Here is a 57,082-nt window from a genome sequence, read left to right as displayed (position 1 = left end):
TACCGGCTATCAGGAAATCCTCACCGACCCCAGCTATGCGCGCCAGATCGTCACGCTGACGTATCCGCACATCGGCAACACGGGCGTCAACGGTGAAGACGTCGAAGCCACGAAAGTCCATGCCGCCGGCCTGATCATCAAGGATCTGCCGATCCTCGACTCGAATTTCCGCGCCAACAAGACGCTGTCGCAGTACCTGAAGGACGAAGGCGTGGTCGCCATCGCCGGCATCGACACGCGACGTCTGACCCGTATCCTGCGCGATAAGGGCGCTCAGAACGGCTGCATCCTCGCCGGTGAAGAAGCCGACGAAGCCAAGGCCATCGCCCTCGCACAATCGTTCCCCGGTCTCGCTGGTATGGACCTCGCCAAGGTCGTCTCCACCACCGAGCAGTATTCGTGGACGGAAACGGAATGGACGCTCGAGGAAGGCTACGGCGAGCAGAAAGATCCGAAATTCCACGTGGTCGCCCTCGACTACGGCGTGAAGCGCAACATCCTGCGCATGCTCGCTCAGCGCGGCTGCAAAGTCACGGTGCTCCCGGCCCAAAGCTCGGCTGATGACGTGTTCGCCCTGAACCCGGACGGCGTGTTTCTCTCGAACGGCCCCGGCGACCCGGAACCGTGCGACTACGCCATCGCGGCGACGAAGACGTTCCTGGAACGTCGCTTCCCGACCTTCGGCATCTGCCTCGGCCACCAGATCATGGGGCTGGCCGTCGGCGCGAAGACGCTCAAGATGAAGACCGGTCACCACGGTGCCAACCACCCGGTGAAGGATCTCGATACGGGCCGCGTCGTCATCACGTCGCAAAACCACGGTTTCGCCGTGGACGCAAACAGCCTGCCGGCCAACGCGCGTGTCACGCACGTGTCGCTGTTCGACGGCACGCTGCAAGGCTTCGAACTGACGGACCGCCCGGCATTCTGTTTCCAGGGTCACCCGGAAGCGTCGCCCGGCCCGCACGACATCGGCTACCTGTTCGACCGCTTCGTGCAGTCGATGGCCGACGCCAAGCAGCCCGCGTAAGCAAGCAAGAGAAAGGGAAACACGCACCATGCTCGGAAACTCGATCGGCATCCTCAACCTCTGGACGTATCTCGCCGGGGTCGTGGTCGTCATTCTGCTGCCGGGGCCGAACTCGCTCTACGTGCTGGCCGTGGCCGCACAGCGCGGGGTTCGCCAGGGGTATGCAGCCGCTTGCGGCGTGTTTCTGGGCGACACGGTCCTCATGACGCTGGCAGCCGCCGGTGTAGCGTCGCTGCTGCACACGCAACCGGCACTGTTCTTCGTGGTGAAGTACCTCGGCGCGGCGTATCTCTGCTGGATGGGCCTGAACATGCTGCGCGGGGCAATCGCCAACGCGCGGGCGGCACGTCAGAAATCGGAAGCGACAGCGGACGCAGTTGTCGCCGCACCGAAGCAGGTCGACGCCGATCAACCGTTCAAGCGGGCGCTGTTCATCAGCCTGCTGAACCCGAAAGCGATCCTGTTCTGCGTGTCGTTTTTCATCCAGTTCGTCGATCCGGGCTACGCCTACCCGGCCGTGTCGTTTGCGGTGCTGGGCGTCATCGTACAGACCTGCAGTTTCCTGTATCTGAGCACGCTGATCCTGGCCGGTTACCGCCTGGCCGAGCACTTCCGGCAACGTCGCCGGTTGAGCGCCGGGGCAACCGGCGGCGTGGGCGCGTTGTTCGTCGGCTTCGGTGTGAAGCTCGCGACCGCGACGCTGAGTTAAATTTTTGTTGAGAACGTTATGCCAAAGCGCACAGACATCAAGAGCATCCTCATCATCGGCGCCGGCCCGATCATCATCGGTCAGGCATGCGAGTTCGATTATTCCGGCGCACAGGCCTGCAAGGCACTGCGCGAGGAAGGCTACAAGGTCATCCTGATCAACAGCAACCCTGCCACGATCATGACCGACCCGGACACGGCCGATGTCACCTACATCGAACCGATTACCTGGGAAGTCGTCGAGCGCATCATTGCCAAGGAACGCCCGGATGCCATTCTCCCGACGATGGGCGGCCAGACCGCGCTGAACTGCGCGCTCGACCTGCATCGTCACGGCGTGCTCGACAAGTACAAGGTGGAACTGATCGGCGCATCGCCGGAAGCCATCGACAAGGCCGAAGACCGTCAGAAGTTCAAGGACGCGATGACCAAGATCGGTCTCGGTTCGGCCAAGTCGGGCATCGCCCACTCGATGGAAGAAGCCCTCGCCGTGCAGGCGCAGATCATGGCCGAGATCGGCGGCAGCGGTTACCCGATGGTGATCCGTCCGTCGTTCACACTCGGCGGCTCGGGCGGCGGTATCGCCTACAACCGCGAAGAATTCGAAGAGATCTGCAAGCGCGGTCTCGACCTCTCGCCCACGCGCGAACTGCTCATCGAAGAGTCGCTGCTCGGCTGGAAGGAATTCGAGATGGAAGTCGTGCGTGACCGCGCCGACAACTGCATCATCGTCTGCTCGATCGAAAACCTCGACCCGATGGGCGTGCACACCGGTGACTCGATCACGGTGGCACCCGCACAGACGCTGACCGACAAGGAATACCAGCTGCTGCGTAACGCATCGCTCGCCGTGCTGCGCGAGATCGGTGTGGAGACGGGCGGCTCGAACGTCCAGTTCTCGATCAACCCGAAGGACGGCCGCATGGTCGTCATCGAAATGAACCCGCGCGTGTCGCGTTCGTCGGCGCTGGCCTCGAAGGCCACCGGCTTCCCGATCGCCAAGGTTGCCGCGAAGCTGGCCGTCGGCTACACGCTCGACGAGCTGCGCAACGAAATCACCGGCGGTGCAACGCCGGCTTCGTTCGAACCGACCATCGACTACGTCGTCACCAAGGTGCCGCGTTTCGCCTTCGAGAAGTTCCGCGAAGCCGATGCCCGCCTGACCACGCAGATGAAGTCGGTCGGTGAAGTGATGGCCATGGGCCGCACGTTCCAGGAATCGTTCCAGAAGGCCATGCGCGGTCTGGAAGTCGGTGTGGACGGTCTGGACGAAAAGTCGACCGACCGCGACGAGATCGTGGCAGAAATCGGTGAGCCGGGCCCGGACCGTATCTGGTACGTGGGCGACGCGTTCCGTCTGGGCATGAGCCTCGAAGAGGTGTACGCCGAGACCGCCATCGACCCGTGGTTCCTCGCCCAGCTCGAAGCCATCGTCAAGAAGGAAAAGGCGCTGTCGGGCCGCACGCTGGCAAGCCTGACGACCGAAGAACTGCGCTTCCTGAAGCAAAGCGGCTTCTCGGATCGCCGTCTGGCCAAGCTGCTCGGCACCGATCAGACCGCCGTGCGTAAAGCGCGTATCGCGCAGAAGGTGCGTCCGGTCTACAAGCGCGTGGACACCTGCGCTGCCGAATTCTCGACCAACACGGCTTACATGTACTCGACCTATGAGGAAGAGTGCGAAGCCCAGCCGACCGACAAGAAGAAGATCATGGTGCTCGGCGGCGGTCCGAACCGTATCGGTCAGGGTATCGAGTTCGACTACTGCTGCGTGCACGCCGCGCTCGCCATGCGCGAAGACGGCTACGAGACCATCATGGTCAATTGCAACCCGGAAACTGTGTCGACGGACTATGACACGTCGGATCGTCTGTACTTCGAGCCGGTGACGCTGGAAGACGTGCTGGAAATCGTCGACCTCGAAAAGCCGGTCGGCGTGATCGTGCAGTACGGCGGCCAAACCCCGCTCAAGCTTGCACTGGATCTCGAAGCGAACGGTGTGCCCATCATCGGCACGAGCCCGGACATGATCGACGCCGCAGAAGACCGCGAGCGTTTCCAGAAGCTGCTGCATAAGCTCGGTCTGCGTCAACCGCCGAACCGTACCGCCCGCGCGGAAGACGAAGCGCTCAAGCTGGCCGCCGAAATCGGCTACCCGCTGGTGGTGCGCCCGTCGTATGTGCTGGGTGGCCGTGCGATGGAAATCGTTCACGAGCCGCGTGACCTCGAACGCTACATGCGCGAAGCCGTCAAGGTGAGCCACGACAGCCCGGTGCTGCTCGACCGCTTCCTGGACGACGCCATCGAGTGCGACGTCGATTGCATCTCGGACGGTAAGGACGTCTACATCGGCGGCGTGATGGAGCACATCGAACAGGCGGGCGTCCACTCGGGCGACTCGGCTTGCTCGCTGCCGCCGTACTCGTTGTCGGCCGAGACGATTGCCGAACTCAAGCGTCAGACGGCCGAGATGGCCAAGGCGCTGAACGTGGTCGGTCTGATGAACGTGCAGTTCGCGATTCAGCAGGGCAACGGCGTCGATACGATCTACGTGCTGGAAGTGAACCCGCGTGCGTCGCGTACGGTGCCGTACGTCTCGAAGGCCACGGGCCGCCAACTGGCCAAGATCGCCGCACGTGCAATGGCCGGTCAGTCGCTGACGTCGCAAGGCATCACGAGCGAAGTCGTGCCGCCGTATTACAGCGTCAAGGAAGCCGTGTTCCCGTTCGTGAAGTTCCCGGGCGTCGACCCGGTGCTCGGACCGGAAATGCGCTCGACGGGGGAAGTGATGGGCGTGGGCCGCACGTTCGGCGAAGCGCTCTTCAAGTCGCAACTGGCAGCGGGTTCGCGTCTGCCTGCTTCGGGCACGGTGCTGCTCACGGTGAAGGACGCCGACAAGCCGCGCGCGGTCGAAGTAGCGCGCATGCTGCACTCGCTGGGCTATCCGATCGTCGCTACGCGTGGCACGGCGGCGGCCATCGAAGCGGCCGGGATTCCGGTGCGCGTGGTCAACAAGGTGAAGGACGGTCGTCCGCACATTGTCGACATGATCAAGAACGGCGAGATCGCGCTGGTGTTCACCACGGTGGACGAAACCCGCACGGCGATTGCCGATTCGCGCTCGATCCGTATGTCGGCGCAGGCACACAAGGTCACGTATTACACGACGATCTCGGGTGCCCGCGCAGCGGTGGAAGGCCTGAAGTATCTGCAGAACCTGGAGGTCTATGACCTCCAGGGCCTGCACGCGCAACTGCCTGCCTGAGTGTCGGGCAGGTGACGCAGGTCCGCCCGGGGCGGTCGGCTTGTTAGGTTGAGTCGGCTGCGTCGGGCAAAGTCGCAAAACAATGGCGCGTTCGTCGGGGAACTGATCTCCACCGGACGCGCCAAATGCTTTAGACGTGCTCGCAGTGTGACCACGCGCCGCGCGGCCGGTCCTCCGGTTGGCAGCGTCGGCAACTCTGCTACACTAATGCAACATAGGTGTCACAGCCGCGGTCGAGCGGCGTTCGCAAAAAGTGCGAATGCGGCTTCGCTGCGGCAATTTTTTTGTCTTTCGGAACAACGCGCATGAGTACCATTCCTCTGACCAAGCGGGGCGCTGAACTGCTCAAGGAAGAGCTGCACCGCCTGAAGACCGTCGAACGTCCGCACGTGATCACGGCGATTGCTGAAGCCCGTGCGCAGGGCGATCTGTCGGAAAACGCTGAATACGACGCTGCTAAAGAAAAGCAGGGCTTCATCGAAGGGCGTATCGCCGATCTCGAATCGAAGCTCTCGGCAGCACAGATCATCGATCCGTCGGTGTTGGATGCCGAAGGTCGTGTGGTCTTCGCCGCCACCGTCGAACTCGAAGACCTCGAGAGCGGCGGCACGGTGCTGTATCAGATCGTCGGCGACGACGAGGCTGACCTGGAGCACGGCAAGATTTCGGTGAGCTCGCCGATTGCCCGTGCATTGATCGGTAAGTACGCAGGCGATGTGGCCGAAGTGCAGGCCCCGAGCGGCGTGCGCGAGTACGAGATCATCGATGTCCGCTACGTCTGATGTGACGTTTGCCAGCGGTGCGCCACGGCTGGAACGACTGTTCCGCCTGATCGCCACCGTCTGGTGCGGCAGCCAGTGGGCGATCGGCTATATCGTCGCCCCGACACTGTTCGCTGTGCTGGAATCGCGCATGGTGGCCGGAACGGTTGCCGGTCGACTGTTTCACACGCAAGCCTGGCTTAGTCTGGTGTGCGGCGTGTTGCTGGTCTGGCTGTCCACCGCGCTGATCGCGCGCACGGCCGATGCACAGGCAGCGCGCAGCTATCGCGGTCTTCGTTGGCTCGCGGTGGCGATGATGGTGTGTGTGCTGATCAGCTCGTTCGGCCTGCAGCCGTTGATGGCCGATCTGCGCGCACAGGCAGAAGCGTCGGGCGTCGACATTGGCCAATCGGCCTATGCTTCGCGCTTTGGCATGCTTCATGGCATTTCGAGCGGCCTTTATCTGCTGCAAAGCTTGCTGGCAATTGCGCTGATCTGGCGCCAGCCGGTGCGCGGCTAATTGCCGCAGCAGGGCAGGGAGAGACGGAAATCGTCTTCAATCCTGTCCAATGGTGTCACACATAAAAAAACGCGCCCGACGATGTCAGGGCGCGTTCTTTTGAGGGCTGGCGGAAGTTGCAACGTCCGCCGCCATCGGGGACTTAGTCGTTGCGCTGGCGCTTGACGCTGGTCTGACGCTTCTTGGCGCGCTTGACGATACCACCGGCGGTCATGCGTTCGTTGCCTGCAACCGTCACTTTCTTGACGGTCGGGCGACGCCCGGCGTTGGTGCTGGACTTGACGACGGTCACGGTGCGCGGTGCGCGACCCTTGACCGTAGCGCCGGTGCCGCCGGACTTGCCGCGAACCGGCGTGACCGTTTCGTCCGGCGTCGGGCGATACAGAACGAGCAGCTTACCGATGTGTTGCACCGGCGCTGCACCCAACTGGTCGCAGATGGATTCGTAAATGGCCACGCGCGTGTCGCGTTCGTCACCGAACACACGTACCTTAATCAGTTCGTGGGCTTTCAGTGCGCCGTCGATTTCCTTGAGCACCGCAGGCGTCAAGCCATCGGCGCCGATCAGAACGACGGGATTCAGCGCGTGAGCGGCAGAGCGCATGTCGGCGCGTTGCGCCGGGGTCAGGGTCAAAGCGGGCATAAAAGACAGAAGACAGACGAGACAAACGAGGTAGGATGCGCCCGCAAATCGAGGCCTGAACACCGTTAGCGGCCGATGAAGGCTGCCGGCGGGCTAAAAGATTTTGGGCGCGCAAGGGCGTATTATCCTGCAAATTCGCAGTGTTTTTGAAGAAATATGGCAAAAAACCGTTTCAACCACGCGTGGTTGCACGATCACATCAACGATCCCTACGTCAAAATGGCGCAGCGCGAGGGCTATCGTGCCCGTGCCGCCTACAAACTCAAGGAAATCGACGAGCAGGACCGGCTGATTAAGCCGGGCCAGGTCATCGTCGACCTCGGCTCGACGCCGGGTAGCTGGAGTCAGTACGCCCGTAACAAGCTGGCGGGTGGCAAGCGCGTCGAGGGTGGCATCGACGGGACGATCATTGCGCTCGACATCCTGCCGATGGACCCGATCGCCGACGTCCACTTCCTGCAGGGCGACTTCCGCGAGGACAGCGTGCTGGAGCAGCTCGAAGAAATCGTCGCCGGACGCAAAGTCGACCTTGTAGTTTCCGATATGGCCCCCAACTTGTCGGGTGTGGCGTCGGCCGATGCGGCGCGGATCGAGCATTTGTGCGATCTGGCGCTGGATTTTGCACAGCGACACCTGAAACCGGAAGGGGCGTTACTGGTCAAATGTTTTCACGGCAGCGGCTATAGCCAGATTGTCGAAAAATTCAAACACCAGTTCAAAACCGTGGCGCCGCGCAAGCCAAAGGCGTCGCGAGACAAATCTTCCGAAACGTTCATTCTGGGTCGGGGTTTGAAAAATCCGGCTTGATGCCCGTCAATACAGCGCACTGGCGCTATGGTGGCGGTAGAGAATCACTATAGCGGTGCGCCTGCGAGTGGATTAGAATGAATTCCTGGCGCGAAGCGATTTCATGAAGGAGCAACGCTTTGAACAATAATATGTTTTCCAAAGCGGCGGTGTGGTTAGTCATCGCGCTGGTCTTGTTTACTGTTTTTAAACAGTTCGACAAGCCGCACGTCCAGGAGGGCGTGACGTACTCCCAGTTCATGGACGATGCCAAGAATGGCAAGATCAAGAACGTGGTGGTGCAGGGCCGCAGTCTTCAGGTGACGCCTAGCGACGGCCAGAAGTACACCATCGTGTCGCCCGGCGACATCTGGATGGTCGGCGATCTCATGAAGTACGGCGTTCAGGTCTCGGGTAAGGCCGACGACGAACCGAACGTGCTCATGTCCGCGCTGTATTACCTCGGACCTACGTTGCTGATCATCGGCTTCTGGTTCTACATGATGCGACAGATGCAGGGCGGGGGTAAGGGCGGTGCCTTCTCCTTCGGCAAATCCCGCGCGCGCCTCATCGACGAGAATGCCAATCCGGTCACCTTTGCCGACGTCGCAGGCTGCGACGAAGCCAAGTACGAAGTCGGCGAACTGGTCGACTTCCTGAAAGATCCCCAAAAGTTCCAGAAACTGGGCGGACGTATTCCGCGCGGTGTGCTGCTGGTCGGCCCGCCGGGAACCGGTAAGACGCTGCTGGCTCGTGCCATCGCCGGTGAAGCCAAGGTGCCGTTCTTCAGCATCTCGGGCTCGGACTTCGTGGAAATGTTCGTCGGCGTGGGCGCTGCCCGTGTCCGTGACATGTTCGAAAACGCGAAGAAGCAATCGCCCTGTATCGTGTTCATCGACGAAATCGACGCGGTCGGTCGCCATCGCGGCGCTGGCATGGGCGGCGGTAACGACGAACGCGAACAGACGCTGAACCAGATGCTGGTCGAGATGGACGGCTTCGAAGCGAATTCGGGCGTTATCGTGATCGCCGCGACGAACCGTTCGGACGTGCTGGACAAGGCGCTGCTGCGTCCGGGCCGTTTCGACCGTCAGGTCTACGTCGGTCTGCCGGATATCCGTGGCCGCGAGCAGATCCTGAAGGTGCACCTGCGCAAGGTGCCGATCGCGAACGACGTCGATGCATCGGTGATCGCCCGCGGTACGCCGGGTATGTCGGGTGCCGATCTGGCTAACCTCGTGAACGAAGCCGCACTGTTCGCCGCGCGCCGTAACAAGCGCATCGTCGAGATGCTGGACTTCGAAGACGCGAAGGACAAGATCTTCATGGGTCCGGAGCGCAAGTCGGCTGTGATGCGCGACGAAGAGCGCCGAGCCACGGCTTACCACGAGTCGGGGCATGCGGTGGTCGCCATGCTGCTGCCGGGTGCCGATCCGGTGCACAAGGTCACGATCATTCCGCGTGGCTGGGCGCTGGGTCTGACGATGCAGTTGCCGGAGCACGACAAGTACTCGGAGTACCGCGACACGATGCTCACGCAGATCGCCATTCTGTTTGGCGGCCGTGCAGCAGAAGAAGTGTTCATCAATAAGATGTCGACGGGCGCTTCGAACGACTTCGAGCGTGCGACCAAGCTGGCGCGCGACATGGTGACCCGCTACGGTATGTCGGACGCCCTGGGCCCGATGGTCTATGTCGATACCGAGCAGGATTCGATGTTCGGCCGGATGTCCGCCAAGTCGGTGTCTGAAGCGACGCAACAGAAGGTCGACACGGAAGTTCGCCGCATTCTGGACGAGCAATACGCGCTGGCGAAGAAGCTGCTGGAAGACAACCGCTCGAAGGTCGAGTCGATGACCGAAGCCCTGATGGAATGGGAAACGATCGACGGCGAGCAGATTGGCGACATCATGGAAGACCGTCCGCCGCGTCCGCCGAAGGGTGGCCAGTCGAACGGCGGTGCTTCGGGTGGCAACCCGCCGCTCAAGCCCAGCAACACCCCGGCGACCGTCTGACGGACGCCCTGGCAGTCGAAAGACTGTCTCCCAGAAAGGCCGGCACTTCGCCGGCCTTTTTGCATTTCCGACGCGAAAGCCGAAGACGTCGGGCGACGTTTTGGGCGCTCGGCGCGAGCAAAGGCCGGAATATCGGGCGAAGAGCAACGCCTTAGCCAGCATTTCTCGGGCGTTTCACGAACGTGGATTTCGTTGTTACCGAGTGTTTCCGTCGTCGATGTGACAGTTGAATCCGGTAACATTACGGCCATATGGGGCGTCCGGTACACCGGGCGCGTCGGCCCGACCCGCACTTCAGTCGTACGGGCCGCGATATGGGTTTTATTGAGCTACGAGCTTCCGAATGTCCACCGAGCAGTCGCAATCCCTTTCTTCGTCCGCGCAGGCAGCGCACACGGGCGTTCCTGACGCACAAAGCGTCACCGACGACATCGTCCTTCCGGCGAGCGCGTCCGAGGTGCCCGTCAAACCCGACACGCTGGCGCTGGGGCCGCGCTTCCGGCTCGACGCGCGCCGCGTTCACGTCATGGGCATCCTGAACGTGACGCCCGACTCGTTCTCCGACGGCGGCAAGTTCGTGGCGCGCGACGCAGCACTGCGCCACGCGGAGCAGCTGATTGCCGATGGCGTCGACATTCTCGACATCGGTGGCGAATCCACTCGTCCGGGCGCAGAGGCGTTGCCGGAAGACGCGGAGCTCGAACGCGTCGTGCCTATCGTCGAAGCGTTGCGCGATTGCGGCGTGCCGCTGTCCATCGACACCTACAAGCCCGGCGTGATGCGCGCAGTCCTGGCCGCTGGGGCGGACATGATCAACGATATCTGGGGCTTCCAGCAGCCGGGCGCGCTCGAGGCCGTGCGCGACAGCGAGGCCGCCCTGTGCGTCATGCACATGCTGCACGACCCGAAGACGATGCAGGATGCCCCGATCTATACGGACGTGGTGACCGAGGTCGCGGCCTTCCTCGATGGCCGTGTCGATGCGATGCTTGCCGCCGGTGTTGCGCCGACGCGTCTCTATCTGGACCCGGGATTCGGTTTTGGCAAGAATCTCGCCCATAATCTCGCCTTGCTCAAACATTTGCGCGTGCTGTCGCGTGACGGTTTGCCCTTACTCGTCGGTATGTCGCGCAAGCGGATGCTGGGTGAAATCACCGGACGTCAGACACCGCAGGAGCGCCGCGTGGCGAGCGTTGCGGCGGCGATCTGCGCAGCGCAACGGGGCGCTGCGATCGTGCGCGTGCACGACGTCGCCGAGACGGTCGATGCGCTCAAGGTCTGGCAAGCCGTGCGCGATGCCGAGTAAGTGTGCAAACCGCATACGCGACATACGCAGCAAAAAAGCCGCTACAAATAACGAATGACGCGCACGCCTGAAGAGTCAACCGGCGCGACGCGTCAACTGGGAACGATGCAACGATGAAACGACGCTATTTTGGGACCGATGGGATTCGCGGCACGGTAGGTGAGAGCCCGATTACGCCGGAGTTCGTACTGCGCTTGGGCTACGCCGCCGGACGCGTGCTCGCGGGTAATCAGTCCACAGGCCGCCCCACGGTATTGATCGGCAAGGACACGCGTGTCTCGGGCTACATGCTCGAAGCGGCGCTCGAAGCCGGTTTTGCCGCCGCAGGCGTCGATACCATGCTGGCCGGGCCGATGCCCACGCCCGCCGTCGCTTATCTCACGCGTGCGCTGCGTCTGGCCGCGGGCGTGGTGATCAGCGCATCGCACAACCCGTATCACGATAACGGCATCAAGTTCTTCTCCGCAGACGGCAACAAGCTGCCGGATCAGACCGAACTGGCCATCGAAGCCGAACTCGATAATCCGATGACCTGCGTGCGCTCCGAGCAGCTCGGCAAGGCGCGCCGTCTGGATGACGCCGCAGGCCGCTACATCGAGTTCTGCAAGAGCACCTTCCCGAACGACTTCGACCTGCGCGGCATGAAGATCGTGGTCGACTGCGCCAATGGCGCGGCGTATCACATCGCCCCGCACGTGTTCCACGAACTGGGCGCCGAGGTCATTGCCATCGGCAATCAGCCGAATGGCTTCAACATCAACGAAGACTGCGGTGCGACCGCGCCGGATGCACTCATGCGCGCCGTGCGCGCCAACCACGCCGATCTGGGTGTGGCGCTCGACGGTGACGCCGATCGCCTTCAGATCGTCGACAGCGCAGGGCGTCTTTTTAACGGCGACGAACTGCTGTATCTGCTCGTCAAGGACCGGCTGGAGAACGGTGGCGTGGCCGGTGCGGTCGGCACGCTCATGACCAATATGGCGGTCGAAGTGGCGCTCAAGGGCTTGGGTGTGCCGTTCGTGCGTGCAAAGGTGGGTGACCGCTACGTGCTGGAGCAGTTGTACAAGCACGGCTGGCAGATCGGCGCAGAGGGCTCGGGACACATTCTGTGTCTCGACAAGCACACCACGGGCGACGGCATCGTCTCGGCACTTCAGGTGCTGGCCGCGATTCGCCGCGCGGACAACAAGCCGCTGGCCAAGTTGCTCGAAGGTGTGCGTCTGTTCCCGCAACATATGATCAACGTGCGTACGCCGGCCGGTTACGACTGGCAGGCCGATACCCGTCTGAGCGCCGAGCGCGAGGCCATCGAGGCAACGCTGGGCGATGCGGGGCGAGTGCTTATCCGCGCCTCGGGCACCGAGCCGGTGTTGCGCGTGATGGTCGAAGCGCGCGACGAGTCGCAGGCGTCGGCCTTCGCTCAGCAACTGGCGAACGTCGTCAAAACGGCCGCGTAATTGCCGTAATAAGTGCAGTAATTGCCCTCAGGCGACGCCCTCAGCGGCGTCGCCTGCCTTCCTGAAGCCTCCCCGCGCGAACGCACTGCGCACCTCCTTGGGTTTCCTCCGCAGGCTCCCTACCATCATGGCAATCTGAGCGGTCGACGTTCACATTTGTGACAACTGCCTGAGATTCGTCAGACCATTTCCGACACCGATCCGTCACTGTCACGGCGCTGACATAGGCTGAAAATAAGGGTTTCCGACTGCCTGATTTTCACTGGGAATCCTCCGAAACCCGCGCCAATCAACGATCTTCGCAAAATTGTCATGAACGCCGGAATCCGCATGCAATGTGACGATTCCGGGACGACTCCGTGACATTGGTATTGTGAGCTTTCGAAAATGACACATTACTGTCACATTCGGAATCTATTCTTCGAGCCATCCACACGCTGTACCACACCAACTCGGAGAGATCCATGAAGCTGATGAAGACTGCGATTGCCGGCCTGGCTGGCGTTCTGTTCGCCGCTGGCGCGATTGCGGGCGAGATTACGGGCGCAGGCAGCACGTTTGCCGCACCGATCTACACCAAGTGGGCTGACGCCTATCAGAAGTCGACCCAGAACAAGGTCAACTACCAGGGCATCGGTTCGTCGGGCGGCATCAAGCAGATCCAGGCCAAGACCGTCGATTTCGCCGGTTCGGACGCCCCGCTGACCGATGAAGAACTCGCCAAGCAAGGCCTGTTCCAGTTCCCGACGGTTGTCGGCGGCATCGTGCCGGTGATCAACGTTCCGGGCGTGAAGGCTGGCGAACTCGTCCTGTCGGGCGAAGTGCTGGGCGACATCTACCTGGGCAAGATCAAGAAGTGGAACGATCCGGCCATCGCCAAGCTGAACCCGAAGGCCAAGCTGCCGGATACCGACATCGCCGTGGTTCGCCGCGCCGACGGTTCGGGCACCAGCTTCGTGTTCACGAACTACCTGTCGAAGGTCAACGCCGAGTGGAAGAGCAAGGTCGGCGAAGGCACCACGGTCAACTGGCCGACGGGTACGGGCGGCAAGGGCAACGATGGCGTGGCCGCCTTCGTGCAACGTCTGCCGGGCGCGATCGGCTACGTGGAATCGGCCTACGCCAAGCAGAACAAGCTGACGTACACGGCCCTGACGAACGCCGACGGCAAGACCGTTGAGCCGACCGCCAAGACGTTCGCCGCTGCCGCTGGCAAGGCTGAATGGTCGAAGACGTTCTACCAGATCCTGACGAACGAAAAGGGTGCGGATTCGTGGCCGATCGTGGCTGCCACGTTCGTGCTGGTTCACCAGAAGGCTGACGCTGGCAAGGAAGCGCAAAGCGCCGACGTGCTGAAGTTCTTCGACTGGTCGTTCAAGAACGGCGCCCAGACGGCTCAGGAACTCGACTACATCTCGCTGCCGGAAGACGTCCTGAAGCAAATCCGTGCTGGCTGGAAGGCGAAGGTTGCCGAGTCGGCCTCCAAGGCTGGCGTCTAAAACGCTTTGCATGAGGCACCGGGCGATGCAACGTAGCGTTGCCCGGCACCTCGAAACCGGCAATATCCGCGCCGCCTGTTCCGAAGCCCGAATCGATATCTGGCAACGGCTGGCGGCGCGCTCACGCTGAGACGACATCATGGCAGAAGCCACCAGCCCCCTCGCATCATCGGGCGCGCAGCGCGCTCCGTCTTCCCTGGGCGATTTTCTCTTCGCGCTGCTCACCCGCGCCGCCGCCGTCATTACGCTGCTCCTGCTCGGTGGCATTATCGTGTCGCTGATCGTCAGCGCACTGCCGTCGATCGAGAAGTTTGGCTTCGCCTTTCTGTGGACGAAGGAATGGGATCCTCCCGCAGAACAATTCGGCGCGCTCGTGCCCATCTACGGCACGATCATCACGTCGGTCATCGCCCTGATTATCGCGGTGCCGGTCAGCTTCGGCATCGCCCTGTTTTTGACTGAACTCTCGCCCGTGTGGCTGCGTCGCCCGCTGGGCACCGCCATCGAGCTGCTGGCTGCGATCCCGAGTATCGTCTACGGGATGTGGGGCCTGCTGGTCTTCGCCCCGATCTTCAGCCAGTACTTCCAGAAGCCGCTGGGCGCGCTGCTCGGCGGTGTGCCGATCATCGGCGCACTGTTTCAGGGCCCGCCGCTCGGTATCGGTATTCTGCCCGCCGGCGTGATCCTCGCGATCATGATCATTCCGTACATCGCCTCTGTCATGCGCGACGTGTTCGAAGTCACGCCCGTGCTGCTCAAGGAGTCGGCTTACGGCATCGGTTGCACGACCTGGGAAGTGATGTGGCGCGTGGTGCTGCCCTTCACGAAGACGGGTGTGATCGGTGGCGTGATGCTGGGTCTTGGCCGCGCGCTTGGCGAGACGATGGCGGTCACGTTCGTGATCGGTAACACGAACCTGCTCGACAACATTTCGCTGTTCTCGCCGGGTAACAGCATTACTTCGGCACTCGCCAACGAGTTCGCCGAAGCGGGTCCGGGGCTGCATACGGCTGCACTGATGGAACTCGGCCTGATCCTGTTCTTCATCACCTTTGTGGTGCTGGCGCTGTCCAAACTGATGTTGCTGCGCCTCGAGAAAAGCGAAGGTAAATAATGATGACCCAACAAGCGCTCGAATTGGAAACGCCCGCCGTGAAGCCCACCGACGCCTTCACCCGCGTGCGTCTGCAAGCCTATCGCCGCCGCAAGAACATGTTCGCGATCGCCATGTCGCTTGCGGCCATGGCCTTCGGTCTGATCTGGCTGCTGTGGATCCTCTACACCACGCTTTCGCTGGGCATCGGCGGCCTGTCGCTGTCGCTGTTCACCGAAATGACGCCCCCGCCGAACACGGCCGGTGGCGGTCTCGCCAACGCCATCGCAGGCAGTCTGGTGATGGTGGGGGTTGCAACGCTGGTCGGCACGCCGCTGGGCATTCTGGCCGGTGTGTATCTGGCGGAGTACGGTCAGAAGTCGTGGCTCGCGAGCATTACGCGTTTCATCAACGACATTCTGCTGTCGGCCCCGTCGATCGTGATCGGTCTGTTCGTCTACGCACTGGTGGTCGCGCAGATGGGCCACTTCTCGGCCTGGGCAGGCATCATCTCGCTCGCGCTGTTGCAAATTCCGATCGTGATCCGTACCACGGAGAACATGCTCAAGCTGGTGCCGAACAACCTGCGTGAAGCGGCCTTCGCACTGGGCACGCCGAAGTGGCGAATCATCGTAAAGATCACGCTGAAGGCGTCCATCGCCGGTATCGTGACGGGCGTGTTGCTGGCCGTGGCGCGTATCGCGGGTGAGACAGCACCGCTGCTGTTCACGGCCCTGTCGAACCAATTCTGGTCGATGAACCTGAACCAGCCGATGGCCAACCTGCCGGTCACCATCTTCAAATTTGCCATGAGCCCGTTTGCCGAATGGCAATCGCTCGCCTGGGCGGGCGTATTCATCATCACCCTCGGGGTGCTGTTCCTGAACATTCTGGCGCGTACGTTGTTCGCCAAGAAGTAATCGGCAACTTCGAACGACATCACGCGACCATAACGCGACGACCAACGCATACCTGACGGTTGAGACAGACCATGACGAACCCGACTCAAGAAATCAAGCTGCCCTCGAAGATCGAAGTCAAGAACCTGAACTTCTTCTACGACAAGTACCACGCGCTCAAGAACATTAACCTGCGCATTCCCGACCGTAAGGTGACGGCCTTCATCGGCCCGTCGGGTTGCGGCAAGTCGACCCTGCTGCGCACGTTCAACAAGATGTACGCCCTCTACCCGGAGCAACGCGCCGAGGGCGAGATCAACATGGACGGTGAGAACCTGCTGACCGCCAAGCAAGACATCGCGCTGCTGCGCGCCAAGGTCGGCATGGTGTTCCAGAAGCCGACGCCGTTCCCGATGTCGATCTACGACAACATTGCGTTCGGTGTGCGCCTGTTCGAAAAGCTCTCGCGCTCGGAAATGGACGATCGCGTGGAGTGGGCCCTGACGAAGGCCGCGCTGTGGAGCGAAGTGAAGGACAAGCTGCAACAGTCGGGCTACGGCCTGTCGGGCGGTCAGCAGCAGCGTCTTTGTATCGCACGCGGTATCGCGATTCGTCCGGAAGTGCTGCTGCTCGACGAACCGTGCTCGGCACTCGACCCGATTTCCACGGGCCGCATCGAAGAACTGATCGCCGAACTCAAGGACGACTACACGGTCGTGATCGTGACCCACAACATGCAGCAGGCCGCACGTTGCTCGGACTTCACGGCGTATATGTACCTGGGCGAACTGATCGAATTCGGCGAGACCGAAAAGATCTTCATCAAGCCGGACCGCAAAGAGACCGAAGACTACATCACCGGCCGTTTCGGTTGATGCCACGAGGAAACCCGCGACATGAACGATAAACACCTTTCCAGCCAGTTCGATACCGACCTGAATCAGGTTTGCTCGCGCGTCCTCGAAATGGGCGGCCTGGTCGAATCCCAGATCGTCACGGCGATGCAGGGCCTGAACACGTTCGACCGCACGCTGGTCGACGAAGTGATCTCGAACGAGCATCGTCTGAACACTCTGGAAGTCGAGATCGACGAGGAGTGCAGCAAGATCATCGCCCGTCGCCAGCCGACTGCGCGTGACCTGCGTCTGCTGCTGTCGATTTCGAAGACGATCACCAACCTTGAACGCGCTGGCGACGAGGCCGAGAAGATCGCCAAACGTACCCGTCACCTGCTGGAAGACGGCGCGGCGCAAAGCGTGAATTTCGCCGAAATCAAGCTCTCGGGCGAGATGGCGGCGCAACTGCTGCGCCGTACGCTCGACGCGTTCGCGCGGCTGGACATCGTGGCCGCCGCCGAGATCGTGCGTGACGACAAGGCCATCGACAATGAATTCCGTGGCTTCGTGCGAAAATTGGTGACGTACATGATGGAAGATCCGCGGACCATCTCCGCCGGTCTGGACTTCCTGTTCATTGCCAAGGCTATCGAGCGTATCGGCGATCACGCGAAGAACATCGCCGAATTCATCATTTACATTGTCAAGGGCACCGACGTCCGGCACATTTCGCGCGAAGACTTGCAGCGCAAAGTGCAAGGCGAATAAGGGATTGAGGCGAATAAGACCGCCCGACATTACTGAAGGTTTGAGAGGAACCGATGCCTAGCAGCATTCTGATCGTGGAAGACGAGCCGGCGATTTCCGAGCTGATCTCCGTTAACTTGCAACACGCGGGTCACTATCCGATTCGGGCGTACAACGCTGAGCAGGCGCTCACGTTGATCAGCGACGTCCTGCCGGATCTCGTTCTGCTCGACTGGATGCTGCCTGGCAAGTCGGGCGTGACGTTCGCGCGTGAGCTGCGTGCGAACGAGCGCACCAAGCACGTGCCCATCATCATGCTCACTGCGCGCAGCGAAGAGCAAGACAAAGTGATGGGGCTCGAGATCGGTGCGGACGACTACGTCACCAAGCCGTTCTCGCCGAAGGAACTGATGGCGCGCATCAAGGCTGTGCTGCGCCGTCGTGCGCCGCAGCTGACCGAAGACGTGGTGAGCGTGAACGGCCTGAAGCTGGACCCGGCCACGCATCGCGTGACGAGCCACCAGTCGAGCGGCGACATCAAGCTGGACCTCGGGCCGACGGAATTCCGTCTGCTGCACTTCTTCATGACGCACCCGGAGCGCGTGCACAGCCGCTCGCAGTTGCTCGATCAGGTGTGGGGCGATCACGTTTTCGTCGAAGAACGTACGGTGGACGTGCATATCAAGCGCCTTCGCGCTGCCCTCAAGCCGGCAGGCCACGATGCTATGATCGAGACCGTACGCGGCAGCGGCTACCGACTGACGAAGTCGGTCTGACGCGGCGGGGCGATCCGGTCAGGCTCACGGCCGGTCGACCCCGTCGAAAGCTGCCGTGCCCATGCCGCTCGCGTCCTCCCGGCGACGCGCGGCAAAATTCCTGTGCATCGTCTATGAATATCATCTGGGCCCGTGCGCTGGCGTTTCTGATCCTGCAAGCGGCCATTTCAGTGGCCGTCGGCTGGCTCTTTGGCGCAAGCGTGGGTTATGTCACCGCAGTCGCCCTGTTGGTGATTCAGCTTTTCTTCAACGTCTATCACGCCCAGCGCCTTTGGCGTTTGCTCGACGCCCCGGTCTATGGGGAAGTGCCGAGCGCTCTCGGGTTGTGGGGCGAAATCTATTACCGGCTGCACAAGCTGGCCAAGCGCTGGCATAACCAGGTCAAGCAGGTGGAACAACAGCACGCGCGTTTCATTCAGGCGATCCAGGCATCGCCCAACGGCGTGATCATGCTCGACGAGCACAATCAGATCGAGTGGTGCAATGCGATTGCCGAGATGCACTTCGGCATCGACGCCAAGCGCGATCTGCGTCAACAGATCACCCATCTCCTGCGCACCCCGGCCTTTGTGCATTACCTGTCGTCCGAACGCTACGATGAAGCGCTGCTCATGCATCACATGGGCGAGAAGCGCAACAACGTGCTGTCGATGCAGGTATTTCCTTACGGCGACAATCGCAAGCTGATCATCTCGCTCGACGTGACCGATCTTGAGCGCACCGACGCGATGCGCCGTGACTTCGTGGCCAACGTCTCGCACGAGCTGAAGACGCCGCTCACGGTGCTTTCCGGCTTTCTCGAGACGGTGGGCGAACTGCCGCTGTCCCCGGACGAGATCCAGCGCTACGTGGAAATCATGCGTCAGCAGGCGGGTCGCATGCAGAACATCGTGAACGATCTGCTCACGCTGGCGAAGCTCGAAGGCAGCGGCAAGCCGCCCTCGGACGACCGCATCGACATGGGCATGCAGATGCGTTCCCTGCGCGGCGACGCCGAAGGCCTGTCGCAAGGTCAGCACGTGATCGAAGTGACGGGGTCCGAGGGGCTCGATCTGCGCGGTGCGGAAGGCGAGTTGCATAGCGCGTTCAGCAACCTCGTGAGTAATGCCGTGCGTTACACGCCGCAGGGCGGCAAGATCCGCATCGAATGGGGTCCGACGGACGACGGCGGCGCTCGCTTCGCGGTGATCGACTCCGGGCTGGGCATTCCGGCCGAGCACATTCCTCGCCTGACCGAGCGTTTCTATCGCATCGACCGCAGCCGTTCGCGCGATACGGGCGGCACCGGACTCGGGCTGGCGATCGTCAAGCACGTGCTCACACGCCATCAGGCCGATCTGCGCGTGACGAGCGAGGAAGGGCATGGCAGCACGTTCGCCATCCATTTCCCGCCGACGCGTGTGGTGCATCGCGCACCGGTCGATACGCCGTCGGATGCGTCGGTGAATGGTTGACCTGTGACTTGTCGCTGAAATGAAGAAGGGGCTTTTTCGGCCCCTTTTTCAATGGTGAGTGCAAAGCCCGTCGGCTTAGTTACCCGTTTGCACGTGCTGTGCGATCTCCTGCATGAGCACCATCTGACTGTTGTACGGCGTCTTGCCCGCACGGCGGCGCAGGTAGCTGCCGTCCGGACGCATCAGCCACGACAGCACGTTGTCGCGCAGATGCACCATCAGCCCCTCGCGAATCACGCGGGCCTTCAGGCGCTTGTCGCGCACCGGGAACGCCACTTCCACGCGACGGAAGAAGTTGCGCTCCATCCAGTCGGCGCTGGACAGCATCACGTGCTCGTCGCCGTTCGCATAGAAGTAATAGATGCGATGGTGTTCGAGGAAGCGTCCGACAATCGAGCGTACGGTGATGTTTTCGGACAATCCCTTCACACCGGCGCGCAGCGAACACACGCCACGCACGATCAGGTCGATCTTCACGCCCGCACGAGACGCCTTGTACAGCTCGGCGATGATCGTCGGTTCCAGCAACGCGTTCATCTTCGCGATGATGCGTGCCTTCTTGCCTGCAGCGGCCGCTTCCGTCTCGCGGCGGATTGCTTCGAGCAGATGCGTGTGCATGGTGAACGGCGACTGCCAGAGGCCGTTCAGATGCGTCTGACGGCCGATGCCGGTCAGTTGCTGGAAAACGACGTGCACGTCGGCGCACAGCGCTTCGTCGGCCGTCATCAGGCCAAAGTCCGTGTACAAGCGTGCGGTACGTGGGTGATAGTTGCCTGTGCCGAGGTGGACGTAGCGCTTGAGGAACGTCTTCTTGCCCTGGCGCGTGCGACGCACCACGAGCAGCATCTTCGCGTGGCACTTGTGGCCGACCACGCCATAGACGACGTGCGCACTTACCGCTTCGAGCCGTGCGGCCCAGTTGATGTTTGTCTCTTCGTCGAAGCGCGCCAGCAGTTCCACGACGACCGTCACTTCCTTGCCGTTGCGGGCCGCTTCCATGAGGGCGTCCATCAGCGACGACTCGTTGCCGGTGCGATAGATCGTCTGCTTGATCGCCACCACGTCGGGATCGCGTGCGGCTTGCAGCAGCAATTCGAGCACGGGCTGGAAGCTGTCGTACGGATGGTGCAGCAGCAGATCGCCCTGATCGATGAGATCGAACATGGCAGGCGACGCGCTCATGCGCTTGGGCAGTGCAGGCACGAACGGCACGAACTTCAGGTCCGGGCGGTCGACCATCTCGGGCAGCGGCATCAGCCGCACGAGATTGACGGGGCCCTTCACGCGGTAGCAGTCCGAATCGGCGAGCCCGCATTCCGTCTGAAGACGGCGCACGAGGCGGGCAGGGGCGCCGGCATCGACTTCGAGGCGCACGGCGTCGCCGAGGTGGCGGGCCGGGAGTTCGCCCTGAAGCGCCGTGCGAAGGTTGGTGATTTCGTCTTCGTCGACGAACAGGTCGCTGTTACGCGTGACTCGGAACTGGTGGCAGCCCTTGGCGGTGAGGCCCGGAAACAGCTCGCTGGCAAAGCGCAGCATGAGCGAGCTGAGCAGCACGAAGCTGTTGGGCAGCGGAGCGAGCGCGGGCGGCATCGGTACGAGGCGGGGCAAGGCACGCGGGGCCTGGACGATGGCGAGTTCGGCGTCGCGGCCGAAAGCGTCCTTGCCTTCGAGTTCGACGGCGAAGTTCAGACTCTTATTCAGTACACGCGGGAACGGGTGAGCGGGGTCCAGTCCGATGGGCGTGAGCACCGGCACGAGTTCACGCATGAAGTAGTCGCGGGCCCATTCGACCTGCGCGTCGTTCCATTGGCCGGACGGGTGGAACGCGATGCCTTCGGCTTCGAGCAGCGGCAGGATGCTGTCGAACATGGCGTACTGCTTTTCGACGAGCGCTTGTGCCCGGGCGCAGACTTGCGTGTAAACTTGCTGAAAAGTCATGCCGTCCGGCGTGAGCATGCCCGGATTCTCGCGCATCTGCTCTTTCAGTCCGGCGACGCGGATTTCGAAGAATTCATCCAGATTGCTACTCACGATACAGACAAAGCGCAGGCGCTCGAGCAGTGGCGTGGCCGGATCGGCCGCCTGGGCAAGCACGCGTTCGTTAAACGCGAGAATGCCCAGCTCTCGGTTGAGCAGCGGGTAATTCATATTGAACGTGCGAAAGACATGGGATTGGCGTGAATTCTTCATCCGTATTGTTACAGTTATATGACATTCACATTTGTCAACGACGTGTCATATTCGATTTGTAACTTATTCGTCATTTATTTGTCGAGTGGCCGTCATGCTTTTAAAGTTAAGCATCGGACATTACGGCATTCTTCGCTCAGGCGCACCCTCACATGAGTACCCCATCGCCCTTGTTAGCGGCCGTCGATCTCGGCTCGAACAGTTTTCGCCTGATCATCGGTCGCGTGGAGGAGACTTCCGCCGGCACTCAGATCTATCAGGTCGATGCGCTGCGCGAACCGGTGCGACTCGCCGCTGGCCTGAACGCTGAGAAGTATCTCGATCATCCGTCGCAGCAACGCGGCTGGGACGTGCTCAAACGCTTCGGCGAGCGCCTGCGTGGTTTTCATCCTGACCAGGTGCGCGCGGTCGCGACGAACACGTTGCGCGTGGCCAAAAACGCGCAGGACTTTCTGGGCGAAGCGCAGCGGGCGCTTGGGTTCCCAATCGAAGTGATCGCCGGACGCGAAGAAGCGCGTCTGATTTACGCGGGCGCGGCGCATTCAGTGCCGACGTGCCCGGGCAATCGTCTTGTGGTGGATATTGGCGGCGGCTCGACGGAATTCATCATCGGCCAGGATTACGAACCGCTGATCATGGAGAGTCTTTATATCGGTTGTGTGAGCCACAGCCGTCAGTTCTTCCCTAGCGGCAACGTCGACGAGTATGCGATGAAGCAGGCCGAACTGGCCGCGCGTCGCGAAATCCAGATCATTTCGTCGGCTTTCCGCGAAGCTGGCTGGTCGCAGGCCATCGGCTCTTCGGGTACGGCGCGGGCGCTGGCTGAGTTGCTCGAAGCCAATGGCTTCAACGACGGTGGTGTACATGGCCTCACGCGTGGCGGTCTTGAGCGGTTGAAACGCGCGCTCATCAAAGCGGAGAACGCCAACCGTCTCAAACTGGCGGGCCTCAAGCAGGATCGTATTCCGGTGCTGCCGGGCGGCCTGTCCATCATGCTGTCTGTCTTCAACGAACTCGAAGTCGACCATATGGAGACGACGGACGCCGCGCTGCGTCTGGGCGTGATGTACGACTTGCTGGGCCGTACGCAGCATCAGGACATGCGCGCTGTGACCGTCGAGCAGTTCGTGCGCCGTTACGGCGTGGACCGTGCGCAGGCGGAGCGAGTGGGGCGTCTGGCCGTGTCGCTGTACCGTCAGTTGCCGGTCGATTTCGATGTCGTCGATGACGCCTCCGATGACGCGCAGGACGACGGACGCGAGGAAGGCGAAGCGTTGCTCAATTGGGCGTCGTCGCTGCACGAGATGGGCCTGTCGATCTCGCACAGCGCCTATCACAAGCATTCGGCTTACATAGGCAGTAACGCCGACATGCCGGGTTTCTCGCGTCCGGATCAGGCGCGGCTCGCCGAGTTGCTGCTGGGGCACGTCGGCAAGCTGGGCAAGCTGGCGTCGCAAGCCCAGCAGGTCGACTGGCAGTTGCTGTTCTGCCTGCGGCTCGCGGTGCTGTTCTGTCGCCGCCGTACCGATGCGCTGCCGGAGAGTATCGATGTCGAACGCCTCGACGATGGTTTCCAGGTCTCCGTGCCGCGTGCATGGATCGAAGCCAATCCGCTGACCGATTACAGCCTGCAACGCGAGGCCCAGGAGTGGGAGAAGATCGGGATGCGTTACAAGGTGGTGTACGCCTGACGCCTGCGGTGCGCCCAGTTCAGGGCGCGTAGATGGCCACAAAAAAGCCCGGCTTTTGCCGGGCTTTTTGTTGTCCCTCAGGGTATTGAGCGGGGACGAAATACTTGGGGGGAGATCGGTGCCGGTCAGGCTTGTTGGAGTTTGCTGACGAGTTCCGGTCCGAGGAAGTGACGCGCGTAACGCGGGTTCATGTCGGACAGGCGGAACAGCGTGAGAAAGTCTGCGGTGTTGAAGTCAGGATCCCAGGCCGGTGCGCCGCAGATGCGGGCGCCAAGGCGCAGGTAGCCTTTGACGAGGGCGGGCGGCTCGACGTCGAGGGTCGATTGCAGCTCGTCCACCGGCAGGGCGATACGGGGTACGGCGTGGTACTCGGCCGGGGCCATCGAGGTGTCTTGCAGCTTGCGATAGAGGCTGGCGGCATAGTGACCACCGTCGGCCATCGGCACGCTGGCGCAGCCGAGCATGGTCTCGAGGCCGTTGCGCAGCATGTACTCGGCCAGACCGCTCCACAGGGCCATGATGACGGCGCCGTTGCGGTAGTCCGTGTGCACGCACGAGCGACCGGTTTCGAGCATCTTCGGGCGCAGATGATCCAGACGCGAGAGATCGAACTCTCCTTCGGAGTACAGACGGCCGAGGCGTTTGGCTTGCGAGGGGGGCAATACGCGATAGGTGCCGACGACCTTGAGCGAATCCTGATCGCGCACGATCAGGTGGTCGCAATATTGGTCGTATTCGTCGACGTCGAGGCCTGCGGGACCCTTGACCGACGCGCCCATTTCTTCCGCGAAGACCTGATATCTCAGGTGCTGCGCTTCACGAAGCTCGCTTTCGTCGCGTGCCCACGCCACAGCCAGATTCGGTTTGACAGGCGTTTCAGGGCGAGGAAGACGCCTCCGCGACGTAGGGGTCAGCGAAGAGAGCGGCATAGTGGGGTTCGGCAGGTCGCGCATAAAAGCCCTTTTTGTGACGGTCGCGTTGCGACGTACTTTAAAAAGCATCAATGTCGATTCCGTGAACGGTAGGCGACAATTCTATGACAAAACGTCCGATGTCATGAGTCAGATCCCTTATCGGGCGCCTTACATCGTCCGATTCACGGGCATTTCCGGGCATTGAGGGACGAGCGGAGGCGATTTTGTCGCCCGTCGATAAATGTCAGATCAAGCGTCAAATGAGTCAGATGAGATCGGGATTGACCACGGCGCGCACGACGACCTGGCTCTCGTCTTCACGGCGACGGGAGGCGAGCCACCAGATGCCGCCTTTCTTGATTGTCCAGTAGGCTTCCTGGCCGCTCAGCAGGAGTGCGGCGAGCTGGCCGAGGGCGGGTTGATGGCCGACGAGCACGATGGTCTGCGCGGTGCCGGGCCAGTCGATGGCACCGAGCAGCGTGACGGCGTTTGCGCCGGGCGCGAGGTCGCGCACGATGCGCGGGGTAGGTGAGAGTGCCTGAGCGGTCTGGACGGCGCGTACAGCCGGGCTGGTGAGGATGAGGGCGTCGTCGGGCAGGCGAGGGCGGAGCCACTGGGCGGCCTTTTCGGCTTGTTTGCGGCCTCGGTCGGTGAGTTCGCGGGCGAGATCGGCTTGTGCGCTGAGCGCGAGGGAGGCGGGCAGGTTTTCGGCGTCGGCGTGACGCCAGAGAATCAGGTTCATCGACACGGGTTCTGACATGGTGAACCTCCCACTATGGCGGGTTTTCGTGGCGGCCGCGTGACTGTCATCGGCGCGATGATTGCGTAATGATTGTGCAGCTGAAATCGGGAAAATGCTCAGAAGACGCCGGAAACTTGCGCGACGATTTGACGCGGCGCAAGAAAGCCTCTAGAATTCGTCCTCTTTCGTCGGAGCGTAGCGCAGCCTGGTAGCGCATCTGATTTGGGATCAGAGGGTCGTAGGTTCGAATCCTATCGCTCCGACCAGCAGGACAGAAGGAATAAGGGGTTAGCTTCGGCTAACCCCTTTTCTTTTGGTGACACGTCGCGTCATCGCGATGCCATCCCTCAGCGTCGCATCCGGAATCGGGCGCGGCGTATCGGCTTACTCCGCAATCGGATGCAATGGCAGCGGTTCGCTAAACGACGTAGGGGCGACGCGCCGACGACGAAGCGACGCCAGGTGAGCCCCCATCGCGCTGGCGGCCGCCTGGGCGTCGCCAGTTGCAATGGCATCGAGTACTGCCGAGTGCTCGTCCTGTGTATGCGCGAGATCGCCCGGGGCGAGCAAGCGAAGCTTCCAAAGCCGCGCAGATCGCTCGTGCAGCGAACGCATGATTTCCGTCAACGCACTGTTCCCGGCCGCTTCGGCAATGATCGCGTGGAAATCGTGATCGATTTGCATGAATCTGTCGCGGTCGTCCGCACGACTCAATTCGCGCGACGCTTCGATCAGCTCCCGCATCCGGCTCAACTGCGCCTCTGTACGCCGCTGCGCAGCCAATGCCGCAACATTGGCTTCCACTGCCCATCTCGCTTCGAGCAAATCCAGTATCTCGTCCATCGACTCGCGGCGTATCTGAAGCCCCTTGCGCGGAATGATGTCGATCAGTCCTTCAAGCTTCAACCGCTGGATTGCGTGATGCACGGGCGAGCGGCTGAAACCGATCAGCTCGCAAATCATCAGTTCGTTAAAAAACTGGCCGGGACCGAACTCCAGCGAAAGAATGCGTCGCTTGATCTCGACGTACGCCTGCTCGGCGAGCGACGCGCCCTTAGCGATACGTCGAAGTGGCGACGACGTCGGGGCTGCGTTCGGTGTTTCGAGATCGATAGGACTCGGTTTGGGCATTTCTGACGGTATCTCCTTCCTCAACTTCTGCATCTTATGCATCTTCTGCATCCTCACGCGACTTCATGCCACCTGGGCGTGCATCGTGTGGTGCGGGTGTGGGGGACTCATCGCTGAGCATCGTCGGCGGCGCAACGCGAGACAGAACGTGCGCCAGACGGATGTCGGTGCCCGCGCGTCGAATCGGGGCAAGATGGTGAGCACAAACAGCAATCCCCCGCATCAACCACCACGAGCAGTGCGGATGGCCACGATGGGCATCGCATTCTACCCGAGCACCAACGTGCGCCCGACCCGATAACGCCCCGTAGACGGCCGCCGCCATACAGCGACGCATCACCAGCTCGGTGAAAAAACGATGCCACCGCGGCCACTTCAGCGCATCCATCAACAGGCTCCGATCGGAATATTTTTTCACTTGCGAATCTGTAACATATCACACAGTATGTCACAAACTATATTACGCCTCATGAACAAATACAACTTCGCGCGGTGAGGGCTCGGCGGGAAGTTGGCTTGACCGCGTCATCCATGGATTTCTACTTAGGGGTCGGAAATGGCAACGAACAGCAAGCGTCGGCAGGTCGTAAAAAGTCTCGGTGCTGTCGCCGCAGGGTGGGCTACCGGCGGGTGGCAGATGGCCGGGGCGCAAGACCGGAGTCAGGGCGAGCTGACGTTGTCGCTCGATTTCACCGCGCTGGGCCGTCACACACCGTGGTATGTCGCGTTGGGAAAGGGTTACTTCAAGCAGGCCGGACTGAACGTCAAGATCGTGCCGGGGCAGGGCACTGCGCAAGCTATCCAGGCACTTGAGTCCGGTATCGCGCAGTTCGCGTTTTCGGATGTGGTGTCGCTTGCGCTGGCGAGAGGGCGCGGCGCAAGCAGCGCGAAGTTCGTCGCGATGAACTATCAGAGTGCTCCCTACGCGGTCTTCTCGCTCGCGCAAGGGGCGAACGTCACCAAGCCCGAGCAACTCAACGGGCTGGAAATCGCCAGCGGCGCGGGAAGCTTCTCGCCCAAGGTCATTCAGGGCTTCATGAAGCAGCACCGGCTGGATCCGGGCTCCGTCAAGTTCGTCAACGTCGATGGTGCAGCGCGCGTGGGCATGCTGCTCAGCAAGAAGGTGCCCTCCATCGAAAACTTCATCTTTACGCAAGTCGGGTTGGAAAAGGTGCTCCCCGGCGGGCAACTGAGCACATTGCTGCTCGCCGATCACGGGCTCGAACTGTACGCGAACGGTTTGCTGGTCAAGGATGACATGATCAAGTCCCGGCCCGACACTGTACGTGCCTTCGTCAAGGCGGCCATGCAAGGCTGGCGTGACACGATTGCGGATCCGCAAGCAGCCAGCGAGATCATGGCGAACTACGTGCCGGGTATCAATCGCGAAGTCGTCGTCGGCGAGATCAAGCTGCTGAGCGCGCTCGCACAGAGTGCCGATACGCGTCGGTTCGGCATGGGATGGATCGACGCGGGCCGCATGCAGCGAAGCGTCGATTTCATCGCGCAGAACATCGGCATCCCGGGCGCACCGCTTTCTGCGGCGTCGCTGTTCACGACCGACTTCCTGCCCAAGGGGGCAGCATGAACGCGCGGCTCGACATGACCGGCATGGGCGGCATTACGTCAAACGAAGCCGTTTTTGCCTCCATCGAAGACGTCAGCAAGATCTATCCGCCGCGCGGCAAGAACGGCGAGACGGTCGCGCTCGAAGCGGTGAGCTGCGCGTTCGACGCCGGACAACTGGTTTCGCTGCTTGGGCCAAGCGGCTGCGGAAAGACGACGTTACTGCGGATCGTGGCCGGATTGACCAAGTCCACGACGGGCGTGGTCAAGATCCATGGAAAAGCGATCAGCGGCCCACAGCGTGACTTCGGCTTCGTGTTCCAGAGCGCCAATCTCATGCCCTGGCGCAACGTGCTGGCCAACGTGATGTTCCCGATGGAGATCCTTGGGAAAGCCGACAAAGCCGCCAAGACCCGGGCACACGAACTGCTTACGCTGGTCGGCCTGGACGCCTTCACCAGCGCTCGCCCGCACGAGCTTTCCGGGGGCATGCAGCAACGGGTGGCGTTGTGTCGCGCGTTGATCCATGCGCCGCGGCTGCTATTGATGGATGAGCCGTTCGGCGCGCTGGACGATTTCACACGTATGGAGATGCACGATCTACTGTTGTCTGTTCGCGAACACACGCGGGCTGCCGTCATGTTCGTCACGCACAGCATTTCCGAAGCGGTCTATCTGTCCGACGAAGTCCTCGTATTCAGCAAGCGTCCGGCAAAAATCGCGGAACGCATCGCCATCGACTTCCCTTATCCCAGAACGCAGGCACTCCGGTTCACGCCGAAATTTACGGCCTACGAACATCAGGCCAGCACTGCACTCGGAGTCGTGAAATGAAGACACTGAACCTTCGCGTGATCGGGTATCCCGCGTTCGGCATCGTGCTGCTGCTGGTCATCTGGCAGATGTATGTGGTGATGTTCCATGTCCCTATTGCGGTGCTTCCGACGCCTACTCAGATCGCACAGTCATTTGTCGACGACCGGGCGGCGCTGCTGTCGCAAGGGTGGGTCACGCTCCTGGAATGCGTCTATGGCTTTGCTCTGGCGTTCATCGTCGGCGTTCCTATCGCTTTTGCCATTGCGAATTCGCCGATATTGAACCGGATGTTCTATCCGCTCCTCATCGCGATGCAGTCGGTGCCTAAGGTGGCGCTCGCACCTATCGTGCTGGTCTGGCTGGGCACGGGCATCGAATCGAAGCTGGCACTGGTGTGGCTGGTCGCGTTCTTTCCGATTGTCGTGGATACCGCCACAGGGCTACGAACCACGCCGGTCAATCTCATCGAACTGGCCACGTCGCTGAGAGCGACACGCATGCAGATCTTTCTCAAGATTCAAATGCCTGCCGCGCTTCCACACGTGATCTCCGGTGCAAAAATCGCCGTGACGCTCGCGGTGATCGGCGCGGTGATCGGCGAGTTTGTGGGCAGTACCGAAGGTCTCGGCAACCTGCTGCTGGTCGCCAATTCGCAGCTGAATACGCCGCTCGCGTTTGCTGCGCTGATTTCGTTGGCTTTGCTCGGGCTGCTGCTTTATCTGGCGATTGCCGCCATCGAATTCGCGCTTCGTCCGTGGTTGCCGCATACGGCAGAGATGGCGGGAGCGATCTGAGCGCACGTGCTTTTGTGAATGTCGACACATAACGGGAGTCAATTTCATGAGCGGTAACGATAAGCAGACAACGACGGCCGGTGCGCCGATGCCTTCGATGGCCGAGATACTGCTGCACAGCGAAAAGATGCCCTGGCGGGAAAAATCGCTTGCCGGTGTGGCGGAGAAAATGTTCTGGCGCGACGACGAAACCGGTGCGTCGATCGCGCTGATCAAGTTTTCGAAGGGCGCAGGCATTCCTGCCCCGCATTCCCACGCGTCCAATCAGTTCATGTACTGCCTGAGCGGCAAGTACGAATACACGTCCACCGGCGTCACGCTGTTGCCGGGAAGCTTCTATTGCAACCCGAAGGGCAATGTTCACGGCCCGACGATTGCGCATGAGGAGACCGTCGTTGTCGAGATCTACGACGGTCCGCACTATCCGCAGAAGCCCGACTGGTACACGGATGAACGCGATGCTCACTGACAACTCGTCGGTCCGTTTGCCGACCGACACACTACGTGAACTGGTCGTGAGTCTTCTGGTTGCCGAAGGCGTCTCGATGGCGGTGGCGACGTCGGTGGCCGACCCGCTGATTGCCGCCGATCTGGGGGGGAAAGCGTCGCACGGGGTCATGCTGTTGCCCATGTACATCGAGCGGATTCGCGCTGGCTCCGTCAGTAAGGCTGAGTTCGCGCAGGTCGCTCATGACGCCAAGGCCGTCGTCGTACTCGATGCGGAAAACGTGCTCGGCCAGGTGAGCGCGAAGCAGGCCATCACGCTCGCCATCGAAAGAGCCCGACGCTACGGGCTGGCGATGGTCACCGTACGAAACGCATTCCATTTCGGCGAAGCTGGATTCTGGGCGAGAAAAATAGCCGATGCGGGGTGCGTCGGCATTGCGATGGCGAACACCCGCCCGTTGATGCCAGCCCCCGGTGGAGCGGAACGGGTTCTCGGCAACAACCCGTTGGCGATTGCGATGCCGCACGCCGACGACATTCCCGTAGAGCTCGATATGGCCATGAGCGCAAGCGCGATGGGCAAGATCCGGCTCGCGCAGGCGGCGGGGCAGGAGATTCCCGAGGGCTGGGCCGTCGACGCGCACGGCATGCCTACTCGGGACGCAGCAAAGGCCATTGCAGGAATGCTGCTGCCAGCAGCGGGGCCGAAGGGCTTCGGCATGGCTTTCATGATCGATCTGCTATGCGGCGGCCTGTCGGACGGCGGTGTCGCCGACGAGGTGCGGCCGCTCTACGGTGCCAACGCTACGCCGTACAACAGCGCGCAGGCATTTCTCGCAATCGATGCCTCGCAATTCGGTTTGCAGCGGCCGCTCGAACAGCGCGCATCCGAATTGGCCGCCAAGGTCCGCACGTCGACCCCCGCGGCCGGTACGGAACGGCTTTACAGCCCGGGGGAGATCAGTTGGCAAGTCGCTCAGGCAAACGGGCAGACATGCCCGGTCGCCGTCGACGTAGCACGACAGCTTGCCGGGCTGGCGAGCGTCGCGGGTGTTCAAGCGCCAGCGGCATGGGCAGATCTCTGAAGCAACTCACCGCCTCATCAGGCTAACGACAGCAGGCTAACGACAGCAGGCTAACAACAGGACTTTCATCATGGCGAAAGAGCAAATCAGCACCGACGCACTGCGCACGCCCAACGGGCACTTTTCGCAGGCGACCACCATCGAGGCGAAGGGCAAGCTCGTGTTTATTTCCGGGATGACCGCTCGACGTCCCGACGGCACGATCGCCGGTGTTGGCGACATCGAAGCGCAGACCCGTCAGGTCTGCGAGAACATCAAGAGTGCTGTCACGGCCGCTGGCGGCACGCTTGCGGATGTTTGTCGCGTCGACGTCTACGTGCGCAACATGGAGCACTTCGAGGCCATCCACAAGGTACGACGCGAGTATTTCCATCCGCCGCTGCCCGCTTCCACGATGGTCGAGGTGACCAAGATGGTCTCGCCCGACTATCTCATCGAGATCAACGCCATCGCCGTCTTGCCGCAGGCCTGACGTCTGACGTCTGAAGTCTGAGACATCGCATCGATAGATCGTGACTACCCACTGAGGAGCATCATGGCTTTCGCAACGCTGCAATACAACGGTGAGAAGCGCATCGCCGTCAGAAAAGATGACGAATGGATCATCCTGCCCGCGTCGATGGGCGATATGGTGGCGCTGATCGGCGGTGGAAAGGAGGCACTGGCGCAGGCCCGACGCTACGCGACGTCGCCCGATGCCCCTCGGGTGGCGGTTAGCGAAGCGCGTCTGCTCGCGCCGATTCAGCGCTTTTATCGCGACGTACTTTGTACCGGTTGGAACTACTGGGACCACTTCGAAGAGGGCAAGGGAAAGCGGGAAGGGCAGGATGTTCCCCCGCCTACCGCCCCCACGTTTTTCACCAAGGGGCCGGATACCGTGATCGGGCCGGTCGATGACATTGCGTACGACGCGTCGCTGTCCGCCAAGTGGGACTATGAAGCCGAGATGGCGGTCATTATCGGCAAGACCGGACGGAGCATTCCGGTGGAGGACGCGATGGAGTATGTGTGGGGCTATTGCCTGGCCAACGACATCTCCCAGCGCGATCTCCAGCGACGTCACGGCGGGCAATGGCTGAAGGGAAAGAGTATCGACGCAACCATGCCGCTGGGGCCGTGGATCGTGCCCGCGGACGAAATCGATCCCGCAAACGTCCAGCTTGAGTGCGTCGTCAACGGCACGGTGCTTCAGTCGGCGAGCACGCGACTCATGGCGTTCTCGATCCCCGAACTGATCGCAGAATTGTCGTTTGGCATGACGTTACGTGCCGGTGACGTGTTGCTCACGGGAACGCCCAGCGGCGTTGGCAATGCGCGCGAGCCGCAAGTATTTCTCCATGAAGGTGACGAGGTGATCGTACGTGGAAGCGGCCTCGGAGAACTCAGAAATCGGATGGCGCGCGTTGATCTGCACGGCAAATCCGGCATCCGGATCGGTGTCTGATACCGAATTTCCCTATCGAGGTGCCTTATGACAACGTCTGCTGTAGAGGGTTTGAACGGCTTCGGCATGACCGTACCCGATCTGGACGTCGCACAACGCTTTTACGCAACGTTCGGATTGGATGTGCGTCGCTCAGATGATGGCCGGGCGCTGCTGTGTAACTCACCGGGTCGATCCAGCAACGAAATCGTGCTGATGCAAGGCGAGAAGAAGCGACTGCATCACCTGTCCTTTCGTATTGCGCCGACGTCGGTTGCGGACATGACTCAGTGCATCGAGGCCGCCGGAATCAAGGTCTATCCCTGCGCCCCGGACGGATGGCAGCGCGAGGGGCTCTGGTTCGAGGATCCGTGGGGCACATGGATTCATCTGAATCCTGAGACCGCCGATGCATTGCCGCGCGTCGAGGTCCCGACCTTCAATTTCGGTGGTGCTGCCGATCGTGTCGACATCAATTTGTGGCAAACCCTTGAGAAAGACAGACCGCCATTACGAATCGGGCACCTGCTTATCTTTACACCGGAATGGGCGCGTGCCGAGCGGTTCTACTCGGACGTACTGGGCTTGCGAACGACGGACCGCGCCGCTGGCAAGGTTGCGTTCATGGCGGCGGGTCAGGGCGTCATCGATCATCATTGTTTCGGGTTGATCAATAGCTCCCACCGGGGCTTCCAGCACGCGAGCTTCCAGGTGCCGAGCTTCGACGACATCGGCTACGGGGCGTGGCGAATGCGCGAAGCGGGATACGGTGACGGCTTCGGTCCCGGGCGGCACGCGATCGCTTCCAATCTGTTTCACTACGTGCGCGATCCGTGGGGGAGCTGGGTGGAGTTCTACGCGGACATGGACAAGATCACCGACCGGTGGCTTTGCCGTGACTGGAACGATTTGCCTTACACATGGGGGCCGCGCTGGTCGCCGGAGTTTTGGGGCAAGGAAATGAACGCAAATCTCGAACCCAGTTGATGGGTAGACGCAGTGAGTTCGGAGTCGACATGGAAACCACACGCATTGCGCTGGATGTTCACGCGCATCTGGCCCCGATCGATGAGGCCCGGCTGTCCACGATGGCGAATGTTCAATGGGACAGCGCAGCACGACGGCTCACGCTCGACGGTCACACGATCGGGCTGAGTGCCTTGTTTTCGCCCGAAGCGCTGATCGAGTGGATGGATCAACAAGGCGTCGCGCAAGCATGGGTGTCGATACCGCCACCGATGTATCGACAATCGCTGGATCGGGCTGCGTCGTCGGTGTGGTGCGCGTATGTCAACGATGGGTTGCGAAGGGTTTGTGAGCGCTTTTCATCGCGTCTGTCTGCGCTGCTGCATCTGCCGCTCGAACATCCCGAGCTCGCGGCTCGGCTGGTGCTGGAAAACAAAGAAACGTTTCGCTACGCGGGGGCTGCAGGGGGATACGATGGCACGCTCTCAGACGCCGCATACGAGCCCCTCTGGGCGGCGTTGAATGCGCAATCCGCTTTTCTATTCCTTCACCCGGGGCAGTGCTGCGACACTCGCCTGAGCAAGTTCTACCTGGAGAATCTGATGGGTAATCCGGTAGAGACGACTGTCGCGGCGTCGCACCTTGCTTTCGGGGGCGTGGCGGTCCGGCATCCGGAAATTCGCTTTTGTCTTGCGCATGGCGGTGGCGCCACCGCCATGCTTGCCGGTCGATACGAGCGCGGCTATCGAACCTCCCGACCGGGCGTCGATGTGACGCTTCCTTCTCCGCGTGGCATCTTCTCCCGCTTCTACGTCGATTGCATTACGCACGATGACGTCGCGTTGGCGCTGAGTGAGTCCGTCTTCGGTTCGGAAAATGTCGTGTTCGGCTCCGACTGGCCGTTCCCGATGGGATTGCTCAAGCCGCACGACGACTTGTCCGGACTCGACGAGTCGCGTCGACATGCCATCCTGACGCGCAACGCGTCGGCCTTGCTCAAGGCGTAACGCGCCATCTAACGACCGGGTGAAGTACCCGGTCACTCCCTCAAGCGCCTGCCACTCGGCAGGCTACTCCGCACAAACCCTGATCCCCCAGTCCCTTGACAGTCGTAATTTGTCGGCAGATGGTATACAGAATACTGAAATACGTACCCCATCATGACAAACTTCACGATTGACGCTTTCGATCATCCCCCGGGAGCGACGCTGGCTGAACCCGTAGCAAGGCCAGTCAGTATAGGTTTCCCCTGGCACCACGCCTCAGTAGGGCCCGTTCAAGCGGCGCTCCTTCGCGGCGAAGTGACTTCCGTCGAACTTGTGCAAGCCTGCGAAAGCGTCTGGCGTGAAGCCAACCCCCGGCTCAATGCGGTTGTGGTGAGCGATTTCGAGCGAGCGTACCTGACCGCTCGGGAGTGCGATGCGCAGCGACGGGAAGGACTTGCGCGAGGGCCGTTGCACGGGGTGCCGTTCACCATCAAAGAATCGTTCGATGTGCTCGGCTGGCCCACGACCGTGGGGGATCCCGCGTTCGCAGACAACATGGCCACGCGACATGCCACCGTCGTACAGCGTCTGCTCGATGCGGGTGCCATCCTGCTTGGCAAGACCAATGTGCCGCTTTGGTTGCGCGACTGGCAGAGCTACAACGCGGTGTACGGCACCACGCGCAATCCGCACGATCTGTCGCGCACTCCCGGAGGCTCGTCGGGCGGGAGCGCGGCCGCCGTCTGTTCGGGGATGGCGTTCTTCGACGTCGGTTCCGACATCGGCTCCTCAATCCGCAATCCCGCGCACTACTGCGGGATCTTTTCGCATAAGAGCACGCACGGCCTCATACCGCTCGACGGTCACGGGTTGCCCGGCGGTGTGACCTTTCCCGACATCAATGTGGCCGGACCACTCGCGCGCAGCGCATCCGACCTACGTCATGTGCTGGGCGCGCTTGCTGGCCCGTCGGTCGATGCAGCCTGCGCGGTACGCATCGAGCTTCCGCCTTGTGACGTCGACGACTTGCGTCAGGTTCGTTTCGGCATTCTCCCAAATCATGCCGTTGCCGAGGTCGATGCCACCGTCGAGCAATGCCTCGTGGATCTGGGCAAGACGCTTGAGCGAGAAGGCGCTCAGGTCGTCTGGAACGCGCGTCCGGCACTCGATGCGGCCGAACTCTTGCGGGTGTACACGCTACTCCTGCGTGCAGCGACTTGCGGTTATTTGTCCGACGAGGCTTACGCATCCGCACAGACGGCGGCGCGCGAAGTCGCGCACGACGATATGCGCTACGCCTCGCTCCAACACACCGGCGCGGTGCTGAGCCATCGCGACTGGCTGCGTCTGCAACCGCTGCGTGAGGGGTATGCCGCCGCGTGGCGCGCGTTGTTCGAGCAGGTGGACGTTCTGCTCTGTCCGGTGGCCGCGACGCCAGCATTTCCCTTGAACGAAGCCGGTGCACCGTGGCAACGCACCCTCGACGTGAACGGTCGCGCGCAGCCGCTCACCACTCAGCTTTTCTGGGCAGGCCATTCAGGCCTGTGCGGTTTGCCCTCGACGGTTGCGCCGGCCGGGCGCACCGCGCAGGGCCTGCCTGTCGGCGTACAAATCGTGGCACCGCTGTACCACGACTTGCGCGCCATCCGCGTCGCCGAACTGCTTGAAGCGGCCGGCTACGCTTTTGTTCCACCCGCCTGAGGCACCACCCTTTTCATTACCGACGATCCCACAGAACCAAGACAACTCAAGGAGGACACCACCATGTCCTGGCTCAGCTCACTATCGAGAAACGAGAAGCGTGCCTTTGCAGGTACGTTCATCGGCCATACGGTCGACGTCTACGACTTCATGATTTATTCCTTCCTCATTCCGGTGTTGCTCACCACCTGGAATATGAGCAAGGCGACGGCAGGCAGCATCGTCACTTACACACTGATCGCCTCGCTCGTCGGCGCGATCGGCGCCGGCCTGCTGGCAGATCGCTACGGCCGGGTGAAGATTCTGCGATGGACGATCGCGCTCTTTGCGCTGGCATGCTTCGCGTGCGGGCTGGCCAACTCGCCTACGCAACTGGCCGTGCTGCGCATCATTCAGGGGTTGGGCTTCGGCGGTGAGTCGTCGCTGTGCATGGTGCTGGTCATGGAGACGATCCGTAATCCGGCGCATCGCGGTAAGTTCTCGGGATTCACGGCCAGCAGCTATTCGTTTGGCTGGGCGCTGGCGGCGCTGGCTTACAGCGCGATTTTCAACTGGCTGCCGCCGGAATGGGCGTGGCGCGTGTGCTTGTTCATCGGCGTGGCACCCGCATTGCTGGTGTTCTGGCTGCGACGCAATCTCGAAGAGCCAGAAGCCTTCACGCGCACGCTGGCCGAGCGCAGTCAGACGAGCCCTTTGACGACGATTCGCGGCGTGTTCAAGGGCCGACTCGCAGCCCGTACGCTGTGGTGCAGTCTGCTCTCCGGCGGCATGCTCGGCTCGTATTACGCCATCGCAACGTGGATGCCCACGTGGCTCAAGACCGAGCGTGGCCTCTCGGTCACGGGCACTGGATTGTGGCTGGCCATCACCATTACCGGATCCATCGTGGGTTATGTCGTGGGCGCATGGTGCACCGACAAGCTGGGCAGACGACCGACGTACATCCTGTTCGCGATCGGGGCCTTCGCGATGAGCATTGCGTACATGCTGATCCCCGCGCCTATGCCGGTCATGATGGTGCTGGGTTTCCTGATGGGCGTGCTGATGCAGGGGACGTTTGCCGGGGTCGCCGCCACCATCTCCGAGACGTATCCGCATGAGATTCGGGCGACGGGCTACGGCGTGGCCTATAACGCCGGGCGTGTGATCGGCTCCGTGTTTCCGTTCATGGCGGGCTGGCTTGCCAGCGGTCACACCACGCTGACGCTCGCGATTCCTGTCGTGGCCGCTGTCGGTTATGGACTTGTCGTCATCGCGGCGATCATGCTGCCCGAGACGAACGGCATTGCGCTCGACGCCATCGAACCCGTCGGCAATGGCAACGCATCTGCAGTACCCGCTGCACACATCGGCACCCATGCCGCGCCGCAGGCCGCCGCTGCCGGCCGTTCGGCCGACTGACCTTCCCGGAAAGACTACTGACTCACTCGTTTCGTCGTATTGGCATTTTTTGCAAAACAGTATACCGTATACAAAAATCATCCGATCCAGCGCTTATGGATCGTTCACCTGGCAATCAAAGGAGTTGGACATGGCAGAGCTGATGGACCGCGAAACCTTCCGCGCGGCACTCGAAGAGGCAATCAAGGGCAAGAGCGCGAACAAGGCGCCGTTTAGCGTGGCGTGGGCGAGCGGCAAGCTCTCTCGCGCGCATCTCGCCCGCTGGGCCGAGAACCATTACCACTACGTCGGGCCGTTTGCCGACTATCTCGGCTACCTGTATGCGCGTACGCCGGATCACATGACCGAAGCGAAGGACTTCCTGCTTGCGAACATGTACGAGGAAGAGATCGGTGGCGATCGTCACACCGATCTGCTGATCCGCTTCGCCGAGGCCTGCGGCACGACGCGTGAGCGCGTGGTCGATCCGGACAATATGTCGCCCACGACGCGCGGACTGCAAAGCTGGTGCTACGCCGTGGCCATGCGCGAAGACCCGGTGGTCGCGGTGGCCGGGCTGGTGGTGGGGCTTGAGTCGCAAGTCCCGTCGATCTATCGCAAGCAGACGCCTACGCTGCGCGACACCTATAAGTTCACCGACGAAGAAGTCGAGTTCTTCGATCTGCACATCGTGTCCGACGAGATCCACGGCGAGCGCGGTTACCAGATCGTGCTGGAGAACGCGAACACGCCGGAGCTTCAGGCGCGCTGCCTGAAGATTTGCGAGATCGGTGCGCAAATGCGCCTGCTGTATACCACGGCGCTTTACTACGACTACGTGGAGAAGGAATTGCCGCTGCCTGAGCTTGGGCTGGCGGCCTGACTGACGTAGCGCCGCGTTCCTGTGCCGCGCATGGCAGGCACGGGAGCGCGGCCCCTCAGCTTCTTTGCAGGACTGTTGCAGTGATGACAACTGTGCCCACGTTCTTCAACTACATCGACGGCGAATGGTGCGCGAGCCAGACCGGACGCACCTTCGAGAATCGTAACCCAGCCGACACACGCGATGTCGTCGGCGTCTTTCAGGCATCCGGCGAAGCGGACGCGACAGCGGCGGTTCAGGCAGCCGCCTCGGCATTCGGTGCATGGAAGCGTGCCGCACCCGGCGTGCGCGCCAAAGTCTTGCTGAGCGCTGCCGCCTATCTGGAGCGTCACGCAGAGCGATTCGGCGATGAGCTTGCCCGCGAGGAGGGCAAGCAGAAATCGCTCGCCAAGGACGAGTTTCTGCGCGCGTCCCAGACCTTGCGTTACTACGCCATCGAAGCCCAATCGTTCGGTGGCGAGACCTTCCCGAACGACGACGCAGACATGGCGGTGTATACCGTTCGCGAACCGCTCGGCGTCGTGACCGTCATTTCCCCGTGGAATTTCCCCGTCTCGATTCCGGCGCGCAAGATTGCGCCCGCCTTGATCTGCGGAAACACGGTTGTATTCAAGCCTGCCACCGATGCGCCCTTGAGTGGCCTGCGGCTGGTCGAGGCGTTCGTCGAAGCGGGCATCCCGCGCGGCGTGCTGAATTTCGTTACTGGCAGCGCCAGCGCCGTCGGACCGGTGCTTGTCGGTGCCAAGGAGATTCGTGCGATTTCCTTCACGGGCTCGACGTCGGCAGGTGAGCAGATTCACCGCGCGGCATCGATGTCGACGCGCACGCAAATGGAACTCGGCGGCAAGAACGCGCTGATCGTGCTGGATGCCCGCGACATTGACCGCGCTGTCGAGCTCACGGTAAAGGGCGGATTCTCGCTAACGGGGCAGGCATGCACAGGCACAAGTCGTGTGCTGGTGGCCCGCGAGATTCGTGCGGCGTTCGTCGAAAAACTGGTAGCGCGAACGGTGGCACTCAAGATCGGTCCGGGGCTCGAGGCGGGCAACGATATCGGGCCGCTCGCCACCGAGGGGCAGCTTCGGACGGTACTTGAGTACGTCGAAATTGGCCGTGGCGAAGCCAAACTGGTTTGCGGTGGCACACAGCTCGTGGACGGTGCCTATGCGCACGGCTACTTCGTGACACCCGCGATCTTCACCGATGTGCCTCGCGACGCGCGCATCGCTCGTGAAGAAATCTTCGGACCAGTGATCGCCGTCATCGATGTCGATGGCTATGAGGATGCCATTGCGGTGGCCAACGACAGCGACTACGGGCTGGCCGCTTCGCTCGTCACGCAGGACGCGCGCCTCATGCATCGCTTCGTCGACGACATCGAAGTCGGCACCGTCAAGATCAATCGCACGACGACCGGCAATCTGATCAACGCTCCGTTCGGCGGCCTCAAGCGGTCGAGCACGGCGACGTTCCGCGAATCGGGGCGCGACGGACTCGACTTCTATTTGCAGGTCAAGACGATCTATCGCGGCGTCTGACGCCGACCGCATACGTCCGATCAACACAGGATTCTCACTTCGACATGAAACCTTTCTTCAAACTTGAACTGGCCGAAGCGCGTCACATGATTGCCGCAGCCATCGCGCGCTCGCACGAAATCGGCGTACTCGAATCGATTTGCGTCGTAGACGAAGGCGGCTTTCCACTCGCGCTCGAACGGATGGACGGCGGCCGTATCACTGGCCCGCAGATTGCTTGGAACAAGGCGTTCACCGCTGCCGGACACAAGCGCTCGACGCATTTGTTCACCACACCGCCGAACGGTCCTGCACTGCCGGGCAACGAGGCATTCGGCATTCAATGGAGTTTCGAAGGCCGGTTTGCTGCGTTCGTCGGTGGCTTCCCCATCGTGGTCGATGGTCAGGTCGTGGGCGGCATCGGCTTGTCCGGGGGGAACGGCGAGCAGGACACGCAGGCGGGGCTGGCGGGCCTCGCCGCGCTGCAATCGTTGCTGGGTGCCAGCGCTCGCGAAGTGCTGGTGCAGGCTGACATCAAACTCTGACGGCGAGGAAAATCGTGGCCCATCGAATCACCTGGATCGAAGCGCAGTGCAGCTTCGATGCATCGCCCGACGAGACCGTGCTGTCGGCGGCGCACCGGGCGGGCGTCGTGCTGCCGTCGGAATGTGAGTTCGGCGGCTGCGGGACATGTCGTGTGACGTTGCGCGAAGGACACGTGCAATACGAAGAGATGCCCCTTGCGTTGTCGCAGGAGGAGGCCGATGCGGGCTTCGCGTTGCTCTGTCAGGCACGTGCCTGTTCCGATCTCGTGGTGAGTACCGAACGAGTGCTGGATGCTCCGGCGACACAGCGCCGTCAGGCGAAGGTGCTGAGCGTCGAACCCCTGAGCGGTGACGTCACGCGTCTCGTGCTGACGTTTGACGATGGGCAGCCCTTCGCGTTTCGTCCGGGGCAATACCTGAACGTACTGCTGGGTGACCTCGGAGTACGCAGTTTCTCGATGGCGTCGCGAGCGACGTTGGCGGACGATCCCGCGCTGGCGGAGTTCCACATCCGGCGTATCGACGGTGGCCATTTCACGCATCGGCGACTCGGCACGCTGCGCGCCGGCGAGACGCTGGACATCGAAGCGCCGCTCGGTGCTTTTGGCTATCACGCGGACGATTATCGTCCGATCGTGATGGTCGCGACCGGCACGGGCATCGCGCCGCTTCGCAGCATGCTGTCCGAAATGCTGGCCGAGGGCGATACGCCACCCATCACGTTGTATTGGGGCGCACGCACTGCCGACGCCCTGTATCTGCACGAAGAACTCGAAGCGCTCGCTGCGACGCACGAGGACTTCCGTTATGTGCCGGTGCTCTCGCGTGCGGACGCAGGCTGGCAGGGCGTGCGGGGCTACGTGCAAGACGCGGTGCTTTCCGATCAGCCCGATCTGTCGGAGCACGCCATCTATCTGTGTGGTTCGCCAGTGATGATCGCCGACGCGACCCGATCGTTCGTCGCGAACGGGGCGAGCGTACGGTACTTGTACGCCGACAGCTTCACCTTTCACCACGCGCCGCCGGTCGATGCGGCCGCGTGAAACATCGGATCTGACAGGGGGCTTCATGCCAATCGTCGTATTTCACAAGAACGGGCAGACCTTTCAGGAAGAGGTGAAGCCGAACGCCAATCTCGTGGTGCGCGCGGGGATCAAGCAGTTCCCGTATCCGCATCTGCGCTACGAATGCGGGATGGGCAAGTGTGCACGGTGTGCCTGCCGGGTGCTGGCGGGCGACGAGCATTTGCCCGCCCCTAACTGGAAAGAGAAGAAGCAACTGGGCGAGCGGTTGTCCGAGGGCTACAGGCTCGTGTGCCAGTTGTGGATCGAGCACGATATCGAACTGGAGCAAGGGGCCGAGGTCGCCGTTACCGCTCCGGAAGTCTGCGCGAAGTAGAAGCAATAGGCGCAGAAGCAGCGCCATCGCGACAAGGAGTTCGCATGTTCATTGTATTGACGAGTCGCCCGGGCCAATACCGCAGCGAGCCGACACCCGGCATCACCGCGCTGGAAACGCACGACTATTTTTACGGAAAACGCCATGTCGCGGCCTTCGTGGTCGCCAGACTCGACACGCCGACGCGCGTGCGCATCGTCGACGAGGCGGGTGGTGACGCCAACCTCGTGCCGACAAAATTCTTCGAGCAGTTCGAGAGCGTTCCCGACGCGCTCGCGTCACTACAGTCTTTAGTCGGTGGCGATCCTGCGGCCGCGCGGCTGACCCGGCGCGACGACACCGTGCGCGCCGCGACGACGGTTCAGATCACCTTCTTGACGAATGGCGGCAAGACCGTCGAGGCCCCGCCGAACAGCAATCTGTTGAGGGTTTCGCTGCGGGAGAAGGGCGGTATACCGTTCAAGTGTGGTGGTGGGCTGTGCGGCACCTGTCGATGCAAGGTCGAAGCGGGCATCGCGCATACCGACGCAGTCAAGGCCAAAGAGCGCCGTCATCTGACGGACGAAGCGATCGCAGAAGGCTACCGAATGGCCTGTCAGACGTTCGTCAACGGCGATGTGAGCGTGTCATGGTGAATGCGGACAACGTCGCCATGGAGCCGTTCGGCGCATTGCCGCAGGCGCAGCGCCAGCAGTTGCGGGAGATCGGCCCGCGCTGGAATGACGATATCGTCGGCAATCGCAAGATAGTGATCGATTGCTACACGCCGGTCGTCGCGGCCGCACCGAAGAGCCCGCATGTGACGCGCGATCTGCCGTATGGCACGCACGCGCGTCAGGTACTCGATGTGTTCAGCCCTGTGCGCAAATCGAGCGATTCGCCCGACGCCCTTCACGATGCCGTGATTTTCGTTCACGGCGGGGCGTTTGTACGCGGCAGCAAGAGCGTGAACGGCGAGATTTACGACAACGTTTGCCACTGGTTCGCGAGGCAGGGCGTTGTGGCCGTCAACGTGGAATATCGATTGGCCGACGTGGCGCCGTGGCCTGGCGGGACGGACGATGTCGCCGATGCCGTCCTGTGGGTGCACGAACACGCCCGGGAGTGGGGCATCGATCCGCAGAGGATTATCCTGGTCGGGCATTCCGCCGGGGGCACCCATGCGGCAAGCAGCCTGTTCGATCCTGCGCACGCGCGAGGTGACGACATGCGCGGGATCGTCGCGGGACTGGTGCTTATTAGCGCGAGACTCTTTGCAGATACCGATCCCCGAAATCCGAACGCCAGACCGGTGCAGACGTATTTCGGTCCCGATGAAACGACGTATACCGAGCGCTCACCGCTCACGCATGCCACCCGAAGTGTCGTGCCGACCATGATTGCGGTCGCCGAGTACGAGAATCGGTTTCTCGACGATTACGGCGCTGAGTTCTTCCTGCGTTTGCTGCGGCATCGGGGGGCGCCGCCGCGCTTCGTGCAGGCACGCGGGCACAACCACACGTCCATCGTGGCGCATTTCAATTCCGGCGAGGACTGGCTCGGGCGGGAAATGCTTGCATTCATGGCTTCGATCCCGGACCGAGGCTGATAGATGCAGCCCCCAAATTCATATTGTGTACAGTCTACGAAATGCCGCGCGCTGCTAGAATTGCGCCATTGGCGGTTAGGGGAGACTGGAAATATGGTGCGGGGAGCCAAGGCGGCAAATGGGCGCGTGCCGATCATGCATCAGCAATTGTCTGATCTGGTGTTCGATCGTCTGCGTGAGTCGATCACCAAGGGCGAATACAAGCCTGGCGACCGGCTCGTCGAAGGACGGATCGCCGAGGAGCTGGATGTCTCACGCGTCCCGGTGCGGGAGGCCCTGCGGGCGCTGGCCGTCGAAGGGCTGGTCGAGGTGCGCCCAAGGCATGGAGCGGTGGTGGCTTCGATCGATCCGGCATCGACACGAGAACTCGTGCAGATTCGCGCCACGCTTGAAGGCCTCAACGCCCGGCTGGCCGCAGAGCGTCGTTCGCCGGAGCTTGTCCAGCGAATCGAGGCCGTCCTGCAGGAAGGCAATGCAAAGGTCGCCGCGGGTGAAACCTCCGGGCTGCTGGAGCTGAACGCGCGCTTTCACGATCTTTTGTACGCGGCCGGTGCTAACGCAATGCTGGCCGATCTGATGCGCTCGCTACGTGATCGGACGCGTATTGTCTTCGTCAAAACCGATGACGAGGAAGTTCGCGTTACGTGGGAAGAGCACGCCGCGATATTGCGCGCCGTGCAAACGGGCGACGCCGCCTTCGCGGCGTTGCTTGCCGAGCGCCACGTCACGCGCGCGGCACAATACTATCTCGACAATCTTCCGAAATGAGTGCAGTCGCGCCGCGTTACGACACGCGGCGCGCCATTGCCTATTGCCGCTACTTCGCGCTGGCCTGCGCAGGCGCTTTCTCCAACGCCGTGGCGAGCGTGTCGACGTTGTGACGAAGCATGTCGAGATACGTCGATGCCGGGCCGCCCGGGGCTGAAAGCGCTTCTGCATACAGCTCGCCGCCGGACTTCACGTTGGTCGCCTTGGCGACCAGTTCCACGAGGCGCGGATTGTTCGAATTCTCGACGAAGTAGGCCGACACGCGCTCCTTGCGGATCTGATCGATCAGCGCGGCGATGTGCTTGGCAGACGGTTCGTCGGCCGTTGAGATACTCATCGGCGAGAGAAATGTAATGCCATACGCGTCGCCGAGATAGCCAAACGCCGCGTGCGATGAGATCACCACGCGTTGCGCCTCAGGAATCTTGCCCAACCGTTGGCGAGCGTCGGCATCGATGGCCTTTAGCGCAGCGATGTAACGCGCCGCATTGGCTTCGTACTCGGCGCGGCCTGCCGGATCTCTCGCTTCGAGGGCGTCCTTGATGTGGCCCACGTAGATGACCGCATTCATTGGATTGTTCCAAGTGTGCGGATCGTCGCCCGCCACGCCTTTGCGAACACGGGTTCGCAACTTCACTCCCTCCGAAACCGTCACGACCGGACCGGTGTAACCGGACGCTGCGATCAGGCGAGGCAAATACCCCTCAAAGCCAGCGACGCCGTGCACAAACACGACATCTGCCTTACGCACTTCTGCGACATCCGCAGGGCTGGGCTCGAAGTGATGGGCATCGCGATTGCGTGGAATCAGCGAGGTGACGTCGATGCGATCGCCGCCCACGCTTTGCACGATATCGGCGAGTACTGAGAACGAAGCCACGACGCTTAACTTCCCCTGCGCCGCGTACGACGAAACGGGTGCGGTGAGTCCGACGAGAACCGCCATCCCTACCACCAGCCGCCATGCGGCAACCCTACCAAAACGCATTTCAACTTCCTCCGGGAAAGACACCGCGACATTCGTCCGTCGTGACGGGGCGGCGCAATATCGATATGATCTTAAATGCAACTGAGTTGCATATTGTTCCGCAAAGGATCTGTCGAATGCAAACCACAAGTTCTCGCAGGCATGCCGATCTGCTGATTACCGGCGCAACCGTCATGACGCCCAACGGCGCGGAGCGTGTCGACGTTGCATGTCGCGACGGCCGCGTTGTCGCAATTGGAGAACTCGCGGGCACGTGGAGCGGGCAAACCGTTCTGGATGCGCGGGGGTTGTATGTGCTCCCAGGTGTCATCGACACTCAGGTGCATTTTCGAGAGCCTGGTCTGGAGCACAAGGAGAACCTCGAGGCGGGCACCCGTGGGGCGGTGCTCGGCGGCGTCACGGCCGTGTTCGAGATGCCGAACACTCATCCGCTCACGCTGGACGCTACGCAATTGCAAGCCAAACTCGACGCTGCATCCCGCCGCGCGTGGTGCGACTACGCCTTTTACATCGGCGGTTCTGCATCGAACGCTGAGCAACTCAGTACGCTGGAAAATCTGCCCGGATGCGCTGGCGTCAAGGTGTTCATGGGAAGCTCGTTCGGCGACCTCCTCGTGGATGACGAACGCGCATTGCGCAGGATCGTTCGTCATGGTCGCCGCCGGATGGCCATTCACGCCGAGGACGACCGCCGTCTGCGCGAACGAAAATCGATTGTCGAACAGAGTGGCGACGTGACGGACCACCACGTCTGGCGGGATGTCGAGAGCGCGCTGATGGCCACGCGACGCATCGTGAATATCGCGGCGGAAACCGGGCGGCGAATTCATGTGCTGCACGTCTCCACGGCGGAAGAGATCGCATATCTCGCCCAGCATAAACACCGCGTCTCGGTAGAGGTCACGCCGCATCACCTGACGATGCATGCCCCTGAGTGCTATGAGGCGCTGGGCAGTCTGGCGCAAATGAATCCCCCCGTGCGCGAGCGACGACACCAGAGGGCATTGTGGGAGGGCATCCGCGAAGGTGTTGTGGACGTGATCGGCAGCGATCACGCCCCGCACACGTTGGAGGAGAAAGCGAAGCCGTATCCGCAATCTCCGAGTGGCATGACCGGGGTGCAGACCCTGTTGCCGGTGATGCTCGATCACGTCAACGCGGGACGACTGAGTTTGCAGCGGCTGGTCGACCTCACCAGCGCGGGACCTGCACGCATTTTCGGCATTGAAGGGAAGGGTCGGATCGCGCTCGGCTATGACGCAGATTTCAGCATCGTCGATCTGAACGAGCGTCGCGTCATTCGCAACGCGCGGATCGCCAGCGTTTGCGGCTGGACGCCCTACGACGGCACGTCGGTCACCGGCTGGCCCATTCATACCGTCATCAGAGGGAAGTGCGTTATGCGCGACGAGACGCTGGTCGGCCGTCCGGAGGGCGCGCCGATACGGTTTCTCGATTGAGGCGCGCGATTCGGGCAGCGATATCGCCGTCCCGTGATCCCATGCAGGTCAGGGACGTGCGTTTGGGACCTCAGACATGACATTGACAGCCAACTCCGTCATCGCCTGTTCGACGCTGGAAGCAAATTCGGCTAAATCCGTTGCCGGATGCAAGGCGCCACCGTGACGGATGACATCATCGGACAGGGTGATGGACGGGGCTGTCGTGATGACGCGCATTTTCAGCGCCTGGGCGACCTGTCGCAGTTGGCTGGCGCACTTGGTGCCGCCGTGCCCGCCGTAGGTCACGATGACCGTGGGCTTGTCCCGCCATTCGAAATACAGGTGATCGATAGCGTTTTTCAAGGCTGCGGGATAGCCCCAGTTGTACTGCGGTGTGACGAAAACCACGGCGTCGCAGGAAGAGATCTTCTTGCTCCACGCGCGCGTGTGCGGTTGAACATAGGGGGCGCCCGTGGCAGGTAGTCCCGGCTCGTCGTCAAGCGGAAGGTGCCACGCTTTGAGATCAACGATCTCGTAAGTCAGATCCGTGCACGTCTGGCCGATGTCGGCAATCCACTGCGCGATCGCGGGGCAGTTTCGGCATGCGCGCGTGCTTCCCATGATAAGGAGCACCAATCTTCTTTCTCTCATCGTTCATCCTTTGGATGGTGTGGGCGACATCAGGGGGACGAAGCACAGAGCCAACACCCCGACAGATGCCATGAAGACGAAGGCGTCTGCATAGGCGAGGGTTCTCGCTTGCCTTATCGCGGTCTCAGTGAGTAGCGCTTCGGCTGCGCTGCGCGCTTGTGTCGCCGACATCCCGCGCTGCATCAACAGGGTGGTTGCGGATGTTATCCATTCGTTGACTTGCACGGACGTCGCGTAAAGGAAGTCGAACAACCGGCTCGAATGCAGCTGCTCGCGCCACGCCAATACCACGGTCACGAGGGTCACACCCAGTGACATACCCAATTGTCTGAACGTCATGTATACGGCGACCGCGTCCAGTTGTACATCTTGCGGCAATCGGGCGACTGTCCCGCTGGCGAGCGCGGACAGTACCGGCGAAAGACAGAAGGCGTAGAGGATGAGCGGTAGCGCGAAATATCCATACGGCGTGGTTGTCGTAATGAGATGTGACATCAGCGACATGGATACCGTCAAAAGAATAAAGGCGAATGCGAGTACCTTTCGTGGCCCGAATTTGCCGACCGACCGCGTCACCAGTGGGCGAATAGCCGCAGCCGTTAGTGCATACACGCACAAGATTCGTCCCGTGTGGGTCGCGTCAAGTCCGGGCGAATAAACGGTTCGCAGGAACTCCGGCAGTGCATACGTGCTGCCGGACACGATGATGCCCGCAAGCACCCCCAGTACGACGGAGGCGGCGACATCGCGGTGTCGAAGCAGATCAAGACGATGCAGCCGTACGCGGTTGCGATGATGCAGTTGCCATCCGGCGAACAAGACGAATGCCGAGATTGCAGCCCAGGCCAATACGCGCATTTCCGATGAGCCGAACCAGTCCTTCGCCTGCCCCCGGCTCATGACGACTTGTGTGCAAACGAGCGCAACCGCAAGGAGCAGAAGTCCGGGCGCGTCGATGCCACGGGCGCGTGCATCGGTTGGGCGGGCAACCTTGGGATAGTGGCGAATGAGTAGCCAGATGGCCGCGACAGCGACGACGATGTTTGGCACGAAAAGCCATCGCCAGGTGTATCGGTCGGTCACGTATCCGCTGAATAACAATCCCGCGGCCGTCGACAGATAGATCATGATGGAGATGCGCATCATCGACCCGCTGCGTCGAGGCCGGGGCATCAACAGATAGACGCTGCCTCGCCACCACATTGCCAGGCCTGCACCGGCAATCCCTGAGACGGTACGCCACACCAGCATTGTTCCGAAGTCGTTGGCGAACGCGCAGCCCAGCGACGCGATCGCGAACAACCCGATGCTGCCGAGGATGTATCGCAAGTGGCCGATATAGCCAGCGAGCCAGACGGAAACGGCCATCCCCCAGAACAACGACGCGCTGAACGCGATCAGGAGCCAACTGGCTTCATCGTGCGACACACCGAATGCGCCGGCCATGTCGGGCAGCACGAGATTGACGGCATCGAACGTATAGAACTCCATCCATGCCGCCAGTCCGAGCCCGGCGAGCAGCCCGCTCTGCTTTCCGTCGGCGAGCGGCGCAGGTGGGGCGGTCGTCGCTAATGCATCGCTTGCGCCGGTGACGCCGTTTGGGGGAAGAGAAGGAAGCACCATATTTGTGAAATTCGGAAATAGCTAGGCCGACGCGTCATATTGAATCGGTCAGGGTCGTGCCGAAACCCATGGATTTGCACGGTATATTTCCGATAAGTGGAAATATGGGGCCGTCGGTGCTAGCATCCCTCCCGATAAGTACGCGGTGAAATCACCGGTGGGAGACGGCCTTGGACTCGATTTCTGAACTGGCGCTTTTTCAGGCGATTGTCGATAACGGGGGCATTTCGCGCGCTGCGGTTGCCTTGCGTTCCTCTCCGGCTGCGGTGAGTCGGCGTCTGCGGCAACTGGAAACGCGCCTGGGCGTTTGTCTGGCGAATCGCAGCACGCGACGATTCAATCTCACTGACGAAGGGTTGTTGCTGTACGAGCGCGCGGTGGCGATTCTGGAGTCGGTTCGGGACGTGGAGTCCGAGGTGTCTTCGCGAGGCACGGTCGCTCGAGGTGTTTTGCGCGTCAGCGCCCCGTCCGATTTGGGGCGTCGTCGGCTATCGACGTTGCTGGCGCAGTTTGCGCGCCTCCATCCCGGCCTTGAAATCACGCTGTTCCTGTCCGACGCAGGGGTTGAAAACATGCTCGACGGCTGTGACGTCGTGCTGCGCTTTGGCTTGCCGGGCGACGAAGGCATGGTCGCCCGCAAAGTCGCATCGTCGGACATGCTGCTGGTCGCAGCACCGTCTTATCTCGACCGGTACGGCAATCCGGCAACGCCGGAAGCGCTAAGTACTCACAATTGCCTGAGATTGTTCCGTCGCCATCGAGTCCAGGGGACGTGGCGATTCATGCATGACGGAGAGCTGGAGGGGAGATCATCGGATGTCGAGGTCACAGGCACGCTGGCCAGTGCCGATGGTGCGATGCTGCGCGAGTGGGCGCTGGCTGGCGAGGGTATCTCCTGCGAAGCAGCGTGGGATGTCGACGAGGACATCGCGTCTGGGCGACTGGTCCGCTTGCTCCCGTCTCACCCGATGCAGCGCATCGATCTCTATGTCGTATTTGCGCCCGGAAACCCCGTGCCGCCCCGGATTCGGCTACTGGTCGATTTCCTGATCCACGAATTTGGCGACGCGCTTGAGCGACTTAAGGGCGCGTACGCTTGCCCCGCCGGGGCAAAGGCCTAATCTCAGACGACTGCGGTCGTGTTCGAGGCCCCCTCGGGCTTGTCTGGCCCGTGGGAAATCTTCTCTTTCAAGCGCAGGATAGGCGCTTCGAAATAGCGGAACGAGGCGGCGGCCAGGCAAAACGTCAGACCGATGCGTACGGCGTCGTTGACGACCCAACCGAGGTCTGGGATCCATCTGCTGGATAGCGCAGTGCTGATGATCCCGAACCCGAGCGCGTGCCAGATGTACAGGCCGTAGCTGATGCGCCCGATGTACGCGAGGGGTCTCCACTCCAGACCGAGGCCGTTCCGGCTGCACCCAACGATGCCCACCACACCTGTAAATACGAGCGCCAGAACGAACATAAATTGACTGTTCGATGCGTTCAGGGTGTTGTTTGGCCAGACATTAATCGCAACCAGCAACGCCAGACCGATGGCGAGAGATCCATAGGACTGCGTAACGAATCGTGCGCGGCTCTCGCGCGCCGCGATGGCCAGTAGGGCACCCAGACAGAGTGTGTCGAGATTCGATGAAAGCGGTGCGAACGCGACATGTTGAGTGTTATGCGCCAGCCAATACCGCGAGACCACGCCGACGCCGATCAGCACAACGCAGAGAAGCTTCAGCCACTGGCGGGACGTAATGAACACCAGCAGCGGCCACAGCATGTAAAACTGTTCTTCGACTGCGAGCGACCAAGTGTGCGACAAATGCATGCCCGGGGACAGTTCGAGATGGCGTGCGCCGAGATAGAAGTTCTGAAGGTAGACGAAGAACCACGACCAGCCCTCAGTTGGCAAGCGCAAGATCCAGCAAGTCACCGCGACGACTGCGAGGTACGCAAAATACAGTGGGAAGATCCGCAGCGATCTGCGGGCATAGAAGACCGAGAAGAACGTGCGTGCATCGGCCCCCTTGTTATCTAGCAGGATGCCCGTGATCAGGAAGCCGGAGAGGACGAAGAAGAATGGGACGCCGATCCAACCATACGCGAACGGTTCCCACCCCAGGTGCACGAACATGACACCAAGCACGGCAAAGGCACGTAAGCCATCGAATCCCTTGATGTGTTTCATTGAGTAGTTGTACTTGCGGAGGCCCGGAATCTAGCGCCGCGGGTCTTGTGCAACGCCCTATGAGTGTCCGCTTGATGGACTGTTGTCAGTTAATTTAATTCAAATGGATTTTATATGTGTTTGATTTTTAATAAGGTTTTTTGTTGATCTCGTGTCGGAGGCTCCGAATCATCACAATGCGCGCTTTGTAACTGCCGCGATAGCAGCGAACCGGGTCAATTTCTTCCTTCGATTGAAACATTGGGCATAACTGTCCAATGCGTTGTCGCTGGCGTGCGCCCGGTCAGCGTCGAATTCGACGCCTCTTAAGTCGATCTCATCTCACTGATTTCCCCGGATTTTTTCGCCTTCGTCAGCCGATTCGATGGTCGACCGGACGTCTGCTCGTCCGCCCGGCACGCCGCTTGCTCCTTCATCAGTCTTTTGCCTGACGAAGGAGGACGCATTTGCCGATGACCACGCTGACTTCGCTGAGAGCCTTCGAAGGGATAGCGCCCGCCGACTGGGCTGTCGCTGCGGTCGCCATGGTGCTGAGCTATGGAATTCTGACGGGCGTGTTGCGACTCGCGCTCGGTCGCTTCGGGGCGTTGTCGGCGCGTCTGCAATCGCAGGCGGCCGGGATGTTCGCCGAGGTGCTGGGCGCAACGCGGCACTTCGTGCTGCTCTTCGCGGCATTGCTCATCGGCCTGAAGATGCTGGACCTCGGTGACAAATGGGACACCGCCATCGTTCATGGCTGGACGGTGTTGTTCTGTCTGCAACTAGCGCTCTGGGTCAATCGCGCAGTGGGCGTCTGGTCCACGCGACGCATGCAACATCGCGCGACGGTGCCCGACAACCCCGTCATCGTCACCATGACGGCGTGGACGCTGCGCGTGCTTGCGTGGGCCGTGTTACTACTGGCAATGCTGGCGAACTTCGGCGTGAACATCACCGCTTTCGTCGCCAGTCTCGGGATCGGCGGCGTGGCCGTTGCGCTCGCGGTACAGAACGTGCTGAGCGATCTGTTTGCGTCGCTCGCCATCGGGCTGGATAAGCCCTTCGAAGTCGGTGACTTCATCGTGTTTGGCGATGTGGCGGGGACCATCGAGCGGATCGGTCTCAAGACCACGCGCATCCGAAGCCTCAGCGGTGAGGAGATCGTTTGCGGCAACACCGAGTTGCTCAAGAACACGTTGCATAACTACAAACGCATGTCCGAGCGACGCATCGTCTTCACGTTCAGCGTGACCTACCACACTGTGCCCGACAAGCTCGCCAGGGTGCCGGCGATGGTCAGGCAGGCCGTGGAAGCCTCCGGCAAGACGCGCTTCGACCGTGCTCACTTCAAGCAATTCGGTGCGAGTTCGCTCGACTTCGAGGTCGTCTATTTCGTGCTCAGTCCCGACTACAACCTCTATATGGATTTGCAGCAAGGCATCAATCTCGCGCTGATGCGCGCGTTCCTGGACGAAGACATTCGCTTCGCAATACCGGCCAGCGTCCAGTATTTCGCGCAGGCACCTGAGCCGCCTGAGGTTGCGCCGACCACACACTGAACGGCCTGGAAGCCGCATGCCTGCTGGCATTGACATTGCGGCGTGGTAGGATCGAGCGCATCCACGTGATTCAGATCGTGGCTTCGATCCAATCCGGGCTCGCCGCGCGGCGGGAACATCAGGAGGCCAGTATGTCTGCAGAGCAGAAGACGTCGCATCGCGGGTTCACCATCATCACCGTTCTCGAACGCCTCTCGAAGGGTCGCGCGCGGCTCTCGGCGAAGGTGCTCGCCAGCGACGAAGATCATAAGCGGCGTCTCGGCGGAAAGAAGCTGTTGCAGGCCAAGCGCTGGTTCGATCACTTTGCCGACGATCTGGCCGCCCCCGTCATCGCAGGCCTCAAACACACCATCGATCTTGAACTGGCTGCCGCTGCTAAGGCTGCGCCGAAGACGGCCGCTAAGCCTGCGAGCGCTGCCGCTGGCGCGAATGCCGGAAAGATTGCGAAGGTTGAGAAAGCCCCCAAGGCCCCCAAGGCCGCGAAGCCTGCAAAACCGGCTAAGCCGGTGAAGCCCACCAAGGCGGAGAAGGTGGCAGAGAAGGTGGCAGAGAGGGGCGCACCGAAGTCGGCCAAACCTGCCAAGGCGGCGAAGGCAGCAACGACGAAAGTCAAAGCGCCCGCAAAATCGGCCGTCGCAGCGAAGTCGGTGAATGGTGCTGCAACGGCGGCGAACGGTGTCGCGAAGCCGGTGGTCGGGGGTGTCGCGGCAGCGGCGCGCAAGCGCGCGGCGACGGCAGCTTCCAAAGCCCCCGCTCGTTAAATTCGCGCCGCACTTGCGGCGAAAGCGTTACCGAAAACGGCGCATGCCCACGGGCGATGCGCCGTTTTTCATTGCATCGTTGAATCGTGGTTGGGTGAGAGTCGCGTTGAAATTGTCGCCACGCCTTGCCGCGCTGCCGAGACATCGCCGGACCATGATGTGACTTATCACGGTGTCCGAAATCCTTGCGGTACACGTCGCATATGTCCGCTATTTCATGTGTTGCAATTGCACCACTTGCGTGCGAATTGTGTCGCCAGCGTGTCAGAATGCACCCGCTTGCAAACGACCCGCGGTGCTTTTCCTTCATATGGAAAGCACCGCGTGTCATTTGGTGAGTACTCCATTGCATATGCGGTTGCAGCATCCTCGTCGCACAGATCGAGGCAGCCGACATTGACAGTGGACGCCCGCACCCGCGGGCCAAAAAATATAAGACCACCATCAAAGAGGATAAAGATGAAGCGCTTCCAACTCACGGCCCTGGCGGCTGCCAGCTTCGCCGTTGCCGCTCCGGCAATGGCCCAGAGCAGCACGAACGTCACGCTGTACGGTGTGATCGACGCGGGCGTTGCTTACGTCAACAACGTCGCTACCGGCCTGAACGCAAAGGGTGCACACAACTTCCAGGCCGTGAGCGGCATTGGTCAGGGTAACCGTTGGGGCCTGAAGGGCACGGAAGATCTGGGCGGCGGACTGAAGGCTGTGTTCGTGCTGGAGAACGGCTTTAACCTGATGAACGGCACGATGCTGCAAAACAGCCGCATGTTCGGTCGTCAGGCGTATGTGGGACTGCAAAGCGCACAGGCAGGCACGGTCTCGATCGGTCGTCAGTACGACTCCGTGGTCGACTTCGTGAGCCCGATCACATCGGCCAAGCAGTGGGCCACGCAGTACGGTGCGCACATCGGCGACATCGACAACCTGTACAACTCGTTCCGCGTCAGCAACTCGATCAAGTACACGAGCGCGAACTACAGCGGCTTCTCGTTCGGCGCACTGTACGGCTTCAGCAACCAGCCGAACACCGGCGGCGGCACGGGCTTCTCGAACAACAACGCATTCAGCATCGGCGCTGGCTATGCCAACGGTCCGCTCACGGCAGCCCTCGGCTACATGCACCTGTCCAGCCCGGGTACGACCAACGCCAACGGCGCGGTCTCGAACGACTATTCGAGCGCCACGGACATCTTCTACACGAGCGCCGTCGACAAGCACGACATCGCTGCTGCGGGTGTTTCGTACGCGATCCAGGCAGCAACGGTCGGCTTCGTGTACAGCTACGCCAAGGTGAACTACGTCAATCAGTCGTCGATTCGCGTGAATACCTTCGAACTGAACGGCAAGTATCAGTTCACGCCGCGTCTGCTGGCGGGTCTGGCCTTCGTCTACAGCGATGGCAGCGTGAGCGGCGCGACGGCACTGTCGGGCATCAGCAAGGGCACGAAGCCGCGCTGGTTCCAGGTCAACGCCGGCACGACTTACTCGTTCAGCAAGCGCACCGAGACGTACCTGAACGGCGTGTACCAACGCGCTACGGGTGATGCGGTCGTCGCCGCGATCGACAACGTGGGTGGCCCGACGGGTACCGGCGCGCAGTCGCAGATCGCCGTGATCGCAGGCGTGCGTCACAAGTTCTAAGCAGGTTTTTGCCTGCATCAGGGCGGCGTTCGACGCCGCCGGGCAGTGCAAACCTGACTGGCGGAGGAGGGCATAGGATGCCGTCTTCTGCCGGTGACGGGCTCCTCCAGCGTGCTGGCGGGGCCCGTTGTACATAGCGGGACGTCAAATTGAGTGCGTCTGGGGCCCTTTCTGTGTATAATCACGACCTTGTCCAAATTATGGGCATTGCGGGAGGTGGCGCTCACTGACGAACGATGGGCATGCCGCTTCGCCATCAATCAACCGTTCAGCCAGTCTGGAAGGCGCGATACCAGGTATCGATTGCCAATCGGGAGATCGCAGAGGAGGTGAGTCGCGGTCCCGCCGGATGTGGTGTAGTGCAGTCCGTAGCAAGTCCGTTCGTCGCGCCTGGCAGGAGGAATCTCCGGCAGGGCGAGGAATGGCGTCTTTGCGCGGTAAATCAAATTTACGGCTCTTCGGGGCCGAAACACTATTCGAGATATTGCATGACCAAGATTCTTATCAAAGACGGTGAACCCGTTGAAGTTGCACTGCGTCGTTTCCGCCGCGCTATCGACGGCACGGGCCTGATCAAGGAAGTCAAGGCACGCGCTGCTTACGAAAAGCCGACGGCTGAACGCAAGCGCAAGAAGGCTGCTGCCGTGGCCCGTCTGCGCAAGCGTCTGCGCAGCCAGACCCTGAGGAAGAAGATGTACTAAGCACGCCGTTGCGCCGTTCGGGCGCAATGTAGTGCGAAGTCGAAAAACCCGCCACACGGCGGGTTTTTTTATGGGCAGATGAGGCGAGCCGGTTTGCTACACTCGTGGGCATCGGCAATGGCCGCCTCTGCCGCGAACACCCCACACACCCCACATAAGCTGATGAAAACGTTGACCTTTGCCGCGCTCGACGCGCTCACCGAACAAGCCACGCAATCGCCCCGTGCGCGCATGAATCAGAACCTGCATGAGTCGCTCGACGATTCGATCCAGCGTCTGGCGATCGCGATGGAGCCGTCGACGTACATTCGTCCGCATCTGCATCATCACACGTGGGAGTTGCTGACGGCGCTGCGTGGCCGCTTTGTCGTGCTGACGTTCGATGCGGCTGGCGTCGTGATCGACCGCAAGGTGCTCGGCGAAGACACGAGCGTCATCGAAAGCCCTGTCAAGACGCATCACACGGTGCTGTCGCTTGATCCGGGGGCGGTGATTTTCGAGGTGAAGCACGGCCCGTATCGTCCGTTCGTCGAAGCGGATTACGCCGACTGGTCGGCACCGGCGGATACGCCGGAAGCCGCAGCGTTTATGGAGTGGGTCAAGACGGCGCAGGTCGGAGACCGCTGGGCGGCTTAACGCCCTGTGTGTCCTGTTAATAGTTGTTGACGGCTAGGCGACATGGCGCGTACAGGCGGCCCCGTCGCCTCGTTGACGAGTTAGCGGGTCCAGCCCTGAAACTCCGTGGCCATCGAGAGAAGCGCTTTTGCAGCGGTGTCCACCGTGCCGGACCAGTCTTGCGAGACGGGCGGCGGGCGGAAATCGTCCATGTCGGCGCGATGACTCAGGCGTTCCGGGCTGAAGTGCGTGTCGTAACGATCGTCATGACGCGCCGACGCCGATAGCGCCGTTCGCGGCGCACCCAGATACCACACCGGCACGCCGAGGCCTTCGGCCAGATGGGCGTAGCTGGCATCCAGTGCGATCACCAGATCGAGATTGTCGATGAGCGATGCTTCATCGGCCAGATCGTCACAGTCCGTGCGCCAGTCGATCCAGTCGACCGATTCCGGCGGCAGGGCATCGGATATCCCATCTCCTTGCTGACCCAGCGGCACCCAGGAAACCCCAGGTACGCGCAGCAGCGGTGCCAGCGACGTCAGGCGCGGGGCGCTCAGTGACGTTCCCGCCAGCTCCGTACTGTCGAGCGCATCCAGCCCGGCAAACCCTACGCA

General features: G+C 61.5%; 53 protein-coding genes and 1 tRNA gene (2 of these 54 only partly in view). 44 read left to right on the top strand and 10 right to left on the bottom strand.

Going from position 1 to position 57,082, the window contains the following annotated elements:
- From carA to PCO31010_RS06255, 5 genes are all read left to right on the top strand, one after another.
- On the top strand, positions 1-1,030 hold the 3' portion of the coding sequence (gene carA, locus PCO31010_RS06275) for a glutamine-hydrolyzing carbamoyl-phosphate synthase small subunit (RefSeq protein ID WP_039397138.1). 116 nt of this gene lie to the left of the window's left edge; only the last 1,030 of its 1,146 coding nucleotides appear in the window; its start codon lies off the left edge, out of view; it ends in the stop codon at positions 1,028-1,030.
- A gap of 28 nt (positions 1,031-1,058) precedes the next feature.
- Positions 1,059-1,739: a leucine efflux protein LeuE gene (gene leuE, locus PCO31010_RS06270; protein ID WP_150663409.1), complete on the top strand. Its 681-nt coding sequence runs from the start codon at positions 1,059-1,061 to the stop codon at positions 1,737-1,739.
- Between the two features lie 18 nt (positions 1,740-1,757).
- The gene (gene carB, locus PCO31010_RS06265) at positions 1,758-5,000 is read left to right on the top strand and encodes a carbamoyl-phosphate synthase large subunit (protein ID WP_039397142.1); all 3,243 of its coding nucleotides are present in this window, start codon (positions 1,758-1,760) and stop codon (positions 4,998-5,000) included.
- A 305-nt stretch (positions 5,001-5,305) separates the two neighbouring features.
- The gene (gene greA / locus PCO31010_RS06260) at positions 5,306-5,782 is read left to right on the top strand and encodes a transcription elongation factor GreA (protein WP_039397144.1); all 477 of its coding nucleotides are present in this window, start codon (positions 5,306-5,308) and stop codon (positions 5,780-5,782) included.
- A complete protein-coding gene (locus PCO31010_RS06255; RefSeq protein ID WP_150578120.1) occupies positions 5,766-6,281 on the top strand; it encodes a DUF4149 domain-containing protein in 516 nt (171 codons plus the stop codon). The genes greA and PCO31010_RS06255 overlap by 17 nt, the downstream gene beginning before the upstream one ends.
- A gap of 142 nt (positions 6,282-6,423) precedes the next feature.
- On the opposite strand, the gene yhbY is transcribed toward PCO31010_RS06255, so the two are convergent.
- Entirely contained in the window at positions 6,424-6,924 is a 501-nt protein-coding gene (gene yhbY, locus PCO31010_RS06250; RefSeq protein ID WP_150663408.1) for a ribosome assembly RNA-binding protein YhbY, read from the bottom strand.
- A gap of 156 nt (positions 6,925-7,080) precedes the next feature.
- Between yhbY and PCO31010_RS06245 the strand changes: the two genes are divergently transcribed.
- From PCO31010_RS06245 to phoR, 11 genes are all read left to right on the top strand, one after another.
- On the top strand, positions 7,081-7,731 hold the full coding sequence (locus PCO31010_RS06245; RefSeq protein ID WP_150578121.1) for an RlmE family RNA methyltransferase: 651 nt from the start codon (positions 7,081-7,083) through the stop codon (positions 7,729-7,731).
- Between the two features lie 119 nt (positions 7,732-7,850).
- Positions 7,851-9,725 carry an ATP-dependent zinc metalloprotease FtsH gene (gene ftsH, locus PCO31010_RS06240; protein WP_150663407.1) on the top strand — a complete coding sequence of 625 codons (1,875 nt, stop codon included), beginning with the start codon at positions 7,851-7,853 and terminating at the stop codon, positions 9,723-9,725.
- Positions 9,726-10,251: 526 nt separating this feature from the next.
- Positions 10,252-11,031, top strand: a complete 780-nt coding sequence (folP, locus tag PCO31010_RS06235) for a dihydropteroate synthase (protein ID WP_246184482.1) — start codon at positions 10,252-10,254, stop codon at positions 11,029-11,031.
- A gap of 113 nt (positions 11,032-11,144) precedes the next feature.
- Positions 11,145-12,488: a phosphoglucosamine mutase gene (glmM, locus tag PCO31010_RS06230; RefSeq protein WP_150663406.1), complete on the top strand. Its 1,344-nt coding sequence runs from the start codon at positions 11,145-11,147 to the stop codon at positions 12,486-12,488.
- 464 nt (positions 12,489-12,952) lie between these two features.
- A complete protein-coding gene (pstS, locus tag PCO31010_RS06225) occupies positions 12,953-13,987 on the top strand; it encodes a phosphate ABC transporter substrate-binding protein PstS (protein ID WP_150578124.1) in 1,035 nt (344 codons plus the stop codon).
- Positions 13,988-14,126: 139 nt separating this feature from the next.
- Complete coding sequence (gene pstC, locus PCO31010_RS06220) at positions 14,127-15,101, top strand: phosphate ABC transporter permease PstC (RefSeq protein WP_150663405.1); 975 nt, start codon at positions 14,127-14,129, stop codon at positions 15,099-15,101.
- Between the two features lie 2 nt (positions 15,102-15,103).
- Positions 15,104-16,000 carry a phosphate ABC transporter permease PstA gene (gene pstA / locus PCO31010_RS06215; protein ID WP_150663537.1) on the top strand — a complete coding sequence of 299 codons (897 nt, stop codon included), beginning with the start codon at positions 15,104-15,106 and terminating at the stop codon, positions 15,998-16,000.
- Between the two features lie 71 nt (positions 16,001-16,071).
- Positions 16,072-16,854, top strand: coding sequence for a phosphate ABC transporter ATP-binding protein PstB (gene pstB / locus PCO31010_RS06210; RefSeq protein WP_039397158.1), 783 nt, complete (start codon positions 16,072-16,074; stop codon positions 16,852-16,854).
- A gap of 21 nt (positions 16,855-16,875) precedes the next feature.
- Positions 16,876-17,583 carry a phosphate signaling complex protein PhoU gene (phoU, locus tag PCO31010_RS06205; RefSeq protein ID WP_039397160.1) on the top strand — a complete coding sequence of 236 codons (708 nt, stop codon included), beginning with the start codon at positions 16,876-16,878 and terminating at the stop codon, positions 17,581-17,583.
- A gap of 53 nt (positions 17,584-17,636) precedes the next feature.
- The gene (gene phoB / locus PCO31010_RS06200) at positions 17,637-18,338 is read left to right on the top strand and encodes a phosphate regulon transcriptional regulator PhoB (RefSeq protein ID WP_010805263.1); all 702 of its coding nucleotides are present in this window, start codon (positions 17,637-17,639) and stop codon (positions 18,336-18,338) included.
- 113 nt (positions 18,339-18,451) lie between these two features.
- Positions 18,452-19,792: a phosphate regulon sensor histidine kinase PhoR gene (gene phoR / locus PCO31010_RS06195; RefSeq protein ID WP_150663404.1), complete on the top strand. Its 1,341-nt coding sequence runs from the start codon at positions 18,452-18,454 to the stop codon at positions 19,790-19,792.
- A 75-nt stretch (positions 19,793-19,867) separates the two neighbouring features.
- Here the strand turns inward: phoR and ppk1 are convergent, their stop codons facing one another.
- Positions 19,868-21,982, bottom strand: coding sequence for a polyphosphate kinase 1 (gene ppk1, locus PCO31010_RS06190; RefSeq protein ID WP_150663403.1), 2,115 nt, complete (start codon positions 21,980-21,982; stop codon positions 19,868-19,870).
- A gap of 152 nt (positions 21,983-22,134) precedes the next feature.
- On the opposite strand from ppk1, the gene ppx reads away from it, so the two are divergent.
- On the top strand, positions 22,135-23,673 hold the full coding sequence (ppx, locus tag PCO31010_RS06185) for an exopolyphosphatase (RefSeq protein ID WP_150663402.1): 1,539 nt from the start codon (positions 22,135-22,137) through the stop codon (positions 23,671-23,673).
- A gap of 125 nt (positions 23,674-23,798) precedes the next feature.
- Here the strand turns inward: ppx and PCO31010_RS06180 are convergent, their stop codons facing one another.
- Positions 23,799-24,626, bottom strand: coding sequence for a GNAT family N-acetyltransferase (locus PCO31010_RS06180; protein ID WP_150578130.1), 828 nt, complete (start codon positions 24,624-24,626; stop codon positions 23,799-23,801).
- A 226-nt stretch (positions 24,627-24,852) separates the two neighbouring features.
- Positions 24,853-25,329, bottom strand: a complete 477-nt coding sequence (locus PCO31010_RS06175) for a SixA phosphatase family protein (protein WP_039402684.1) — start codon at positions 25,327-25,329, stop codon at positions 24,853-24,855.
- A 189-nt stretch (positions 25,330-25,518) separates the two neighbouring features.
- Here PCO31010_RS06175 and PCO31010_RS06170 point away from each other — a divergent pair.
- Positions 25,519-25,595: transfer RNA gene (locus PCO31010_RS06170), tRNA-Pro, on the top strand.
- A 118-nt stretch (positions 25,596-25,713) separates the two neighbouring features.
- On the opposite strand, the gene PCO31010_RS06165 is transcribed toward PCO31010_RS06170, so the two are convergent.
- A complete protein-coding gene (locus PCO31010_RS06165; protein WP_174984386.1) occupies positions 25,714-26,460 on the bottom strand; it encodes a GntR family transcriptional regulator in 747 nt (248 codons plus the stop codon).
- 556 nt (positions 26,461-27,016) lie between these two features.
- On the opposite strand from PCO31010_RS06165, the gene PCO31010_RS06160 reads away from it, so the two are divergent.
- The 19 genes from PCO31010_RS06160 (at position 27,017) to PCO31010_RS06070 (ending at position 44,323) form a co-directional block, all read left to right on the top strand.
- Positions 27,017-28,048, top strand: a complete 1,032-nt coding sequence (locus PCO31010_RS06160) for an ABC transporter substrate-binding protein (RefSeq protein WP_150663400.1) — start codon at positions 27,017-27,019, stop codon at positions 28,046-28,048.
- Complete coding sequence (locus PCO31010_RS06155) at positions 28,045-28,860, top strand: ABC transporter ATP-binding protein (protein WP_246184459.1); 816 nt, start codon at positions 28,045-28,047, stop codon at positions 28,858-28,860. Before PCO31010_RS06160 ends, PCO31010_RS06155 begins: the two co-directional genes overlap by 4 nt.
- A complete protein-coding gene (locus PCO31010_RS06150) occupies positions 28,857-29,636 on the top strand; it encodes an ABC transporter permease (RefSeq protein WP_150663399.1) in 780 nt (259 codons plus the stop codon). Before PCO31010_RS06155 ends, PCO31010_RS06150 begins: the two co-directional genes overlap by 4 nt.
- Positions 29,637-29,682: 46 nt before the next feature.
- Positions 29,683-30,105 carry a cupin domain-containing protein gene (locus tag PCO31010_RS06145; RefSeq protein WP_217426130.1) on the top strand — a complete coding sequence of 141 codons (423 nt, stop codon included), beginning with the start codon at positions 29,683-29,685 and terminating at the stop codon, positions 30,103-30,105.
- Complete coding sequence (locus tag PCO31010_RS06140; protein WP_150663398.1) at positions 30,095-31,168, top strand: Ldh family oxidoreductase; 1,074 nt, start codon at positions 30,095-30,097, stop codon at positions 31,166-31,168. The genes PCO31010_RS06145 and PCO31010_RS06140 overlap by 11 nt, the downstream gene beginning before the upstream one ends.
- A 70-nt stretch (positions 31,169-31,238) precedes the next feature.
- Positions 31,239-31,640, top strand: a complete 402-nt coding sequence (locus PCO31010_RS06135; protein ID WP_150663397.1) for a RidA family protein — start codon at positions 31,239-31,241, stop codon at positions 31,638-31,640.
- Positions 31,641-31,703: 63 nt separating this feature from the next.
- Entirely contained in the window at positions 31,704-32,612 is a 909-nt protein-coding gene (locus PCO31010_RS06130; protein ID WP_150663396.1) for a fumarylacetoacetate hydrolase family protein, read from the top strand.
- Positions 32,613-32,639: 27 nt separating this feature from the next.
- On the top strand, positions 32,640-33,578 hold the full coding sequence (locus PCO31010_RS06125; RefSeq protein WP_150663395.1) for a VOC family protein: 939 nt from the start codon (positions 32,640-32,642) through the stop codon (positions 33,576-33,578).
- Between the two features lie 29 nt (positions 33,579-33,607).
- Positions 33,608-34,564: an amidohydrolase family protein gene (locus PCO31010_RS06120; RefSeq protein WP_174984383.1), complete on the top strand. Its 957-nt coding sequence runs from the start codon at positions 33,608-33,610 to the stop codon at positions 34,562-34,564.
- Positions 34,565-34,717: 153 nt separating this feature from the next.
- The gene (locus PCO31010_RS06115; protein ID WP_150663393.1) at positions 34,718-36,244 is read left to right on the top strand and encodes an amidase; all 1,527 of its coding nucleotides are present in this window, start codon (positions 34,718-34,720) and stop codon (positions 36,242-36,244) included.
- A 63-nt stretch (positions 36,245-36,307) separates the two neighbouring features.
- Complete coding sequence (locus tag PCO31010_RS06110; RefSeq protein WP_150663392.1) at positions 36,308-37,645, top strand: MFS transporter; 1,338 nt, start codon at positions 36,308-36,310, stop codon at positions 37,643-37,645.
- 130 nt (positions 37,646-37,775) lie between these two features.
- The gene (locus PCO31010_RS06105) at positions 37,776-38,507 is read left to right on the top strand and encodes an iron-containing redox enzyme family protein (protein ID WP_039397245.1); all 732 of its coding nucleotides are present in this window, start codon (positions 37,776-37,778) and stop codon (positions 38,505-38,507) included.
- Positions 38,508-38,590: 83 nt separating this feature from the next.
- Entirely contained in the window at positions 38,591-40,045 is a 1,455-nt protein-coding gene (locus PCO31010_RS06100) for an aldehyde dehydrogenase family protein (protein WP_150663391.1), read from the top strand.
- Positions 40,046-40,089: 44 nt separating this feature from the next.
- Positions 40,090-40,569 (top strand): GlcG/HbpS family heme-binding protein, encoded by a 480-nt coding sequence (locus tag PCO31010_RS06095; RefSeq protein ID WP_150663390.1) that lies wholly within the window; start codon positions 40,090-40,092, stop codon positions 40,567-40,569.
- 14 nt (positions 40,570-40,583) lie between these two features.
- Positions 40,584-41,612 (top strand): 2Fe-2S iron-sulfur cluster-binding protein, encoded by a 1,029-nt coding sequence (locus tag PCO31010_RS06090; protein ID WP_150663389.1) that lies wholly within the window; start codon positions 40,584-40,586, stop codon positions 41,610-41,612.
- 25 nt (positions 41,613-41,637) lie between these two features.
- Positions 41,638-41,967 (top strand): 2Fe-2S iron-sulfur cluster-binding protein, encoded by a 330-nt coding sequence (locus PCO31010_RS06085; RefSeq protein ID WP_150663388.1) that lies wholly within the window; start codon positions 41,638-41,640, stop codon positions 41,965-41,967.
- 341 nt (positions 41,968-42,308) lie between these two features.
- Positions 42,309-42,602 carry a 2Fe-2S iron-sulfur cluster-binding protein gene (locus tag PCO31010_RS06080; protein ID WP_150663534.1) on the top strand — a complete coding sequence of 98 codons (294 nt, stop codon included), beginning with the start codon at positions 42,309-42,311 and terminating at the stop codon, positions 42,600-42,602.
- Positions 42,596-43,555 carry an alpha/beta hydrolase gene (locus PCO31010_RS06075; RefSeq protein ID WP_150663387.1) on the top strand — a complete coding sequence of 320 codons (960 nt, stop codon included), beginning with the start codon at positions 42,596-42,598 and terminating at the stop codon, positions 43,553-43,555. The genes PCO31010_RS06080 and PCO31010_RS06075 overlap by 7 nt, the downstream gene beginning before the upstream one ends.
- Positions 43,556-43,648: 93 nt before the next feature.
- Complete coding sequence (locus PCO31010_RS06070) at positions 43,649-44,323, top strand: GntR family transcriptional regulator (RefSeq protein ID WP_150663386.1); 675 nt, start codon at positions 43,649-43,651, stop codon at positions 44,321-44,323.
- Positions 44,324-44,372: 49 nt separating this feature from the next.
- Here PCO31010_RS06070 and PCO31010_RS06065 read toward each other — a convergent pair whose 3' ends face one another.
- A complete protein-coding gene (locus PCO31010_RS06065) occupies positions 44,373-45,269 on the bottom strand; it encodes a metal ABC transporter solute-binding protein, Zn/Mn family (protein WP_150663385.1) in 897 nt (298 codons plus the stop codon).
- A 158-nt stretch (positions 45,270-45,427) separates the two neighbouring features.
- Here PCO31010_RS06065 and PCO31010_RS06060 point away from each other — a divergent pair, with 158 nt between their 5' ends.
- Positions 45,428-46,771, top strand: coding sequence for a dihydroorotase (locus PCO31010_RS06060; RefSeq protein ID WP_150663533.1), 1,344 nt, complete (start codon positions 45,428-45,430; stop codon positions 46,769-46,771).
- 48 nt (positions 46,772-46,819) lie between these two features.
- On the opposite strand, the gene PCO31010_RS06055 is transcribed toward PCO31010_RS06060, so the two are convergent.
- On the bottom strand, positions 46,820-47,374 hold the full coding sequence (locus PCO31010_RS06055) for an NADPH-dependent FMN reductase (RefSeq protein WP_246184458.1): 555 nt from the start codon (positions 47,372-47,374) through the stop codon (positions 46,820-46,822).
- A 33-nt stretch (positions 47,375-47,407) separates the two neighbouring features.
- Positions 47,408-49,027 (bottom strand): MFS transporter, encoded by a 1,620-nt coding sequence (locus PCO31010_RS06050; protein ID WP_150663383.1) that lies wholly within the window; start codon positions 49,025-49,027, stop codon positions 47,408-47,410.
- A 170-nt stretch (positions 49,028-49,197) separates the two neighbouring features.
- On the opposite strand from PCO31010_RS06050, the gene PCO31010_RS06045 reads away from it, so the two are divergent.
- Positions 49,198-50,148, top strand: a complete 951-nt coding sequence (locus PCO31010_RS06045) for a LysR family transcriptional regulator (protein ID WP_150663382.1) — start codon at positions 49,198-49,200, stop codon at positions 50,146-50,148.
- Positions 50,149-50,150: 2 nt separating this feature from the next.
- Here PCO31010_RS06045 and PCO31010_RS06040 read toward each other — a convergent pair whose 3' ends face one another.
- On the bottom strand, positions 50,151-51,209 hold the full coding sequence (locus PCO31010_RS06040; protein WP_150663381.1) for an acyltransferase family protein: 1,059 nt from the start codon (positions 51,207-51,209) through the stop codon (positions 50,151-50,153).
- A 452-nt stretch (positions 51,210-51,661) separates the two neighbouring features.
- On the opposite strand from PCO31010_RS06040, the gene PCO31010_RS06035 reads away from it, so the two are divergent.
- The 5 genes from PCO31010_RS06035 (at position 51,662) to PCO31010_RS06015 (ending at position 56,486) form a co-directional block, all read left to right on the top strand.
- Entirely contained in the window at positions 51,662-52,747 is a 1,086-nt protein-coding gene (locus PCO31010_RS06035; protein ID WP_150663380.1) for a mechanosensitive ion channel family protein, read from the top strand.
- Between the two features lie 131 nt (positions 52,748-52,878).
- Positions 52,879-53,508 (top strand): hypothetical protein, encoded by a 630-nt coding sequence (locus PCO31010_RS06030; RefSeq protein ID WP_150663379.1) that lies wholly within the window; start codon positions 52,879-52,881, stop codon positions 53,506-53,508.
- 459 nt (positions 53,509-53,967) lie between these two features.
- A complete protein-coding gene (locus PCO31010_RS06025; protein ID WP_039397265.1) occupies positions 53,968-55,149 on the top strand; it encodes a porin in 1,182 nt (393 codons plus the stop codon).
- A gap of 488 nt (positions 55,150-55,637) precedes the next feature.
- Positions 55,638-55,850, top strand: coding sequence for a 30S ribosomal protein S21 (gene rpsU / locus PCO31010_RS06020; protein WP_150663378.1), 213 nt, complete (start codon positions 55,638-55,640; stop codon positions 55,848-55,850).
- 162 nt (positions 55,851-56,012) lie between these two features.
- Entirely contained in the window at positions 56,013-56,486 is a 474-nt protein-coding gene (locus PCO31010_RS06015; protein WP_046292545.1) for a WbuC family cupin fold metalloprotein, read from the top strand.
- An 80-nt stretch (positions 56,487-56,566) separates the two neighbouring features.
- Here PCO31010_RS06015 and PCO31010_RS06010 read toward each other — a convergent pair whose 3' ends face one another.
- Positions 56,567-57,082 carry the 3' portion of a hypothetical protein gene (locus PCO31010_RS06010; RefSeq protein WP_150663377.1) on the bottom strand. Its footprint extends 504 nt past the window's final position, so only the last 516 of its 1,020 coding nucleotides appear in the window; its start codon lies beyond the right edge, outside the window — the gene reads right to left on this strand; its stop codon occupies positions 56,567-56,569.

Source organism: Pandoraea commovens (assembly GCF_902459615.1).
Classification (GTDB): Bacteria; Pseudomonadota; Gammaproteobacteria; order Burkholderiales; family Burkholderiaceae; genus Pandoraea; species Pandoraea commovens.
Note: the sequence above shows the minus strand (reverse complement) of the source record. Positions and strands in the feature narration are given on the sequence as shown.

Excerpts from the sequence above, each read along its gene's own strand:
- leuE (WP_150663409.1), top strand. The coding sequence starts at position 1,059 with ATGCTCGGAAACTCGATCGGCATCCTCAACCTCTGGACGTATCTCGCC.
- carB (WP_039397142.1), top strand. The coding sequence starts at position 1,758 with ATGCCAAAGCGCACAGACATCAAGAGCATCCTCATCATCGGCGCCGGC.
- greA (WP_039397144.1), top strand. The coding sequence starts at position 5,306 with ATGAGTACCATTCCTCTGACCAAGCGGGGCGCTGAACTGCTCAAGGAA.
- PCO31010_RS06255 (WP_150578120.1), top strand. The coding sequence starts at position 5,766 with ATGTCCGCTACGTCTGATGTGACGTTTGCCAGCGGTGCGCCACGGCTG.
- yhbY (WP_150663408.1), bottom strand. The coding sequence starts at position 6,924 with ATGCCCGCTTTGACCCTGACCCCGGCGCAACGCGCCGACATGCGCTCT.
- PCO31010_RS06245 (WP_150578121.1), top strand. The coding sequence starts at position 7,081 with ATGGCAAAAAACCGTTTCAACCACGCGTGGTTGCACGATCACATCAAC.
- folP (WP_246184482.1), top strand. The coding sequence starts at position 10,252 with ATGGGCATCCTGAACGTGACGCCCGACTCGTTCTCCGACGGCGGCAAG.
- glmM (WP_150663406.1), top strand. The coding sequence starts at position 11,145 with ATGAAACGACGCTATTTTGGGACCGATGGGATTCGCGGCACGGTAGGT.
- pstS (WP_150578124.1), top strand. The coding sequence starts at position 12,953 with ATGAAGCTGATGAAGACTGCGATTGCCGGCCTGGCTGGCGTTCTGTTC.
- pstC (WP_150663405.1), top strand. The coding sequence starts at position 14,127 with ATGGCAGAAGCCACCAGCCCCCTCGCATCATCGGGCGCGCAGCGCGCT.
- pstA (WP_150663537.1), top strand. The coding sequence starts at position 15,104 with ATGACCCAACAAGCGCTCGAATTGGAAACGCCCGCCGTGAAGCCCACC.
- pstB (WP_039397158.1), top strand. The coding sequence starts at position 16,072 with ATGACGAACCCGACTCAAGAAATCAAGCTGCCCTCGAAGATCGAAGTC.
- phoU (WP_039397160.1), top strand. The coding sequence starts at position 16,876 with ATGAACGATAAACACCTTTCCAGCCAGTTCGATACCGACCTGAATCAG.
- phoB (WP_010805263.1), top strand. The coding sequence starts at position 17,637 with ATGCCTAGCAGCATTCTGATCGTGGAAGACGAGCCGGCGATTTCCGAG.
- phoR (WP_150663404.1), top strand. The coding sequence starts at position 18,452 with ATGAATATCATCTGGGCCCGTGCGCTGGCGTTTCTGATCCTGCAAGCG.
- ppk1 (WP_150663403.1), bottom strand. The coding sequence starts at position 21,982 with ATGAAGAATTCACGCCAATCCCATGTCTTTCGCACGTTCAATATGAAT.
- ppx (WP_150663402.1), top strand. The coding sequence starts at position 22,135 with ATGAGTACCCCATCGCCCTTGTTAGCGGCCGTCGATCTCGGCTCGAAC.
- PCO31010_RS06180 (WP_150578130.1), bottom strand. The coding sequence starts at position 24,626 with ATGCGCGACCTGCCGAACCCCACTATGCCGCTCTCTTCGCTGACCCCT.
- PCO31010_RS06175 (WP_039402684.1), bottom strand. The coding sequence starts at position 25,329 with ATGAACCTGATTCTCTGGCGTCACGCCGACGCCGAAAACCTGCCCGCC.
- PCO31010_RS06165 (WP_174984386.1), bottom strand. The coding sequence starts at position 26,460 with ATGCCCAAACCGAGTCCTATCGATCTCGAAACACCGAACGCAGCCCCG.
- PCO31010_RS06160 (WP_150663400.1), top strand. The coding sequence starts at position 27,017 with ATGGCAACGAACAGCAAGCGTCGGCAGGTCGTAAAAAGTCTCGGTGCT.
- PCO31010_RS06155 (WP_246184459.1), top strand. The coding sequence starts at position 28,045 with ATGAACGCGCGGCTCGACATGACCGGCATGGGCGGCATTACGTCAAAC.
- PCO31010_RS06150 (WP_150663399.1), top strand. The coding sequence starts at position 28,857 with ATGAAGACACTGAACCTTCGCGTGATCGGGTATCCCGCGTTCGGCATC.
- PCO31010_RS06145 (WP_217426130.1), top strand. The coding sequence starts at position 29,683 with ATGAGCGGTAACGATAAGCAGACAACGACGGCCGGTGCGCCGATGCCT.
- PCO31010_RS06140 (WP_150663398.1), top strand. The coding sequence starts at position 30,095 with ATGCTCACTGACAACTCGTCGGTCCGTTTGCCGACCGACACACTACGT.
- PCO31010_RS06135 (WP_150663397.1), top strand. The coding sequence starts at position 31,239 with ATGGCGAAAGAGCAAATCAGCACCGACGCACTGCGCACGCCCAACGGG.
- PCO31010_RS06130 (WP_150663396.1), top strand. The coding sequence starts at position 31,704 with ATGGCTTTCGCAACGCTGCAATACAACGGTGAGAAGCGCATCGCCGTC.
- PCO31010_RS06125 (WP_150663395.1), top strand. The coding sequence starts at position 32,640 with ATGACAACGTCTGCTGTAGAGGGTTTGAACGGCTTCGGCATGACCGTA.
- PCO31010_RS06120 (WP_174984383.1), top strand. The coding sequence starts at position 33,608 with ATGGAAACCACACGCATTGCGCTGGATGTTCACGCGCATCTGGCCCCG.
- PCO31010_RS06115 (WP_150663393.1), top strand. The coding sequence starts at position 34,718 with ATGACAAACTTCACGATTGACGCTTTCGATCATCCCCCGGGAGCGACG.
- PCO31010_RS06110 (WP_150663392.1), top strand. The coding sequence starts at position 36,308 with ATGTCCTGGCTCAGCTCACTATCGAGAAACGAGAAGCGTGCCTTTGCA.
- PCO31010_RS06105 (WP_039397245.1), top strand. The coding sequence starts at position 37,776 with ATGGCAGAGCTGATGGACCGCGAAACCTTCCGCGCGGCACTCGAAGAG.
- PCO31010_RS06100 (WP_150663391.1), top strand. The coding sequence starts at position 38,591 with ATGACAACTGTGCCCACGTTCTTCAACTACATCGACGGCGAATGGTGC.
- PCO31010_RS06095 (WP_150663390.1), top strand. The coding sequence starts at position 40,090 with ATGAAACCTTTCTTCAAACTTGAACTGGCCGAAGCGCGTCACATGATT.
- PCO31010_RS06085 (WP_150663388.1), top strand. The coding sequence starts at position 41,638 with ATGCCAATCGTCGTATTTCACAAGAACGGGCAGACCTTTCAGGAAGAG.
- PCO31010_RS06075 (WP_150663387.1), top strand. The coding sequence starts at position 42,596 with ATGGTGAATGCGGACAACGTCGCCATGGAGCCGTTCGGCGCATTGCCG.
- PCO31010_RS06070 (WP_150663386.1), top strand. The coding sequence starts at position 43,649 with ATGGTGCGGGGAGCCAAGGCGGCAAATGGGCGCGTGCCGATCATGCAT.
- PCO31010_RS06065 (WP_150663385.1), bottom strand. The coding sequence starts at position 45,269 with ATGGCGGTTCTCGTCGGACTCACCGCACCCGTTTCGTCGTACGCGGCG.
- PCO31010_RS06060 (WP_150663533.1), top strand. The coding sequence starts at position 45,428 with ATGCAAACCACAAGTTCTCGCAGGCATGCCGATCTGCTGATTACCGGC.
- PCO31010_RS06055 (WP_246184458.1), bottom strand. The coding sequence starts at position 47,374 with ATGGGAAGCACGCGCGCATGCCGAAACTGCCCCGCGATCGCGCAGTGG.
- PCO31010_RS06050 (WP_150663383.1), bottom strand. The coding sequence starts at position 49,027 with ATGGTGCTTCCTTCTCTTCCCCCAAACGGCGTCACCGGCGCAAGCGAT.
- PCO31010_RS06040 (WP_150663381.1), bottom strand. The coding sequence starts at position 51,209 with ATGAAACACATCAAGGGATTCGATGGCTTACGTGCCTTTGCCGTGCTT.
- PCO31010_RS06035 (WP_150663380.1), top strand. The coding sequence starts at position 51,662 with ATGACCACGCTGACTTCGCTGAGAGCCTTCGAAGGGATAGCGCCCGCC.
- PCO31010_RS06030 (WP_150663379.1), top strand. The coding sequence starts at position 52,879 with ATGTCTGCAGAGCAGAAGACGTCGCATCGCGGGTTCACCATCATCACC.
- PCO31010_RS06025 (WP_039397265.1), top strand. The coding sequence starts at position 53,968 with ATGAAGCGCTTCCAACTCACGGCCCTGGCGGCTGCCAGCTTCGCCGTT.
- rpsU (WP_150663378.1), top strand. The coding sequence starts at position 55,638 with ATGACCAAGATTCTTATCAAAGACGGTGAACCCGTTGAAGTTGCACTG.
- PCO31010_RS06015 (WP_046292545.1), top strand. The coding sequence starts at position 56,013 with ATGAAAACGTTGACCTTTGCCGCGCTCGACGCGCTCACCGAACAAGCC.